This is a genomic window from Maricaulis sp. (assembly GCF_048268525.1).
Lineage (GTDB): Bacteria > Pseudomonadota > Alphaproteobacteria > Caulobacterales > Maricaulaceae > Maricaulis.
The window spans coordinates 1-55544 of record NZ_JBLWVH010000022.1 but is presented as its reverse complement, the minus strand read 5'-3'; the positions used below and the strand labels follow the sequence as shown (position 1 = coordinate 55544).

Annotated in this window: 57 protein-coding genes (1 of these 57 running past the window's edge); 16 read left to right on the top strand and 41 right to left on the bottom strand. The window is 64.5% G+C overall.

From position 1 onward, the window contains the following. Positions 1–315: the 3' end of an acyltransferase gene (locus tag ACN0X9_RS11820; RefSeq protein WP_417487779.1), read on the top strand. The gene continues 408 nt to the left of window position 1, outside the view; 315 of the gene's 723 nt are visible here — the last part of the coding sequence; its start codon lies off the left edge, out of view; it ends in the stop codon at positions 313–315. A gap of 682 nt (positions 316–997) precedes the next feature. On the opposite strand, the gene ACN0X9_RS11815 is transcribed toward ACN0X9_RS11820, so the two are convergent. Next, the gene (locus tag ACN0X9_RS11815) at positions 998–2278 is read right to left on the bottom strand and encodes a NupC/NupG family nucleoside CNT transporter (protein WP_417487778.1); all 1281 of its coding nucleotides are present in this window, start codon (positions 2276–2278) and stop codon (positions 998–1000) included. An 83-nt stretch (positions 2279–2361) separates the two neighbouring features. Between ACN0X9_RS11815 and ACN0X9_RS11810 the strand changes: the two genes are divergently transcribed. Both ACN0X9_RS11810 and ACN0X9_RS11805 read left to right on the top strand, forming a co-directional pair. Continuing rightward, positions 2362–2595, top strand: a complete 234-nt coding sequence (locus ACN0X9_RS11810; protein ID WP_417487777.1) for a DUF1289 domain-containing protein — start codon at positions 2362–2364, stop codon at positions 2593–2595. A gap of 2 nt (positions 2596–2597) precedes the next feature. Further along, entirely contained in the window at positions 2598–3332 is a 735-nt protein-coding gene (locus ACN0X9_RS11805) for a retropepsin-like aspartic protease family protein (protein WP_417487776.1), read from the top strand. Here ACN0X9_RS11805 and ACN0X9_RS11800 read toward each other — a convergent pair. Both ACN0X9_RS11800 and dusA read right to left on the bottom strand, forming a co-directional pair. Further along, positions 3329–4147: a sulfite exporter TauE/SafE family protein gene (locus ACN0X9_RS11800; protein WP_417487775.1), complete on the bottom strand. Its 819-nt coding sequence runs from the start codon at positions 4145–4147 to the stop codon at positions 3329–3331. The two genes, ACN0X9_RS11805 and ACN0X9_RS11800, sit on opposite strands and share 4 nt — an antisense overlap. Next, entirely contained in the window at positions 4148–5143 is a 996-nt protein-coding gene (gene dusA, locus ACN0X9_RS11795; protein ID WP_417487774.1) for a tRNA dihydrouridine(20/20a) synthase DusA, read from the bottom strand. A gap of 130 nt (positions 5144–5273) precedes the next feature. On the opposite strand from dusA, the gene ACN0X9_RS11790 reads away from it, so the two are divergent. From ACN0X9_RS11790 to ACN0X9_RS11775, 4 genes are all read left to right on the top strand, one after another. Further along, on the top strand, positions 5274–5825 hold the full coding sequence (locus tag ACN0X9_RS11790; protein WP_417487773.1) for a hypothetical protein: 552 nt from the start codon (positions 5274–5276) through the stop codon (positions 5823–5825). 76 nt (positions 5826–5901) lie between these two features. Then, positions 5902–7467, top strand: coding sequence for an EAL domain-containing protein (locus ACN0X9_RS11785; RefSeq protein WP_417487772.1), 1566 nt, complete (start codon positions 5902–5904; stop codon positions 7465–7467). Positions 7468–7487: 20 nt separating this feature from the next. Further along, a complete protein-coding gene (locus ACN0X9_RS11780; RefSeq protein ID WP_417487771.1) occupies positions 7488–8039 on the top strand; it encodes a response regulator in 552 nt (183 codons plus the stop codon). A 71-nt stretch (positions 8040–8110) separates the two neighbouring features. Continuing rightward, positions 8111–10855 (top strand): PAS domain-containing sensor histidine kinase, encoded by a 2745-nt coding sequence (locus tag ACN0X9_RS11775; RefSeq protein ID WP_417487770.1) that lies wholly within the window; start codon positions 8111–8113, stop codon positions 10853–10855. Between the two features lie 6 nt (positions 10856–10861). Here ACN0X9_RS11775 and ACN0X9_RS11770 read toward each other — a convergent pair whose 3' ends face one another. The 26 genes from ACN0X9_RS11770 to ACN0X9_RS11645 all read right to left on the bottom strand — a co-directional run bounded on the left by ACN0X9_RS11770 (position 10862) and on the right by ACN0X9_RS11645 (position 35630). After that, positions 10862–11395 carry a periplasmic heavy metal sensor gene (locus ACN0X9_RS11770; RefSeq protein ID WP_417487769.1) on the bottom strand — a complete coding sequence of 178 codons (534 nt, stop codon included), beginning with the start codon at positions 11393–11395 and terminating at the stop codon, positions 10862–10864. Next, on the bottom strand, positions 11392–11799 hold the full coding sequence (locus ACN0X9_RS11765; protein ID WP_417487768.1) for a hypothetical protein: 408 nt from the start codon (positions 11797–11799) through the stop codon (positions 11392–11394). Before ACN0X9_RS11765 ends, ACN0X9_RS11770 begins: the two co-directional genes overlap by 4 nt. Beyond that, entirely contained in the window at positions 11799–12476 is a 678-nt protein-coding gene (locus ACN0X9_RS11760; protein ID WP_417487767.1) for an RNA polymerase sigma factor, read from the bottom strand. Before ACN0X9_RS11760 ends, ACN0X9_RS11765 begins: the two co-directional genes overlap by 1 nt. Before the next feature lie 29 nt (positions 12477–12505). Next, complete coding sequence (locus tag ACN0X9_RS11755) at positions 12506–13081, bottom strand: hypothetical protein (RefSeq protein ID WP_417487766.1); 576 nt, start codon at positions 13079–13081, stop codon at positions 12506–12508. Positions 13082–13153: 72 nt separating this feature from the next. Beyond that, positions 13154–16039 (bottom strand): bifunctional [glutamine synthetase] adenylyltransferase/[glutamine synthetase]-adenylyl-L-tyrosine phosphorylase, encoded by a 2886-nt coding sequence (locus ACN0X9_RS11750; RefSeq protein WP_417487765.1) that lies wholly within the window; start codon positions 16037–16039, stop codon positions 13154–13156. An 80-nt stretch (positions 16040–16119) separates the two neighbouring features. Next, a complete protein-coding gene (locus ACN0X9_RS11745; protein WP_417487764.1) occupies positions 16120–17553 on the bottom strand; it encodes an ATP-binding protein in 1434 nt (477 codons plus the stop codon). A 6-nt stretch (positions 17554–17559) separates the two neighbouring features. After that, entirely contained in the window at positions 17560–18231 is a 672-nt protein-coding gene (locus ACN0X9_RS11740; protein ID WP_417487763.1) for a response regulator transcription factor, read from the bottom strand. A 16-nt stretch (positions 18232–18247) separates the two neighbouring features. Continuing rightward, complete coding sequence (locus tag ACN0X9_RS11735; RefSeq protein ID WP_417487762.1) at positions 18248–19768, bottom strand: Do family serine endopeptidase; 1521 nt, start codon at positions 19766–19768, stop codon at positions 18248–18250. Positions 19769–19869: 101 nt separating this feature from the next. Then, complete coding sequence (locus ACN0X9_RS11730) at positions 19870–21099, bottom strand: alpha/beta fold hydrolase (protein WP_417487761.1); 1230 nt, start codon at positions 21097–21099, stop codon at positions 19870–19872. Positions 21100–21192: 93 nt separating this feature from the next. Beyond that, positions 21193–21669, bottom strand: coding sequence for a cytochrome c maturation protein CcmE (gene ccmE / locus ACN0X9_RS11725; protein ID WP_417487760.1), 477 nt, complete (start codon positions 21667–21669; stop codon positions 21193–21195). Then, positions 21666–22322 carry a DUF938 domain-containing protein gene (locus ACN0X9_RS11720; protein ID WP_417487759.1) on the bottom strand — a complete coding sequence of 219 codons (657 nt, stop codon included), beginning with the start codon at positions 22320–22322 and terminating at the stop codon, positions 21666–21668. Before ACN0X9_RS11720 ends, ccmE begins: the two co-directional genes overlap by 4 nt. Positions 22323–22380: 58 nt before the next feature. Beyond that, complete coding sequence (locus ACN0X9_RS11715) at positions 22381–23688, bottom strand: hypothetical protein (protein WP_417487758.1); 1308 nt, start codon at positions 23686–23688, stop codon at positions 22381–22383. A gap of 114 nt (positions 23689–23802) precedes the next feature. Further along, positions 23803–25188: a sensor histidine kinase gene (locus ACN0X9_RS11710; RefSeq protein WP_417487757.1), complete on the bottom strand. Its 1386-nt coding sequence runs from the start codon at positions 25186–25188 to the stop codon at positions 23803–23805. Then, entirely contained in the window at positions 25185–25862 is a 678-nt protein-coding gene (locus ACN0X9_RS11705; protein ID WP_011642876.1) for a response regulator transcription factor, read from the bottom strand. The genes ACN0X9_RS11710 and ACN0X9_RS11705 overlap by 4 nt, the downstream gene beginning before the upstream one ends. Positions 25863–25871: 9 nt before the next feature. Next, a complete protein-coding gene (locus ACN0X9_RS11700; protein ID WP_417487756.1) occupies positions 25872–26216 on the bottom strand; it encodes a PepSY domain-containing protein in 345 nt (114 codons plus the stop codon). Between the two features lie 64 nt (positions 26217–26280). Continuing rightward, the gene (locus tag ACN0X9_RS11695) at positions 26281–27243 is read right to left on the bottom strand and encodes a DnaJ C-terminal domain-containing protein (protein ID WP_417487755.1); all 963 of its coding nucleotides are present in this window, start codon (positions 27241–27243) and stop codon (positions 26281–26283) included. Between the two features lie 41 nt (positions 27244–27284). Further along, positions 27285–31043 carry a baseplate multidomain protein megatron gene (locus ACN0X9_RS11690; protein ID WP_417487754.1) on the bottom strand — a complete coding sequence of 1253 codons (3759 nt, stop codon included), beginning with the start codon at positions 31041–31043 and terminating at the stop codon, positions 27285–27287. Then, positions 31025–31540: an NlpC/P60 family protein gene (locus ACN0X9_RS11685; protein WP_417487753.1), complete on the bottom strand. Its 516-nt coding sequence runs from the start codon at positions 31538–31540 to the stop codon at positions 31025–31027. Before ACN0X9_RS11685 ends, ACN0X9_RS11690 begins: the two co-directional genes overlap by 19 nt. Next, on the bottom strand, positions 31537–32205 hold the full coding sequence (locus ACN0X9_RS11680) for a DUF2163 domain-containing protein (RefSeq protein WP_417487752.1): 669 nt from the start codon (positions 32203–32205) through the stop codon (positions 31537–31539). Before ACN0X9_RS11680 ends, ACN0X9_RS11685 begins: the two co-directional genes overlap by 4 nt. Positions 32206–32235: 30 nt before the next feature. After that, positions 32236–32862, bottom strand: a complete 627-nt coding sequence (locus ACN0X9_RS11675; protein ID WP_417487751.1) for a TIGR02217 family protein — start codon at positions 32860–32862, stop codon at positions 32236–32238. After that, positions 32859–33383, bottom strand: coding sequence for a phage tail tape measure C-terminal domain-containing protein (locus ACN0X9_RS11670; RefSeq protein ID WP_417487750.1), 525 nt, complete (start codon positions 33381–33383; stop codon positions 32859–32861). Before ACN0X9_RS11670 ends, ACN0X9_RS11675 begins: the two co-directional genes overlap by 4 nt. Next, positions 33380–33580 carry a phage tail assembly chaperone gene (locus ACN0X9_RS11665; RefSeq protein ID WP_417487749.1) on the bottom strand — a complete coding sequence of 67 codons (201 nt, stop codon included), beginning with the start codon at positions 33578–33580 and terminating at the stop codon, positions 33380–33382. The genes ACN0X9_RS11670 and ACN0X9_RS11665 overlap by 4 nt, the downstream gene beginning before the upstream one ends. Further along, positions 33577–33846, bottom strand: coding sequence for a GTA-gp10 family protein (locus ACN0X9_RS11660; protein ID WP_417487748.1), 270 nt, complete (start codon positions 33844–33846; stop codon positions 33577–33579). The genes ACN0X9_RS11665 and ACN0X9_RS11660 overlap by 4 nt, the downstream gene beginning before the upstream one ends. Before the next feature lies 1 nt (position 33847). Then, the gene (locus tag ACN0X9_RS11655) at positions 33848–34264 is read right to left on the bottom strand and encodes a phage major tail protein, TP901-1 family (RefSeq protein ID WP_417487747.1); all 417 of its coding nucleotides are present in this window, start codon (positions 34262–34264) and stop codon (positions 33848–33850) included. Between the two features lie 365 nt (positions 34265–34629). Continuing rightward, positions 34630–35043 (bottom strand): DUF3168 domain-containing protein, encoded by a 414-nt coding sequence (locus ACN0X9_RS11650; RefSeq protein WP_417487746.1) that lies wholly within the window; start codon positions 35041–35043, stop codon positions 34630–34632. Positions 35044–35051: 8 nt separating this feature from the next. Then, positions 35052–35630, bottom strand: a complete 579-nt coding sequence (locus ACN0X9_RS11645) for a head-tail connector protein (protein ID WP_417487745.1) — start codon at positions 35628–35630, stop codon at positions 35052–35054. A 654-nt stretch (positions 35631–36284) separates the two neighbouring features. Here ACN0X9_RS11645 and ACN0X9_RS11640 point away from each other — a divergent pair. After that, positions 36285–36578, top strand: a complete 294-nt coding sequence (locus ACN0X9_RS11640) for a hypothetical protein (RefSeq protein WP_417487744.1) — start codon at positions 36285–36287, stop codon at positions 36576–36578. A gap of 232 nt (positions 36579–36810) precedes the next feature. On the opposite strand, the gene ACN0X9_RS11635 is transcribed toward ACN0X9_RS11640, so the two are convergent. From ACN0X9_RS11635 to ACN0X9_RS11595, 9 genes are all read right to left on the bottom strand, one after another. Beyond that, the gene (locus ACN0X9_RS11635; RefSeq protein ID WP_417487743.1) at positions 36811–38022 is read right to left on the bottom strand and encodes a phage major capsid protein; all 1212 of its coding nucleotides are present in this window, start codon (positions 38020–38022) and stop codon (positions 36811–36813) included. 31 nt (positions 38023–38053) lie between these two features. Then, on the bottom strand, positions 38054–38488 hold the full coding sequence (locus tag ACN0X9_RS11630) for an HK97 family phage prohead protease (protein ID WP_417487742.1): 435 nt from the start codon (positions 38486–38488) through the stop codon (positions 38054–38056). 305 nt (positions 38489–38793) lie between these two features. Then, on the bottom strand, positions 38794–39033 hold the full coding sequence (locus ACN0X9_RS11625; RefSeq protein WP_417487741.1) for a hypothetical protein: 240 nt from the start codon (positions 39031–39033) through the stop codon (positions 38794–38796). After that, positions 39026–40081 carry a phage portal protein gene (locus tag ACN0X9_RS11620; protein ID WP_417487740.1) on the bottom strand — a complete coding sequence of 352 codons (1056 nt, stop codon included), beginning with the start codon at positions 40079–40081 and terminating at the stop codon, positions 39026–39028. The genes ACN0X9_RS11625 and ACN0X9_RS11620 overlap by 8 nt, the downstream gene beginning before the upstream one ends. Positions 40082–40177: 96 nt before the next feature. Beyond that, positions 40178–40639: a helix-turn-helix domain-containing protein gene (locus tag ACN0X9_RS11615; protein ID WP_417487739.1), complete on the bottom strand. Its 462-nt coding sequence runs from the start codon at positions 40637–40639 to the stop codon at positions 40178–40180. Further along, a complete protein-coding gene (locus tag ACN0X9_RS11610) occupies positions 40636–40884 on the bottom strand; it encodes a DUF4258 domain-containing protein (RefSeq protein ID WP_417487738.1) in 249 nt (82 codons plus the stop codon). Before ACN0X9_RS11610 ends, ACN0X9_RS11615 begins: the two co-directional genes overlap by 4 nt. Before the next feature lie 151 nt (positions 40885–41035). Continuing rightward, complete coding sequence (locus tag ACN0X9_RS11605; protein ID WP_417487785.1) at positions 41036–42199, bottom strand: DNA-packaging protein; 1164 nt, start codon at positions 42197–42199, stop codon at positions 41036–41038. Positions 42200–42212: 13 nt separating this feature from the next. After that, entirely contained in the window at positions 42213–42749 is a 537-nt protein-coding gene (locus ACN0X9_RS11600) for a hypothetical protein (protein WP_417487737.1), read from the bottom strand. Between the two features lie 879 nt (positions 42750–43628). Then, on the bottom strand, positions 43629–44039 hold the full coding sequence (locus tag ACN0X9_RS11595; RefSeq protein ID WP_417487736.1) for a hypothetical protein: 411 nt from the start codon (positions 44037–44039) through the stop codon (positions 43629–43631). 584 nt (positions 44040–44623) lie between these two features. On the opposite strand from ACN0X9_RS11595, the gene ACN0X9_RS11590 reads away from it, so the two are divergent. The 3 genes from ACN0X9_RS11590 to thrC are packed head-to-tail and all read left to right on the top strand — an operon-like array spanning position 44624 to position 48647. Beyond that, a complete protein-coding gene (locus ACN0X9_RS11590; RefSeq protein ID WP_417487735.1) occupies positions 44624–46423 on the top strand; it encodes a homoserine dehydrogenase in 1800 nt (599 codons plus the stop codon). Next, positions 46420–47364 (top strand): homoserine kinase, encoded by a 945-nt coding sequence (locus ACN0X9_RS11585; protein WP_417487734.1) that lies wholly within the window; start codon positions 46420–46422, stop codon positions 47362–47364. Before ACN0X9_RS11590 ends, ACN0X9_RS11585 begins: the two co-directional genes overlap by 4 nt. Further along, a complete protein-coding gene (gene thrC, locus ACN0X9_RS11580; protein ID WP_417487733.1) occupies positions 47361–48647 on the top strand; it encodes a threonine synthase in 1287 nt (428 codons plus the stop codon). The genes ACN0X9_RS11585 and thrC overlap by 4 nt, the downstream gene beginning before the upstream one ends. 90 nt (positions 48648–48737) lie before the next feature. On the opposite strand, the gene ACN0X9_RS11575 is transcribed toward thrC, so the two are convergent. Continuing rightward, positions 48738–50027, bottom strand: a complete 1290-nt coding sequence (locus ACN0X9_RS11575; RefSeq protein WP_417487732.1) for a hypothetical protein — start codon at positions 50025–50027, stop codon at positions 48738–48740. A 296-nt stretch (positions 50028–50323) separates the two neighbouring features. Then, a complete protein-coding gene (locus tag ACN0X9_RS11570) occupies positions 50324–50611 on the bottom strand; it encodes a hypothetical protein (protein WP_417487731.1) in 288 nt (95 codons plus the stop codon). A gap of 538 nt (positions 50612–51149) precedes the next feature. Here ACN0X9_RS11570 and ACN0X9_RS11565 point away from each other — a divergent pair. The 5 genes from ACN0X9_RS11565 to ACN0X9_RS11545 all read left to right on the top strand — a co-directional run bounded on the left by ACN0X9_RS11565 (position 51150) and on the right by ACN0X9_RS11545 (position 55170). Continuing rightward, positions 51150–52349 (top strand): tyrosine-type recombinase/integrase, encoded by a 1200-nt coding sequence (locus ACN0X9_RS11565; RefSeq protein WP_417487730.1) that lies wholly within the window; start codon positions 51150–51152, stop codon positions 52347–52349. Beyond that, a complete protein-coding gene (locus ACN0X9_RS11560) occupies positions 52346–53107 on the top strand; it encodes a hypothetical protein (protein ID WP_417487729.1) in 762 nt (253 codons plus the stop codon). Before ACN0X9_RS11565 ends, ACN0X9_RS11560 begins: the two co-directional genes overlap by 4 nt. 83 nt (positions 53108–53190) lie before the next feature. Beyond that, the gene (locus ACN0X9_RS11555; protein ID WP_417487728.1) at positions 53191–53427 is read left to right on the top strand and encodes a helix-turn-helix transcriptional regulator; all 237 of its coding nucleotides are present in this window, start codon (positions 53191–53193) and stop codon (positions 53425–53427) included. A gap of 179 nt (positions 53428–53606) precedes the next feature. Beyond that, on the top strand, positions 53607–53963 hold the full coding sequence (locus ACN0X9_RS11550; RefSeq protein ID WP_417487727.1) for a DUF736 domain-containing protein: 357 nt from the start codon (positions 53607–53609) through the stop codon (positions 53961–53963). Between the two features lie 64 nt (positions 53964–54027). Next, positions 54028–55170 carry a hypothetical protein gene (locus ACN0X9_RS11545; RefSeq protein ID WP_417487726.1) on the top strand — a complete coding sequence of 381 codons (1143 nt, stop codon included), beginning with the start codon at positions 54028–54030 and terminating at the stop codon, positions 55168–55170. Between the two features lie 106 nt (positions 55171–55276). Here ACN0X9_RS11545 and ACN0X9_RS11540 read toward each other — a convergent pair. Beyond that, on the bottom strand, positions 55277–55544 hold a 268-nt coding region (locus ACN0X9_RS11540; RefSeq protein ID WP_417487725.1), incomplete at its 5' end, for a MerR family DNA-binding protein.

Below are 55544 nucleotides of genomic sequence, written 5' to 3'. Positions count from 1 at the left end.
GTCAAGCTTGGCAGGAATGTCTGGATCGGCGATGGCGCCTTTGTCGGCAAGGGCGTGACCATTGGCGACAATTCCGTTGTCGGCGCCCGGTCAGTCGTCACCAAGGACGTCGAGCCCTGGACCATCGTCGCCGGCAATCCGGCGAAGGTGATCAGGCGCATAGACCCCGACGCCCCGATGAAAACCCGCTCCGACCTGTTCGCCGATGCGGAAGGGCTGGACCGTTTCATGGACACGGCCTATCGGCAGTCCCTGGCGGGAAATTCGACGGTGGGCTGGCTGCGCAGCCGGCTGTGGCCGACGCGGGGGGATTGAAGTGGAGCAGGTCCTCGCCCTTGATGGGCGAGGTGGATCGCCGCTCAGCGGCGAGACGGAGTGGGTGATCGAAGGTCGATGCCGGAACGCTGACGCGTTTCACCCCTTCCGACCCGGCGCTTCGCACCGTCCCACCTTCCCCATTAAGGGGAAGGACCTCTACCGAGAGGATCTCTACCGAGCCAACCCATTTTTCCCGGAGGCGCGCCGCGCCATCCGGGATCGACGGGAAACTCATCACTTGCCGGACGGTCCGGTCGGTCCCGGCTCTGCGCCCCGCTTTCGCGGGGCTCCGGCCGGGAAAAATGATGAGGATGAGGTTGGAAAAGCGCGCGAGCGCACATCCGTCCATACATCCCTTGCCGGGACAAAGCCGTATCCGGGTCTTGAGCTCAAGGGTGAAACCGCGAAGCGGCGCTCACGCGCCCTTGACCTCAAGACCCGGATACGGCCCGCTGGCTGACAAGGGATGTATGGGCCGGTGCGCGCCGAAGGCGCTAGCGCTTCAACAACTGCGACAACGCACTCACACATGCGGAAACCACGAGAGCGAGCCCAAAAGCGACTGCGAGAACGTCCAGCAAAGCGACGCTGTCGTTTTTGAACAAGAACAGCAAACTCGCTAACGCGACGAACCAGATAGCGCAACGTTTCAAATACGATGTCACAACTAATCACTTCCCTACCCGAACAACCCCTGCGGCAGCACACCAATCGCGGCCCCGGTCATCAGTGTCGCCAGCGTGCCGGAGATCAGCGCCTTGGGGGCCAGCTGGAGGATGTCCTCGCGGCGTGAGGGGGCGATCGCGACGAGGCCGCCGGTCAAAATCCCGACGCTGGAGAAGTTGGCGAAGCCGCACAGGGCATAGGTCATGATCAGACCGGTGCGCGGCGACAGCTCATCGCCGATCTGGGCCAGGCGGTCATAGGCATAGACTTCATTCAGCGCCGTCTTGAGACCCATCAGCGAGCCGGCCTGGGTCGCTTCCGACCAGGGCACGCCGGCCAGCCAGACAATCGGGGCGAACAGCCAGCCGAGGATGCGGTCGACCGAGAGCGGGGCGCCAAACATGTCGGGCGCCAGGCCCAGCATGACATTCAGCAGCGCGACCAGGGCGGTGAAGACCAGCAGCATGAAGATGATGTTGAAATACAGCCGCATCCCGTCCGACACGCCGGTCGTCAGCGCGTCCATGGAGGAATGATAGATCTGGGTCGGGACCTTTTCCTTGGCCTCGGCCTCCGGCGTCGGTGCCTCGCCCGGCATCATCAGGCGCGACAGGAGGACGGCGGCGGGGACCGAGATCAGCGAGGCGGTGAAGATATGGCCGGCGGCACCGTCGATAATGCCGGAAAGCTGGGAGACGTAGAGCGCCATCACCGAGCCGGCGACGGTGGAGAAACCGACCGTCATGATCAGGAAGAGGTCGGAGCGGCTCATATCGGGCAGGCGCGGCCGGATCAGGACCGGGCTTTCCGTCATGCCGAGGAAGATATTGGCCGCCGCGCCAAGGCTGGCCGAGCCGGACAGGTTCAAGAGGCGCTGGAAGGCAAAGGCGAAGCCGCGCACCAGCACTTCCAGCACCCGCCAGCGCCATAACAGGGCGGACAGGGCCGACAGCACGATGACCATCGGCAAGGCCTGGAAGGCGAACAGGAAGGTGCCGCCGCCGGCGTCCGGGTCGATCTCGAAAGGGATGGCACCACCAGCGAGATAGCCGAAGACGAATTGCGCGCCCTCATTGGTCACCTCCTGCAGCACGGCGACAACGCCGGTCAGCGATTGCAGGAAGGCGCGGAACGGCGCGACGGTGTAGAGCAAGGTGGCGATCACCAGCTGCAGCGCGATGGCACCGATCAGCAGGACGACCGGCAGTTTCTTGCGCGGCCCGAGCAGCCAGGCAATGCCGGCCAGAAGAAACAGGCCCGCAAAGCTGCGGCCCTGCAGCAAAAGATCGTCCATGAAGGTCCCCGCCGGTCAAAGCGGGACCATATTCCGGCCGACCGGGCCGCTGCAACCTCTTGCCACAACGCACGGCCCGCGAAATGCTGCACCGCATGACGCAGCCACCCATCAAACCACCGGTCAGAACGCCCTGCGTGCAGGTGTGCTTCGTTGATCCCAAAGCCCGTTTGTGCGTCGGCTGCTTTCGCACGATGGACGAGCTGGGCCGCTGGACGCGTTACAGCGATGATGAGCGCGAGGCGGTGATGGCTGAACTGCCGCAGCGGGAAAAAGCGTATCAGGTGGCCCGGGCCGCACGTCAGGAGAAGCGATAATCATGCGTCATTCCGCCCTGGGCCAGATCATTGCGCGCCTGGCAATCCCTGCCCTCGCCCTGGCCATTGCCCTTCTGGGCCTGCGCCTGATCAGCTGGCCGCTCTGGGCCGACGTCGCGCCGCTGTTGAAGACGGTGTTCATTGGCGCCGTCCTGACCCTGCTGGGACTGGCGCTCGCGGGCTCGGCGCTGTCACCGGATGGTCACCGGCATCGCAATCTGGTTGCCTGGCTGTCGATCGGCATCGCTGCGGTCGCCGTCAACATCCTCAACCGCGATTATGCCGACTGGCAATATCAGGACCTTTGGGGCGCCGTACCGACCGTGTCGGGCAGCTCAAGCGGCCATGGACGGGGCGTCCAGCTGACGGACGGTGCCATCGTTCTGGAACGTCAGTTTGACGGGCATTTCTACATCACCAGCGAGATCAATGGCGCCGAGATCACCTTCATGATCGACACCGGTGCCACCGGCGTCGCGCTCAGCCTGGCCGATGCGCGGCGTATCGGCATCCGCACGGAGCGGCTGGAATACACGATCCCGACCTCCACAGCGGCCGGACGGTCGATGGCCGCACCGGTGGAGATACGTTCGCTTACCCTGCCCGGCCGAAGCTTCGATTCCGTGCCGGCGCATGTGATGAGCGGTGGTGACCAGTCCCTGCTGGGCATGACCGTGCTGGAGCGTTTCGAGTCGATCGAGATCCGCCGCGATCAGCTGATCCTGCGGTCGAACTAGCCGGCCGCAAGCCAGGCTTCGCGCACCAGCATCACGCCGACAATCACCAGACCGACAGCAAAACAGCGCTTCAGTGTCTTTTCCGGCAGGGAATGCGCCAGCTTGGCGCCGAGCGGGGCGACGAAGAAAGCGCTGCCGGCCAGCAGCGCGAAACCGGGCATGTTCACATAGCCCAGCGAGTACGGCACGGCATCCTGCCCCCAGCCATTGAAGACAAAGCCGATCGCGCCGGGCAGGCCGATGGCGACGCCGAAACCGGCAGCGGTGGCCACCGCCTTGTGGATCGATTTGCCACAAAGGGTCATCAGGGTGACGCCGAACACACCCCCGCCAATTCCCATCAGGGCCGACAGGATACCGATCAGGCCGCCCAGCCCCCAACGCAGAGGGCCGGCGGGCAGGTCGTCGGCCAGACGCCAGTCGGGGCGGCCGAAGAAGAATTGCGCCGACAGGATCATGGCGGTCACGCCAAACAAGCCGGTCAGGAAATTGCCGGGCAGGAGATGGGCGATGCGCGAGCCGATCAGCGTGCCGACGACGATCCACGGCCCCCAGGTTTTCAGCACGGCAAAGTCGACCGCGTCGCGCTTGGCGTGGGCTGCGACGGAGCGGGCCGAGGTGGCGATGATCACCGCCAGCGAGGTGCCCACAGCGACCTGCATGATGCGCGGATCGTCATAGCCCAGGAACTGGAAGGCGAAATACATGGCCGGCACCATCACAATGCCGCCGCCAATGCCGAACAGGCCGGCGATCAGACCGGCAAAGGCGCCGGTCGCCGCCATGGCCACAACCAGGATCCAGATATCGGTCATTCAGGCTGCCTCATCGCGCGGCGACACCGCCGCTTGCGCTTCGTCCAATACATCCAGCCCGGCACCGGCACGGGTGGCCTTTTCCGACAGGATGCGGCGCCACTGGCGGGCGCCCGGCTCGCCGGCATAGAGGCCCATCATGTGGCGGGTGATGTCGTGCAGGCGGCCGCCGTTTTTCAGATACGCGGCGATATAGGGCCGGAAGGCGGCCAGAGCCTGAGAGCGCGTGGCTACAGGGTCGGTCTCGCCAAACACCGCGCTATCGACGCGGGCGAGTATCCACGGCGTGTGGTAGGCGGCGCGGCCGATCATGGCGCCGTCGAGGCCGGCACTCTGCTCGATTGCATGATCGAGGTCTTCCAGACCGCCATTGAGGATGATCTCCAGCTCCGGCCGCTCGGCCTTGAGCCGGTGCACCAGCGCATAATCGAGCGGCGGCACCGAGCGGTTTTCCTTCGGGCTCAACCCTTTCAGCCAGGCCTTGCGGGCATGGACGGCGAAGCTGGTCACGCCGCGCGCCGCGACCGTGTCGACCAGGGTGAACAGCGCCTGCTCCGGTTCCTGGTCATCGACACCGATCCGGCATTTCACCGTCACCGGCACCGAAACGGCGTCCTGCATCGCCGCCACGCAGTCAGCGACCAGTTCCGGCTCCTGCATCAGGCAGGCACCGAAACGGCCGGACTGGACCCGGTCGGACGGGCAGCCGACATTGAGATTGATCTCGCAATAACCAAAGCCTTCTGCCGTCCTTGCGGCCTGAGCCAATTCACCCGGATCGGAGCCGCCGAGCTGGATCGCGACGGGATGTTCCGCCGCATCGAAGCCGATCAGGCGCGCCGTGTCGCCATGGATGATCGCCTTGTCGACCGCCATCTCGGTATACAGCAGGGCGTGCCGGGTCAGGACACGGTGAAAGGCCCGGCAATGCCGGTCGGTCCAGTCCATCATCGGGGCCACCGAGAGGCGGCGGGAAAAGGCGCGAAGCGACGTCATGAGGCGCGACATAGCCTGTGCAGGCCTGCCGGGCAACGCGGCTTGATCGCAATTGCTCAAATCCAACCGGTTCCGTTCACGCGGTTTAAACGCGGACATGATTGGGTAAGGCTGGCGAGGGAGTTATCACATGGCGAAGGCAGTCTTCCACAAGCACCAACGGGTCTTTGTCGGCCCGGTCGGGACCTGGGCCCTGGTCGAGCAGGTCAAGCCCCACTGGGTGAAAGACGTCGAGGAACCGATCCGCGTCGCCTATGATTGCGGGTTGGGACGGGATTTTACCGCCGACGAACTCGCCGCCGAACAGGCCGACAATGTCGAGGCCGGGCACTGGCGCGTCCTGCGGGCAAAGAACAAGTGGCAGACGATCGAGGAGTGTGCCGGGCATCCCTTCCCCGGAACCTTCCCGGTCGTTGTCACCGAAGCGATGGACTGGGGCGGCTGGCGTGTACCGGCGGCCGAATATGATCGCGACCCGCACCGGATCGAGGCCCAGGGGCGCCTGCTGGCCAACAGTCCGCGTCTGCTCGAAATCGCCGAACAACTCGCCGCGATGGCGGGCGAAGACGGCGATCTGCCGCCGGCATTGGCCGAGCTGTCACGCAGCGCCGAGCGCGTGCTCAAGGACATCAATACCAAACCGGGCAAGACCGGCGGCACGCTGCAATCCCACGCCGCATGACCGTTCACGCATCTTAAGGGCGTTCTAACGATTGCCGGGCGACACTCGCCGACCTGTGCACACGATTGGAATGCTCATGTCCCTGGTCGAGCAACGAAACCGCTTTCTGTCATTCGCTTTTGCTTCCGCGGATATCCTTGTGGAAACCGACAGCAAGGGCAGAGTCACCTATGCCGCCGGCGCCATCGCCACGCTCGGTGAACCGCAACTGTCCGGGTCCGGTGAAGACCTCGCGAAACGCTTTGACCGAACATCCCGGCCCATTTTCCAGGCCATCATGCATCGCCTCAAGCCCGGCCGTCGACTGGGCCCGGTCCGCATCGCCATCGGCGGCCGCCAGTGCCGCCTGAGCGGCTGGATGCTTGGCGATGATGAGCGCATCCGCTGGAGCCTGTCCTACGAAGCCTTCGACGCCCCGGACGAACTCGACCCCCAAGCCTTCGAGCGCAGCGCCGAACAGGCGATCGAAAAAGCGCGATCGGCCGGCGTCGACATGGCCATGTCGGTCCTGCGGGTCGATGCCGGCGACGCGCTCGACCGCCTGGTCGGCGAAGCCCGCGCTGCCGCAATCTACCAGTCCATCGCGGCGTCCTGCGCGCTGGCCGTCGGCGATGAAGGCATCGCGCGTCAGGTCGACGAGGAACGTACCGCTCTGATCCACGACCGCACGGTCGACCTGGCCAAGCTGCGGGCCGAGGTCGAAGAGTCACTCGCCGATTCAGGGCTCGACGCGGTCGAGGTCACCATCGACTCGGTCTGCGACGCACCAAACCTCGAGCCGGGTGTGGCCGTGCAGGCGTTTGTCTACGCGATGAATGAAGCGGCGCAGAGCGATCGCGTCCTGGACGTGGCCAGCCTTCAGAAGGTGGCCGAGACCATGATGCACGAGAATGAGCGTCGCCTGACCGAGTTGCGGACCACCATCGCCGGCCGGGTGATCGAGCCGCATGCCCAGCCGGTGGTCAATCTGGAAACGGGTGAGACCCATCACTACGAGCTGTTGCTGCGATTGCCCGACGGCAAACCGGTCCAGGACAGCGTCGGTTTCGCCGAGAGCACAGGACTCATCTACGAAATCGACTACGCGATGACCGAGATCGCAGCCGCCTTCCTGCGCGATGATTTCGATCGCCCGTCCCTGGCCGTGAACCTGTCCGGAAAGTCGCTGACCAACATGGCCTGGGGCAAGCGCTTCCTGGCCCTTTTGTCCGATCTCAAGATCGACCGGAAACGGCTCAGCTTTGAGCTGACCGAGACCGCGACAATCAACAATATCAAGGCCGCCAACGCCATCATCCAGAAGATCCGCGAACGCGGCCACAAAGTGTGTCTCGACGATTTCGGTGCCGGCGCGGCGGGCTTCCACTACCTGCGCGATTTCCCCGCCGATGTGGTCAAGATCGACGGCTCCTATATCAAGCGCTTTGAGACGTCCAAGCGCGATGCGACCCTGTTGAAAGGCATGATCAATGTGTGCCGCAGCGTGGGGGCAGAGACGGTCGCCGAGATGATCGAGACCGAGGCCCAGGCGAAGGCGCTGAAGGCGATGGGCGCGACCTATGGACAGGGTTACTATTTCGGTAAGCCTGCGCCGCTAAACTTGCTGAAAGACCCGAAAAAACATGCGTCCCGGGCGGCGTAACCCAACAAGGTAGACAGACCATGGCCGTTGATTTCAGCCGTGTGCGAATTCTGATCGTCGACGATAACGGCTACATGCTGACTATCCTGCGCACCATTTTGCATGGCTTCGGCATCAAGCAGATATTCGAGTCGAAAGACCCGGCCGACGCCTTCGACATGGTTCGGTCGGACGCCGTCGACATCATCATCACCGACTATCAGATGGAAATCCTGGACGGGCTGGATTTTGTGCGTCTCGTACGGACCGCCGATGACAGCCCCAATCCGCTGGTGCCGATCATCATGCTCAGCGCCTATTCGGAGAAGTCCAAGGTCATGTCCGCACGCGATGCCGGCGTGACGGAGTTTTGCTGCAAGCCGGTGACGGCGAAGGAGATGTTTTCCAAGATCGCCTCGGTGATCAACGAACCCCGCCCCTTCATCCGCAACAAGTCCTATTTCGGCCCCGACCGCCGCCGTGCCAATACCGACGGGGCCGCCTACAAGGGCCCGGAACGACGCAAGTCACGGCAAAAAGTCGGTGCCGACATCGAAGCCAGCGATGACGGCACCGACGCCAGCGCCGGTTGACCGCGCCGAGCCTTTCGATAGCCCGCGTTGACAGGTCGACACCGGCCCGCAATGCACCTTAGTTTGAGACCATGAATCAGATGCGGTTCGATCAACGTCCGTCCAAGGCCCAGGCGGCCAAGGACAGGGCGCCGCAATCCCCGGCCCGGGGATCGCAAGGTCGTGACCGCTCGCCCGGCGATGACGAACCCGCCAGAAAGCGCGGTAGTGGTGCATCCTGGATCATCCTGGCCATGGTCCTGTTCACGCTCGCCTATGGCGGCATCCTGCTGGTCAAGATCCAGCAGGAGCGTGAAATCCTGATCACTGAAGCCGAACGTTCGCAGGCCAATGCAGCCGGCTATCTGGCGGAACGAGTGACCGCCCGCATCGCCGAGGCGCGCTATGCGCTGGCTTTTGCCGCGGCAGACCTGCGCGAGGCGGCGCCGGGTTCGGTCGATGATCTGGCACGGGCCCGTCTGGCTGCCATCAACGGGTCCGAGTTGGTGACCGATGTCGCCCTGCTGCTGCCGGGCGGCCAGGTCATTTCCGAAGGCGCTCCTGTGGACGGCTTGCGCGATCTGGCCGGCGCTGCCCTGGATGCCCCGTCCGGGCTGACCGCCCAGGTCGCCGGCAATGCGGCCCATCTCGTCCTCGCCGTGCCCGCCCCGCTCAACGACGGCACTGTCGGTGCATTTGTTGCCCGGCTGAGCACGGAAACAGCCCTGCCCGACTGGGGCGACGACCGGGTGGTCGCGCTGGCTGACGCAAATGGCGGCATGCTGGCGATCCGGCCCCGTATGCCCAGCGCACGTCCCGGAACGCAACTGGCCGAGCGCTTCGGCCTCCGGCCAGACTTCATCGACACACTGACAGCCGGTGGCGGCGGCGCCACTTCGGATGCGCGCTTCGGTGAGGAGCGTGTGACCTTCGCCGTGGCTCCAATCGCCGGGACCGAGCTGCGCGTCTACGCACTCGGCGCGATGCGGATCAACCAGAGCGCCTGGTACCGGACAATTTCCTTTTATGGCCTGATGTTCATTGCGCCGATTTTCGTCGCACTGGGCCTGTGCGCGCTTGTCTTCATGCAGATGGGCCGCTTGCGCTCCACTCGCCAGCAACTCGAGGACAATGAGCAGCGTTTCCGGGTCGCCATCGAGGGCGCTCGCTGCGGTGTCTGGGACTGGAATCCGGAGGCCGACACCGTCTTTGTCACCGACAGTCTGGCCCGCATTCTCGGCCTTGATGCCGCGACCGAATGCAGCGGGCAGCAATTCCTGCAACTATTCTCCAAACCTGATCGCGAGCGCCTCCGCGCAGCCATGCGAAGCGCCCCCGCCGGCGCTGAAGTGGACCATGAAGTGCTCGCGGCACGGTCCCCGGTCTGGTTGCAAATGCGCGGTCGCATCCTGCCGGGCGGCGAAGTCAATCACACCCGCATCGTCGGCGTCGCCATCGACGTGACGGAACGCAAAGGCGCCCAGGCCCGCGTCGCAGCAGCCGAAAACCGGCTGCGCGCGGCTCTGGAATCGATGTCCGAGAGCTTCGTGCTGTGGGACAGCCGCCAGCGCCTGGTGCTGTGGAACCGCAAGTTCCGTGACCTGTTCGACTTCACCGACGGCATGCTCAAGCCGGGCATGAGCTATGACGCCGTCGAGCAGGCCGCTGCCCGCGCCATCAAGACCGTTCATGGCGGCACCGAAGGCAAGGCCGCCTACGAGATCGAACTGTCGAATGGCCGCTGGCTGCACTATTCAGACCGCCCGACCGCCGATGGCGGCCTGGTCTCGGTCGGCGCCGACATTACCGATCTGAAGCATCACGAGGCCGCCCTCACCGAGAATGAAGCCCAGCTGCGCAAGACCGTCGATGACGTCAAACGCTCCCAGGCCCGCATCGCCGATCTGGCCAAGAAATACGAAGAAGAGAAGATCCGGGCCGAGGAGGCCAATCGCTCCAAGTCTGAATTCCTCGCCAATATGAGCCATGAGCTGCGCACCCCCCTGAACGCCATCAATGGTTTCTCCGAAATCATGATGCAGGAAATGTTCGGCCCGCTCGGGGATGATCGCTATGTCGGCTACATGAAGGACATCCTGTCCTCGGGCCGCCACCTGCTGGAACTGATCAACGACATCCTCGACATGTCCAAGATCGAGGCCGGCAAGATGCAGCTCCAGCCCGAACCGACCGATGCCTCGGAACTGGTCGAGCAGAGCATCCGCATTGTCCGTGGCCGGGCCGAGGAAAAACAATTGAAGCTGCGCGCCGACGTGTCGGACCTGCCGGAGATCGAGGTCGATCCGCGCGCCTTCAAGCAGGTCATGATCAACCTGGTGTCCAACGCGGTGAAGTTCACGCCGGAAGGCGGGCGGGTCACGGTGCGCGGTTTCCTGTCCGGCCTCGGCGTCGCCTTCCAGGTCTCGGATACCGGTATCGGTATCGCCAAGGACGACCTGCCACGCCTTGGCCGTCCGTTCGAGCAGATCGAAAGCCAGCACTCCAAGAGCTTCCAGGGCTCCGGTCTCGGCCTGGCCCTGTCAAAGTCCCTGATCGAGCTGCACGGTGGCACACTGTCGATCGACTCGGTCCTGGGCGAAGGCACCACGGTCTCCATCGTGCTGCCGATCAGCCAGGATCAGCCCATCCCGCGCGATGCCATCCGCAAGGTCACCGACAGCGCCATCAGCGACGAGGCGGCCGACTTCGTCGATGACGACGTCGACACGCATGCGCCGCTCGGTCTGTCGGCCGGGCTGCCGTCCGATGACGGTTTCGATGTTGATGATGAATTCGTGGACAGCGAAACACCGGCGCGTCTGGCGGCCGGCGAATAGGACCCGCTAATGCCGTGGAGGCGGTGGTCCGTCACGGCGGCGATCACGCGGAGGGCCCCGACGCCCGATCCGGTCCCGACCCGCCTGTAGCGCGGCAGCCCGGGTCTCTGCATCCAGCCCGGCAACCACGTCAAGGACGACAGCCTCGATCCGCATCTCGATCGCTCGCTGGTTGACATGCAACCGTTCCATCGCGTCGGCAACCGCCTCGGCATCGAAGGTCTCGGCGACCAGAAGGGCGTCGAGTTCACGCCGGATATCCATGGTCTCGAAACCCGGCTCACGCAGCTCCGAAAAAGCGTCGCGCAGGCGCCGGCGGGCTTCGCCCCGCGCCTCGTCCGGCAGGGCCTCGACAAAATTGCGCAAATCGAACCCCTGGCGCGCATTGGGCCGCCCGCGGCGGCCGGCCTCGCGCTCGTCCGGTGACGGCATTTGCCAGCGCGGCCCGTCGGCGGTGCGATGCACCACATATCCGGCCAGGGCACCATTGATCAGGACCGACCCGACAAGGGCAATGATCCAGGGCAAGGCGGGTCTCATGCGTCGTCTCCCAACCAGTCGACCCAGTCCTGCTCATAGCCGGTAAAGGCATCGGCATAAATTGCGTCCATGTCGTCCTGTGGCACGGTCACGGCGCTGCTGGCAAAGCCCAGGCAAACGCCCAGAACCAGCGCAGCGGCCACCGCCGACGGTGCCATCCAGTCCGGCATGGACGGTCGCGGCATGCGGGCCAGCACGCGGCGCTCGAGCAGGCTCGTGTCCGCAACCGGCTCAATCAGCCGATCAAGCAAATCGTCGAGGACCATCTCGTTACTGACCGCAGCGGCAACCTGTTCCCGGCTCAGCCGGGCAAAGCGTTGCGCCTCTTCGCGTTCATCCGCCGGCCAATGCGCCGGATCGGCACCATAGGCCTCGAGAATCTGGAGAAATCGTTCCTCAGTCATCATTCGTCACCGTAACGGGCGTTACCGCCCCGTGCATAGCTGGCTATCAGATCGGGCGCATCGCCCAGCAGAACCGCCTTGAGCTTGCGACGCCCTCGCGCCAGCAGTGATTCAAGCGCGTCCACGCTCACAGACATGATCTCCGCCGCCTCAATATTGCTCAACTCCTGGAAGTGAACCAGTTCGAGCGCCTGACGCTGGCGGTCGGGCAATTGCTTCACCGCATCGGCGACACGATTGCCGCTCTCCGCCTGTTCCATCTGCTCGTCCTGCCCGGGGGCGCCATCGGCCCGTTCGGGCACGGCATCGGTCAGGACCTCCCGCCGCTTGCGCAGGCGGTCGTAGCAGAGATTGAGGGCGATCCGGCACACCCAGCTGGACACCCGCGCCTGGCCAGACTGCCAGCGACCGGCGGCCTTCCAGATGCGCAGGAACGTCTCCTGGGCCACGTCCTCGGCTTCCATCGGGTCGCCCAGCGTGCGCCGGGCCAGTCCGATGATCCGGGACATGTTGGCGGCCATCAGCTCGCGCGCCGCGTCGCGATCGCCCGCGCCGATGCGCGCCATCAGCCGGTCTTCCGCCGCCCGGATGTCGGCCAAAGCCGACGCCCCGACAGGCGGGCGTTCGCGGACACGGCCCGAGATGGGCCCGGCATTGGCCGGTTCATCTGTCTTCATGCCGTGTCCGTCAAACATTCGCGTTGCTGCTAGTTCCGCCACCACCGGCGACGGTCCTCGCGGCGTTCCTGACGCCTTTCCGATGCGGCGTCCAGCTCGTCCGGCGTGATCACGCCATCCTCGTCGGTATCGAGCATCTCGAACAGGCGGTTTTCACCGTCGAGGAACTCGGCGCGGGAGATCCGGCCATCCTCATCGGCATCGAACTGCCGGCCCGGACCTTCACCGTCCGGCCCACCGCGACCGCCACGACCGCGCATGCCGCGACGTCCGCGACGCTCGCGACCATCATCCTCGCCAGCTTCGGCTTCGCGGGCCGCCCGCAGGCGCTGGCGGACCGGGGACTGGTCAGCCTCGTCGAGATAGCCGTCGCCATTGCGATCCATCCAGACGAACATTTCGCCCTGCAGATCGTCGACTTCAGCCCGGGTGATGGAGTTGTCGCCATTGGCGTCGGCGGCGCGCAGCATCATCGCGGCGCGCATCGCGGGGTTGCCGCCGCGCTCACCACGGTGATGTCCGCCGTGACCCTGGGCCTGGGCGGCAGCGCCGGCCAGCATCAGGCAGGAGGTGCTCATCAGCACAATCAGTTTGAGAGATTTCATGACGTCGTCCTTGTCGTTCATAGCCTCGCTACAGGTAGAACGGGGCTGGCGCGGATTTCCGTCGCCACTGTGTCACATTTTTCCGACCCGGCGCTCGAACACCTCGCGGACGTCCCGCATGCGCCGGTCCAGCGACGCTTCGAGCGCTTCGATATCGGGGCAGCCGGCGAGCTCGGCCAGCCGCGTCGCAAATCCGGTGCTCGCCTGGGCCGGATCGAAACCGGATCCGTGGGCGCACCGGATCATCTGCAGCACGCCCAACTGCAATTGCAGGGTCTCGGTCAAAAGCCTGACCTCTGAGGATGGCAGGACACCCGCCTCTCCCAGCGCCTGCAGTGCATCCCGGGTCGACGCCCGGACCACGTCCTTGCGGTCGGCATGGATGAGCTGGAGGGTCTGGGCAATAAATTCGATGTCCTGCAGACCACCGGGCCGGGCCTTCAGGTCCCAGCTTGAAGAGGGCGGTTTTGCCTCGGCCAGTCGCTGGCGCATGGCCCGCGCATCATCACGCACACCCTTGGCATCGCGCGGCCGGCACAGCGCCCGTTCGAACGAGGCCCTCACGGCTTCGGCCAGAGGCCCGTCACCGGCGATAATCCGGGCGCGGGTCAACGCCATCATCTCCCAGGTCCAGGCTTCATGCGGATAATAGCTGTCAAATCGCGACAGCGAGACCGCGACCGGCCCGGCCTTGCCGGACGGCCGCAATTGCATGTCGACGGTATAGAGCTCGCCTTCTTCGGTGGGCGCCGACAGGGCGCTGATCAGGCGGGTGGCAAAGCGGCCGAACCAGCCCGAAGCCGTCTCGTCGCCCTCATAGATGATCATGATGTCCAGATCGCTGTCGGCCGCCAGTTCGCGACCACCCAGCTTGCCCATGCCCAGAATGACACCCTCACCCGGCATCGGGCCGAAACGGCGCTCGGTCTCGTCCTGCGCCGCCCGGGCCATCGCCGCGAGGCTGGCATCCGCCATGGCCGAAAAAGCCGCGCCGGCGATTTGTGCGCTAGCCATCCCGTTGAGGATCTGGGTACCGATCCGGAATCGTTCCTCGCGCACGCGCCGGCGCGCCGAGTTGAGCCGGTCCTCATAGCCGCGGGCCCGCGTCAGCGCCTCGGTCAGGACCACCGCGAAACTGTCGGGAGCATCCTGATCCAGCGGCACCGAAAAACGGTCGTCCAGCATCGCGTCCAGCAGTGCCGGACGGCGAGCCAGGTCGGAGGCCAGGCGGGGCGCCAGGGTCAGGATGCCAATCAGGTCCGCCGCCAGTCCCGGCTCGTTGGACAACAGTGACAGGGGCTGCACGCCCATCGGCAAATTCTCGAAGAAGGCGGCAAACCGGGCCATCGCCGCATCCGGTTCTCCGGTCGCCGACATGCGGTCGACCAGTTGCGGCGCGATGCGGGCGAACAGGGTCCGCGCCCGCGCTGACCGGGCCGCCCTGACCCGGCCCGCCGCCCAGCCGTTCAACCGCGTCCAGACCGCGTCCGGCTGAGAGAAACCCAGTGTTTGTAGCGTGGTGATGGTATCCGGCGTCGGCTCAACTCCGGTCAGGATCAGTGATCCGGCTGACGATGACAGCGCATCGTCGTCCTCGAACTGGTCCGAGAAATGGCCATGAACCCGTTGCAGGCAGGCGACAACGGCGCTCTCGAACGCCGCGACATCGGCAAATCCCGCCAGGGCCGCCAGGTCGGCGCGGTCATCATCGTCAAGCGGCACGGTCTGACTGGCCTCGTCCTGGCGCATCTGGATACGGTGTTCCCAGTTGCGCAGGTCGCGATAGTCTCGGGAAAGGGCCTCGACCACCTCCGGCTCGACAGCACCGGTCACGGCCAGGGCCTCCAATGCTGCCAAGGTGGACGGTTCGCGCACCCGCTCGTCCCGACCGCCGAAAACCAGTTGCGGGATCTGCGCGTAGAATTCGATTTCGCGGATCCCGCCACGCCCCAGTTTCAGGTCATGCCCGGCGGGACGGATTTCGGCGCGGCGCCCCACGGTCTGGATCTGGCGGGCGAGCCCGCGAATGTCATCAATGGCGGCATAGTCCAGCGAGCGGCGCCAGATGAAGGGCTGCATGTGGTCGAGAAAGCGGGTCGCGGCCTCGCGATCACCGGCGCTGGCGCGGGCCTTGATCCAGGCCGCCCGCTCCCAGGTCTGCCCCAGGCTCTCGTAATAGTTCAGTGCAGCGTCGGTAGAGATGATGACCGGGGTCGCGCCCGGATCGGGCCGCAAGCGCAGATCGACGCGGAAGACATAGCCATCGGCCGTCACGTCCTGCAGCGATTTCACCACCGCCTGGATCAGGCGCGGCAGGCGCTTGCGCGGCTCCTCACTGTCCGGCAGCGACAGGCTGTCCGGGTCGTAGACCGCGACCAGATCAATATCCGAGGAATAGTTGAGATCGCCGGTGCCCATCTTGCCGAGCGCCAGCAGGATGACGCCGGGAAGCGGATTGTCGGGGTCCGTGACCGGATGGGCGCGGCCCTGTTCGGCGAGGAAGCGGACATGGGCATGCAGGGCGGCCTGCAGGGCCGCGTCGGCCAGTTCGGTCATGGCCCGTGTCACTGCCCGCACCTCCCAGACACCGGCCAGATCGGCCAGCGCCGTGACCAGATGGGCGTCGCTCTTGGCGTTGCGCAGGGCGACATCGAGTGCGGCGGCATCGGGGGCTTCTGCGCCGGCCCTGTTCAGGTCTGCGACAATGGAGGCGATGAGCGCGTCCGGCGTTTCGGCCATGCAGGCTCGCAGCGTGTCCGGTTGGCGCTGGGCCAGTCGGGCCAGGTAGGGCGCTGCGGCGAAAACCGTATCCAGAAAATCATGCGCTGGCGCGATCGCCTGGCGGACATCATCGGGCAGTGCCGCGATCACATGCGCCGCCGCACCCGGTTCGCAGCCGGGCAGCGCGGCCAGTCGCGCCGGCAATACACATTCCGGATGGGCGGCAAGATCAGTCATGGCAAGCAAACTGACCCGATCCGCACCTCAGGTGAAGGTCTGCACCAGGAAATATGTTGCTGCGACACACACGCGCCGGATCAGCTTTCCGCAGCCGCCTTGGGAAAGCAGAGCGAGGCACGCAGGCCGGGGCCGTGACCACCGGACACGACACCTGGCCCTTCGGCCAGGGCGAACTCCCCATTGTGGACATCGACAATGGCCTGGACCAGCGACAGGCCGAGCCCGGAGCCTGGCTGGGTGCGGGAATTGTCCAGCCGCACGAAGCGCTGGGTCACCCGGTCACGATCGGCCTCCGGAATGCCGGGCCCGGTATCGGTGACGGAGAATTCGATCCGGCCATCACCGGTCTCGCGCAGGCGCAGGGTCACCGCCTCGCCGGTCGGCGTGTACTTGACCGCATTGTCGAGAATATTGGCCAGCGCCTGGGACAACAGACCCCGATCGCCCAGCATCGACAGTCCGCCCTGGATCTCGCTGTTGAAGGCCAACCCCTCATCCTCGCAGACGGGCTCGTAGAGTTCGGCCAGGTCAGCCGCGATATCGGCCGGATCAAGTCGCTGGATCGAGGCGCGGCTCTCGCCCGCCTCCAGACGGGACAGCGACAGGATGGCGTTGAAAATGCCCAGCAGTTCGTCGGTATCGGCAACGGCGCGCTCCAGCGCCTGCTCGCGCGAGCCGGGTGCTGCTTCCTCGCGCAGCGCCTCGTCGAGGCGATTGCGCATGCGGGTCAGCGGCGTGCGCAAATCGTGGGCAATGCTGTCGCCGGTATGGCGCATGCGGTGCATCAGCGCCTCGACCCGGTCGAGCATGTTGTTGAAATTCTCGGACAGCTCGTCCAGCTCGTCGCCGGTGAAATTGCGCGGCGCTCGCGGTTGCAGGTCCCCGGCCTTGACCCGCCGGGCGACCGTATTGATCCGATCGAGACGGCGCGCGAAACGGCGGCTGACGAAAATGCCGGTCGCCACTCCCAGCGCCAGCGCCAGTGCCGAGGCCGCCAGAATAGTGTTGAGCATGCGCGAGACGAGGCGTGTCTCCTCGTCGACATCGAGGCCGACATAGAGCCGGTAACCGGACGGCAGCTCGATGATCCGACCACGCGCGGTGCGGTCGTCCTTGCCATCCTCACCGTCATTATCGCCCGCAGCCGGGCGTCGATAGGTGAACTGGACCCGGCCCTCATCATCGGGCTGGACCTCGGGCAGATAGGTCAGATTGCCGGACAGGCTGCGTCCGGTGGGATGGACGAGCAGATAGAGATAATCCGCCCCGCCGCCGACGGTCCGTTCGAGGATGTAGCGATTGACCGTGCGTATCCCGCCGGCCTGGAAGCTGGCATCCAGGGCCACGACTTCCTCGTTGATGGCGGTGTCGGCACGGCGAAGCACCATGCCGGCCGAGGCCGCATAGACAAAGCCCAGCGTGACGAAACTCGACAGGGCGAACAGGGCCGCCGACAGAAGCGTCTGCCGGAAGGCCGTTGTTCGAAGGAAGGCGGCACCGCGCGCCGTCATGCCGGATCAGGCCTGCAGGCGGTAACCGGCTCCGCGCACCGTGTGCAGCAGCGAGCGCGGGAAGGGTTTGTCGATCTTCGAGCGCAGACGCGAAATGTGCACATCAATGACATTGGTCTGGGGGTCGAAATGATAGTCCCAGACTTTTTCCAGCAACATGGTGCGGGTCACCACCTGGCCGGAATGCTTCATCAGGAATTCCAGCAGGCGAAACTCGCGCGGCTGGAGCAGGATGTCCTCGCCCTCACGGATCACCGTGCGGGCGAGCAGGTCCATTTCCAGGTCACCGACCACCAGCTTGGTGCGGACCGTGTCCGGGTCGCGGCGGCGGGCCAGGGCCTCGACACGGGCCAGAAGTTCGGCGAAGGCATAGGGCTTGACCAGATAGTCATCGCCGCCCGCCTTCAGCCCTTCGACGCGGTCATCGACTTCGCCAAGGGCAGAGAGAATGAGGACCGGGGTGCGGTCATCGTCGGACCGCAAGGCGGCGACCATCGACAGCCCGTCCATGCGCGGCATCATGCGGTCGACGACGAGCACGTCGTATTCCGCGGCGCGGGCCATTTCCAGACCCTCCTCGCCGTCGCCGGCATGGTCGGCCACATGGCCGCTTTCGCGAAGGCCCTTGCGGATATAGCTGGCAGCTTCGCGGTCGTCTTCAACGATCAGAATGCGCACCCCGATCTCCTTTTCTCTAGTCGGCAGAGCCGAGTTGCAGGGCGACATAGCGCTGACCGCCACGTCCCTCGACCAACAGCAGGATGGCGCTGCGACCGTCTTCACGGGCTTCATCGGCGATGGCCCGGAGGGCCTCGGCGTCGGCAACAGAATTGCCACCCGCTTCCAGGATGATGTCGCCGACCTGGACCCCCTTGCGGGCGGCCTCGCTGCCCGGCTCGATCTCGTCGACCACCACGCCGCTGACATCGGCGCCAAGGCCGCGGACCTCACGATCCTCCTCAGCGAGCGGCGCCATCGACATGCCGAACACCGATGTCCGTGCCGGTGCAGCATCAACACTGCTCATGCTGGCCAGCTGTTCCTCACCCGGACGGTCGCCGAGCGTGGCCCGGATGGTGCGTTCGCGGCCATCCCGCAGGACCAGGAAACGGACATCGTCACCGGCCTGGATATTGCCGACGCGGCGGGTCAGGTCGCGGGAGCCTTCAACGGCCTCGCCATCGATTTCCAGCACCACATCCTCGCGCTCGAAACCGGCGCGGTCGGCAGGACCGCCTTCGACGATCGAGCTGATGATGGCACCGGTTGTTTCCTCGAGGCCAAGCGCCTCGGCGATGTCCTCGGTGACGTTCTGGATCGAGACACCCAACCAGCCGCGCGCCACCCGCCCGTCATCGCGCAAGTCTGCGATGATGCGGGCGGCGACGTCGGAGGGGATGGCAAAACCGATGCCGACATTGCCGCCGGACGGCGAGAAGATCTGCGAATTGACGCCGATCACATTGCCATTGAGGTCAAAGGTCGGACCGCCGGAATTGCCGCGATTGATCGAGGCATCGGTCTGGATGAAGTCGTTATAGGTGGAGTTGCCGATCGGGCGACCGATGGCCGAGATGATGCCGGCGGTTGCCGTACCGCCAAGGCCGAACGGGTTGCCGACCGCGACGACCCAGTCGCCGACCCGGTATTGCGGATTTTCTTCCAGTCGGACGAAGGGGAAATCGGTCTCGCCATCCACCTTCAGCAGCGCCAGATCGGTTTGCGGATCGGTGCCGATGACACGCGCGGCGAATTCCTCGCCCTCGGACGTACCGATGGTGATCTCGTCGGCCTCGGCGACCACATGATGGTTGGTGACCAGGTAGCCGTCAGCCGAAATGAAGAAGCCGGAACCCAGCGACTGGCGCGGCTGCGGCTGCGGCGCTTGGCGCTGGCCGCCGAACTGACGCTCCATCCATTCGCGCATTTGCGGCGGGAGATTGTCGAGGTCGGGCCCATTGCCGCCGCCAAAGGGCGAGCTTTCGACCATGCCGCTGACCTGCACCGTGACAACCGATGGGCTGACGGTTTCGATCAGGTCGGCGAAGGACAGGGGCGCACCGGCCGGCACGGCGGCCGCCAGGGGCGGCGCCTCGGACGACTGGACGGCGTAGGCCTCGCCCATCGAACGATCCAGAAGACTACCTGCTGCCAGCGCCGACAGGGCCAGGAGCGAAACTCCGCCGAGGCGGCGTATGCGATCAACCGAAATCATGAGTGATGACGACCTTTCCATTGCGATTAGGGGCACAACTTCACGCGGCGGGACTAAACCCCGCCTGTCTCAAACATTACAATAACATTACAGATGGTAATTTACCCGCCATCTTTCAAGCGGGTCCGCACGACTACGGGACTGTGCAGGGTCCGATGCACCGGGCATTTGTCGGCGATCTCGAGAAGCCGGGCCTTCTGGGTCGCATCAAGCTCGCCTTCAAGCGTGATTTCGCGCTCGAAAATGTCGACATGTTTTTCTTGGCCGTCGACACAGTCGGCACAGTCCTCGGCATGGCCCTTGTGATGGCCGGTCGCGACCGTGACCCGGTCCAGCGGCAGGCCCTTGCGGTTGGCATACATGCGCAGGGTCATCGAGGTACAGGCACCCAGCGCAGCGCTGAGATAGCCATAGGGCGACGGTCCGGCATCCAGGCCACCGACCGAGGCCGGCTCGTCGGCCAGCATCACATGATCGCCGGTCACGACGTGGTTTTCATAGGGCCCGGCACCGGTTTCCCGGACGATGACAGCCCCCTCGCCCGCCGCCGCCGGTGGCTCGGGCCGCGCTTCGGGCAGGTATCGCCCGGCCCAGCTTGCAATGGTATCCGCGACATACACCGCATCAGCCGCTTTGCTGAGCAGATGGTCGGCCTCATCGAGGCTGACAAAGCTCTTGGGATGCTTGGCCGCGCGAAACAGGCGCGAGGCATTGTCGATCCCGACGACGGCATCGGTGGGCGCATGCAGCAGCAAGAGCGGACGGTGCAAGTCAGCCGCAGCCTCTTCCACCTTGTGATCGGCGATGTCGTCGAGGAACTGCTTCTTGAGGGTGAAGGGCCGACCGGCCAGCTCGACCCGGGCCACACCGTCGCGCTCGATCGTGTCGATCCTGGCAGCGAATTGTTGCGTCACATGGGCGGCATCCGCCGGCGCCCCGATCGTGGCCACCGCCCGGACCGAGGGAAGCCTGCCGGCCGCCGCTATCACCGCCGCGCCGCCCAGCGAGTGCCCGATCAACAGGGCCGGCGCCTCGTGTTCGGCGTCCAGATAGCCCGCCGCAGCGATCAGGTCAGCGATGTTCGAGGAGAAGTTGGTATTGGCGAAATCACCGTCGGACTGACCAAGGCCGGTAAAGTCGAACCGCAGGACAGCAAACCCCGAAACGGTCAGCCGGCGGGCGATCCGGCTCGCCGCCAGGATATCCTTGGAACAGGAAAAGCAATGCGCAAACAGGGCAAATGCCCGCGGCTGGCCATTTGGCAGGTCCAGTCGCGCGGCCAGTGTTTCACCAAGGGCGCCCTCGAATTCAATGCGTCGGGACTGCGTCATCAACTGTCTCCATCATCCGGTCTGGTTCCAGTGCGGAGGTAAGACGTCGACACAATCGTGCAAGACACAAACGCGTGCGGTCGGTGTCAGGCCTCAGCGGGTCTCGGTATCACCGGCAGCTGGAGGCGCCTCACCCTCGCCCTGCCAGACCCCGGCTTCGCGCAGGGCCTCGGCCACTTCCGGCGGCATATAGGTCTCGTCATGCTTGGCCAGCACTGTGCGCGCCTGCAACACGCCGTCGGCAGCGAACCGCCCCTCGACAACGACGCCCTGGCCTTCGCGGAACAGGTCGGGTAGCAGGCCGGCATATTCCACCTGCACATTTTCAACCCGGTCGGTGATCACGAAACGGGTGGCACCGCTGGCCGCCTCACCCACCGACTCTTCCAGCACCAGACCACCGACCCGGATCCGGGCCTCGATTCCGGGATGCTCCGCGGCGATCTCGCTGGGCGAATAGAAGAAGACCACGGCACTGCGCAACGCGAACAGGCCGAGGCCGACTGCGACCACAAGGACAGTCGCCGAAGCAGCGATGGTGGCAAGACGTCGATTGCGATGCCGCATCATTCCGGCTCCCGGCGTTGAAAAATGAGCATGAGATTATTGGCCGGCATGTCGACCTGTTCAATCAGGCACAGGTCATGCGAGGCCAGAAGCGCGACCACGGCATCCAGCGACCGCACACCCCACTCCGGATTTCGCGCTTTCAGCGACGCGTCAAAAGCGAGGTTGGACGGCGCGGTCGCGTCGCCTTGCAGATAGGGACCGTACAGCACGACAACACCGCCCGGCCGAAGCCGGCCTTGCGCCAGCGCGGCCAGCGCCTCGGCGACGGCCCATGGAGCGATATGGATGACATTCATGCAGACCAGCGCGTCAAAGCCGTCAATCTCGGCCAGGGTCTGCGAGCGCAGGAGATCGATCTCGAGCGGCGCCAGGATCGCCCCGCCTGCCTCACCGGCCCAGCTTGCCTGGCTGTCGCGCGATGCGGCGTCGGGGTCACTTGGTTGCCAGCTCAGATCAGGACGGACCTGACAGGCCGCGACCGCATGTTCGCCGGTACCCGACCCGATCTCCAGGACAGATGCGCCGGTCGGCAGGGCGCGAGCCAGGACCGCAGCGATCGCGTCACGATTGCGCGCAGCGCTGGGTGAATAAAGGCGACCTTGCTCGTTCGCACGGTCTTCCAGGGCAATCGGTGATCGGGGCAGTTTGGACATGGCAACGACCTACGTCGCACACGGTGTTCGCGCAAGCCGCCACGACGCGGTCGGGACGCTATGCCGCGGTCGCGGCAGCACCGCGCCGTCTAAGCAGCGACGCGGCCTCGTCATGCCCCGCACTTTCCATCAGTCGGACGGTGATATCCAGCCCGTCCTGCGCGGTGGTGCGGTTCTGGCCTTCGCTGGACGCCACGAGATCGACCAGCATCTCGCCGGCTTCACGCATCCGTTTCTCTGCCGCGTCGGCAATTCGCTTCTGGGTCGAGGCGATCGCCGCGGCGGTGGCGTGTTCCCGGCATTTGCCGAGGAAGTAGAGCAGCCCTTCGGCCTTGTCGACCGCAGCAGCCGGCGGGGGCTGGGCCGGTATCACCCGGCCGCTCCGGCCTCGGCGCGGCTCCGGCAGGCCCGCATCGAGCGCCAGCGGGACCTTGGCCAGGGTTTTCTCGACATTGGTCGAGGCTTCGGCCCGCAGGCCGAACAGCGAGCGCCCCCAGCGTCCGTCCTTGCGAATGCCGAATTCAGCCGTCATGCCGGTCGAGAATGCCACGAACCGATCGAACAGCTGGTAACAGGCCTTGGCCTCTTCCAGGGTCTGGGGCGGTTGTTTGAGGCGGGCCGCGAAATAGCCGGTATCGCCCAGGACGGCGTCACCGACGGCTGCCAGGTCCGTTTTCTGCACGACCAGGTCGTCATCGCGTCGCCCGATCCGCTTGACCACTCGGAATATCTGCCAGGGGTTCTCCAGCCGGCCCATGGTCAGCAGCAGGATCCACAAGGCCGCTTCGGCATTGCTCTCGTGCATCTCCTCGTGCAACTGCTTGGTGATCAGGGACAGGTCATCATCATAGTCCGCAATCCGCTCCGGCAGCTGCGCCATCGCGGCGGCTATCTGCTCGCTATTGTTCAGCAGGATGATTGCGTCGCTCAGCATCGCGCGACCTTCACTGCCGAAACGCTTGAGCAATGCCGTCATGTCCTTGGGTACACGGTCGGCCTTGTGCACGGCATCGGCCAGCGCCGCGCCGGCCTGACGGCGAAACTCGAACCAGATCGGGTCGGATTCCGGGCGTTTGCACTTCTTGGCGGTCTCGACCATGTCCTTGGCCAGATGGCGCCCCATCCAGCCCCAGATCTTGGACAGGTCCTCGGCCGAAAAGCGGAATTTCGACGGCGGGATCAGCGCGGAATCACCGACCAGCGGCCGCAGCGGGGCCAACACATAGGCCTTGGCCAGATCACCGGCGGGCGAGCGCAAGGCTTCCTCAAGTTCAGAAAATATGTTGTCGAGCGCCGCCGACGCCGGATCACTCGCGGCGGTCGCCTTGGTTGTGGCCCGCAACGCCGCCCGCATTTTTTCGGGCATGCTACGCCACAGCGCTTCGAGTTTGGCTCGCTGAGAAGGCGAGAGATTGGCCATGATCCAGAATACACAGTCTTTTGCTGTCGCTAGTCTTCACCCACTTCGGTTAATGAGCACTTAGCGACCAGTAGCCGGCAAGCCTATACGAGCCGCTAACCCGCCGAGTTCTGACCTCGACAGGCTGAGTTCTCCACCATAGGCTTTGGCCAGATCCGAAACAATCGCCAGACCAAGGCCCGAGCCCGGCGCCTGTTCGTCCAGCCGCACCCCGCGCTGCAAGGCGGCTTCGCACTCCTGCGGGTCGAGGCCCGGACCATCATCCTCGATTATGACAGCCAGCTCGCGAGCCGCGGTCCGCATGGCTTTTACATGCACTTCGCCACCCGACCACTTGCAGGCATTGTCCATCAGATTGCCGACCATTTCTTCCAGGTCCTGGCGCTCGCCCTTGAAGTTGAGGCCGTCCTCGGCTTCGAAAGTGATGCGTATCCCGCGTGCCGCATTGATCTTTTCCAGTGTACGCGCAAGGTCGCCGACGGTGGACGCGACCGGCGTCCTGGCACCAACAGCCTTGGCGTGGGCGGCCGCCCGGGCGCGGCGCAGATGATGTTCGACCTGTTCGGTCATTACACCGGTCTGACGCTCGACCATGTCGGCCAGCGCCCCTTGCGACGTCCGCGCCTCATTGGTCAGCACCGCGATCGGGGTTTTCAGGGCATGAGCCAGATTGCCAACATGCGTGCGCGATCGCTCGACCAGCTCGCGCGAATGGTCGAGCATGGCATTGAGCTCGTCGGCCAGGGGCTGGAGCTCGACCGGAAATTCGCCATCAACGCGCTCCTGATTGCCCTCGCGAACCTCTGCGACACTGGTCCGCATGCGCAGGACCGGCGCCAGGCCGATGCGGACCTGGAAGAAGACACCTGCGGCAATGGCAGTCGCGAAGCCCAGGAACATGATGCCGGAAGTGATCGCGAAATTGCGGACATCGCGGTCGGCGGTCTCGCGATCTTCGGCGGCCATCATGATGACCATGTCCGGTCGCGAAGGCAGTTGGACCGCCTGTCCTGTCAGCCGCAAGGGTTCGCCGCTGGGTCCTTTGGTATCAAAGGACATCACCTGACCGGGACTGGCCAGCAAAGAGGCCATCAGGGCGTCGGGCGGTGTCAGGGTCTCGTCCCACAGCGACCGGGACACGACCAGCGCCTGGTGTCCGCCGCCTTCCATGACCGGAGCATCGAAAATCTGCCAGTAGCGACCGGAGAACACCCGGTCATAAGCGGGGTCAGAGGGCCGACGGGCGAGCACGATGCCGCCGCCCGGATCGGTTTCAGCGGCCGCGACCAGAGCCTCGACGACACTGGACAACCGGTCGTCCATCGTGCGCAGGACCGAGCGCTGGTAAAGCGTGGTCAGGGCGATGGCGCCCAGAAGCAGGAGTGCCAGCGCCCAGGCAGCGGCGCCGGCAAACAGTCTGAAAGCAAGGGAGGCCCGGCGCTTCACGAAACCGGGCGCGCCACCGGATCAACCAGTCGATAGCCCAGCCCGCGCACGGTCTCGATCCGGTCGGTGCCGATCTTCTTGCGCAGACGGCCGACAAAAACCTCGATCGTATTGCTGTCGCGGTCGAAATCCTGGTCGTAAATGTGCTCGACCAGCTCGGTGCGCGAAATCACCCGGTCCTGGTGATGGGCCAGATAGGACAGCATGCGGAACTCGTGCGAGGTCACCTTCACCGGCGCGCCATCAATGAAGACGCGGGCGCCGCGGGTGTCGATGGACAGGCCGCCGCATTCAATCGTCGCCGTGGTGTGGCCGGCGGCACGGCGAGTCAGGGCGCGCATGCGGGCCAGCAATTCCTCGGTGTGGAATGGCTTGGTGAGATAATCATCGGCGCCGGCATCAAAGCCCGCCACCTTTTCCGACCAACGATCGCGCGCGGTCAGGATCAATACCGGGAAGTCACGCCCGGCCTGGCGCCAGCGTTCGAGGACGGTGACGCCGTCCATCTTGGGCAAGCCAAGATCCAGCACCACAACATCATAGGGTTCGGTGTCGCCCATGAAGTGACCGTCCTCGCCATCGACGGCTGCGTCGACGGCATAGCCGGCATCTTCGAGGGCCCGGCCAAGCTGGCGGTTCAGGTCCGGATCGTCTTCAACAACAAGCGCGCGCATGCACTCCCCCTATCGTTCAAACAGTATCTGCCCGGTCCGGGCATCGGCAACCACATCGACGCGGCGCCCCTCACGGGTGAGAATCTTGATCACATAGCGCGGCGACCCGCCGCCCTCGAGCTCGGCATCGAGCACGTCGGCGCCGGGATAGCGGCGACGCACTTCCGAGATCACCCGCAGCGCCGGCACCACATCACCCTGACGCCGGGCGTCACGGGCTTCAGGCGCGGTGTAGCGGTCCTGCAGGTTGGCATAGCCGGCCGGCTCCACGACTGCGGCGTCGTTTCCGTCGGCCCCGGCGGGGGCTGCGAAGACGCTCAGGGCGCCAGCAAGGATCAAAAGGTTTCTCAACATGACACTCACACTGACGGGCTCCCCCTGAACCCGTGCTGAACAACATACTACCAAAACATCACCGTCACGAATGCAGACCCTTGCGCGGATCATGGCCTTCCGGCGGCGACCATTTCTCCAGGAAGGCTTTCAGCGCCTCATCACTCGACGGCAGCGCCACCATCAGCCGGACCAGCTGGTCGCCGCGCTTGCCCTTGCTGCCAGCAAATCCCTTGCCACGCAGCCGCAGCAAGGTGCCCGTCGAGGATCCGGGCGGCACCCTTACATCGACAGCGCCATCGATCGTCGGGACCCGCACCTTGGCGCCCAGCGCCGCTTCCTTAAGGCTGATCGGCAGTTCCAGACGGACATCATCGCCAGCGCGCGAAAAGAATTTGTGTTCGGCGACCTTGATCTCGATCAGCGCATCGCCGGGCTCGCCGCCCATGGCCGAGCCCTCACCCTGGCCGCGCAGGCGCAATACCTGGCCGTCGCTGGCACCCGAGGGTACCGCGACATCGAGCGTGCGTCCGCCCGGCAGGCTGACCCGGTGCTTGCCGCCCTGGGCTGCCTGCATGAAATCAACGGTCACGGTCTGGCGCACATCGGCCCCCTTGCGCGGGGCCTGGCGCTGGCGCCCACCGCCGCCCTGGGCGCCGAAATCGGTGAACAGGTCGGAGAAGATATCCTCGAACCCGCCACGGCCCTGATGCCGTGACTGGCGGAAATTGAACGGCTTGCCACCGGGACCGCCGCCCATGCCACCCATCCCGCCCATGCCGGGATGAAAGCCGGCTCGCGCGGCGGCGTCGTACTCGGCCCGCTTTTCCGGGTCGGAGAGCAGTTTGAAGGCTTGCGAAACGTGTTTGAAACGCTCCTCGGCCGCCGCATTGCCGGGATTGGAATCCGGGTGCAGCTCCTTGGCCAGCTTGCGGTAAGCCTTGCGGATTTCGTCGGCGCTCGCCGTTTTGGAGACGCCGAGCGTCTTGTAGGGATCGTCCATACCCGTATTGCCTTGCCGGTAAAGCCTGTCGGCCTTGAAGGCCATGCATCATGTAAGCGGCTTTGCAGCCGATATCAAAGCACAGCTCACAGATCGACCTCAGCCTCTGCGGCCCAGCCCGGCCCGATACGCGTCGACAGCTGCGCAACACGAACGGTCAAATGGTCGGGCAGCGTCCCGAACGCCGCAACCAGTTCGCTGTCGGAAACGGTCAGGCCGGGGCTGGTGAGGTCGCCCAGCTGATGCACCACACCGGCCCCGTCCAGCTCGACCTGCCAGGCCTCGCCCGCCTCCCCCAGCGGCACGTCCGGCGCAGACCAGTCATCGCCGCCAATCCGGGTCTGGCGGATCCAGTCGACACGCAGTGCACCGGCGGTTCGACCAAGGACGAGATGGACCGGGGCCAGCGGTATAAGATCAGCAGCAACCGGCGGCACCTCGCGCCGGGTCGCGGCGTCATCGCTGGCTGGATAACCGGCTGCGACAGCCGTCAGCTCCAACGGCACACCGCGCTCGTTCGGTGCCAGGGTCATCGCCTGACAGGCCTCATCCAGCACCACAATGCGGGCACCGCTGGCGGCCGCTCGCGACACCCCATTGCCCAGGCCGCGCAACAGACCGGTCAGTCGATAGCGACCGGGCGCCAGCAACTCGGCACCGCTGAAAGCGATCACCTCCCAGTTGCCGGGCGTGGCTTCCACCGCGATCCGGTTGGCACCGTCCAGCACGGCGGCCGGGCCGGCACTGGCCAGTGTGCCCCAGTCCAGATCGAGCAGCACCGCATGGGCCCGGTCCCAGCGACCGATAGGGCCGGCAGACAGGTCCGCCGCCAGCCAGCCAAGGCGCGCCGGACGGGTCAGGGTCGCGGCGTGACGATCGAACAGGTGGACATCGACAGCGCCCGGCCATGACTGCGCCCAGGCGGCCACAAGGGGACCGTCCCGGCTCTCACCGGACTGGAGCGGCAGGTCGAGTACTTCCAGGGCCGGGCGCATTGCCGTGCCGGGCAGGGCCGGGTCTGCGCCGGTTTCACCTGCCGCGACGGTGACAGACTGCCCCGTCGGCTGGTGCAGGCGGGCCTGACGCACGGCGTCACCCTCCAGCGCCGCGACTTGCCAGGTCTCATCATCGACAACGACCCGGTCGCCAACCTCCACCGCCAGAAAAGCAGGCGGCAGGACCAGGTCGAGCCGCTCGGCCAGCGCATGAGCGGTGATCAGGCTGTCGCCACACCAGCGCCGGGCGGTGTCGGCATCAGCAATCACCGGCACGATCAGCGAGCGCGTCGCCACCGTCCCCATCGCGCCGCGGGCCGAAGCGTGGCCGGTGCGATAGCTGGCGCGGTCGTCGTAAAAGCCCAGAGCGATATCACGGACAAGGTCCAGCGGTGCGGGGTGGACGCGGGTGACGCTGTCCTCGCCCGTATCGACCGGGTCGGTCAGCGTCAGCGTATCGCCGCCGCTCTCCACCCCGGCGGAGACAAAGCGGACACTGTCGGCCCCCTCGAGGACGGAGACACCCAAAAGGTCGAGCAATGGCCCCAGCGCGTCGCGCGCCGGCATTGGCCTGTCCATCACATAGCCGGCGACCAGATCATGAGTGGCGGACACATCGCGTTCGGCCAGACCGGCCTCGTCGCAGAGCTCGTCGATGATGCGTGCGACCGGGACCAGGCCGGCGCGGCCATTGAGCCAGTGGCCCAGCCGCCAGTTCTCCCCGTCAGACCAGATTTCCGAGCGCGCCGGGAAGTCCGGCCAGGGCCGCGCATCGAAGGCCCAGACATGAGTCCATTCAGGCTCGATCATCGGGCCGCCATAAAGCGGCGAGACCGGATTGGCGGCCGGATCATCCCAGTGTGCCAGCAGGACTTCCAGATAGCGCCGCTGGATCAGGTCGTCGCGGACGCCGGTGGAGTGATGGGGCGGTGCACTTTCAGAACTTTTCGGGTCGATGAAGACATTGGGCTGGTTGGCGCCCTTGTCGACTGCCGGACAACCGATCTCGGTCAGCCAGATTGGTTTGGACTTCGGGACCCAGCCAGTCGGAGTGGCTGCACGCACGCCACCGGGCCGGTCGTGATGCGCATTCGACCACCAGCCAATCAAATCCTTGTAGCGCCAGACCCAGTCCTCGCCATGCGCTGCATCGCTGATCGGCGTGCGCAGCTGGGCATCACGGTCTTCCGGCGAGGCGTAATACCAGTCATGCCCCTCTCCGCCCGTCACCTGACTGGCCAGATAGCTCTTGTCATGCGGGCCGGACGCGAGAGCCGCGTCGAGATGATCATCGCCATCGCGCCAGTCGGCCAGCGGGATGTAAAAATCGATCGCCACAGCGTCGATCGCCGGGAGTGACCAGAGCGGGTCGAGATGGAATATCCTGGCGCCGCCGCCGCTTTGATGACCGTGATACTCGCTCCAGTCAGCCGCATAGGAGAGACGCGTCGACGGGCCGAGCAGGCTGCGCGCCTCGGTGGCCAGCGCACACAAGGCCGCGACCGCCGGATAGTTCTCACCGGCCCCGGCGGTGGTCAGCGCCACCATTTCCGAACCGATCAGGAAACCATCCACCCCGCCGGCCGCTGATGCCAGCGCGGCGCAATGCAGGATGAAACGCCGATAGCGCCACTCGTCCGGACCGGCATAGATCACCGCCCCGCCACTGACCGTGAAATCCGTCGCCTGCGCGGTTCCGAAGAAGGCGTCGACCTGAGCCGCAACGCTGCCCGCCCCGGGCCGGATACGGCCGCGCCAGGGATAGGCCGGCTGCCCGCTGCCGCCATCCGGGTCCGGCAGGGAATTGCCGTCAGCGATGTCCATCAGGATGAAAGGATAGAGCGTGACCTTGAAGCCGCGCGCCTTGAGCGCCCCGATCAGCGCCACAACACCGGCATCATCCGGCGTGCCGCCATAGACGGGACGGTCATCAATCCGGCCGACCAGCCAGGCCGTGTCGCGCTCGGCACCCGCCACGCGCCAGGCTGTCGGACGGGTCGCTGTGTCGCGATCCTCGACGCCGGGCCGGATCCGGCATTCACCACAGCGCAAATCATCGCCGAACCAGGCCAGCACGATCTGCACCGACCGGCAGGCCGGCAGATCGCGTTCCAGATCATCCAGCGCGGCCAGCACATCGCTCAGCCCGCGGGCATTATTGCGATTGACCGGTGTCTCCGCGCCCGGCCCCTGCAGACGCATGACCGGATCGGGGTTGAGCGCGAACTCGCCGCAGCCGGGGATCAGGTTGACGCCGCGCACCTGCCGCTCCAGCCCATCCGACCCGACACCGCGGAACACCTCCACGGAGAGGTTTGGCAGGCGATGCCCGAATTCATCCAGCGGCAGGTCTTCGAGCACCAGATAGGCGGTGCCGCGAAATCCCGGCGCGTCAGGGCCTTCAATGGCAGTGATCAACGGGTCGGGCAGTTGGTCGGCGCGGCCAGCATGCCAGCGCACCGGATAGCGTGACTGGTCGAGCAGCGCCCCATTGGCCCATATCCGCCCGATGCCGGAAATCTCGCCTTCACACAGCCCGACCGCAAAAGAGATTGAATAGGTGAAGCCTGTCTCCTTCGGTCCGGACTTGCCGCCGCCGGACGTCTGCGCGTGCTCGGTAAAACGCGCGGCCCAGATCACCTGGCCGGCCAGACGGGCCCGGCCCCAGACCTGGGGCATGGCCGCGCCATCGGTGGAGGTCTGGACCGGCAGTTCCAAAAGGCGCGGGCCCTCGCGTCCGGGCAGAAGCGAATTGAGGGCGACACCGGCCGCAATCCGCCCCAGCGTCGGCAGGGCAGCGCGGGCCGCGCCCAAGGCGACGCGGCCGGCGGTCAGGACAAGTTGGGCCATGTCATCTCCTCAACAGGTTCGGCAGGGGGCAGGTCGGGAAAGGCGAAGGCGGCGACCAGACGGCGGCGCCACCAGGGTGTCAGCGCCGTCTCGACCACACTGCGCCGCCAATAGGCATGAATGATCCGGTCGCGCTGCGACAGCACCGCGCAATGACGCGCTGTGCCGCCCGGACGGTCGGCAAACAGAAGGACGTCTCCCGGGCGCGGACTGGCCTTGTCGATCTCGGTAAAGTGCGTCCCGACTGCTTCCATCAAAGCCGCGGCCAGCGGTGTCCCGGCGACATCGGGGCCATAGGGCGGGACGGTCTGCGGTTCCTCGCCGTAAAGCGTCCGCCAGATCCCGCGAATGAGGCCCAGGCAGTCACAGCCCGCGCCCAGGCAACTGGCCTGGTGACCATAGGGCGTGCCGATCCAGCGCCGCGCTTCGGCCAGCGCCCGAACACGGGCCCGGTCGCGGGCGGTGGCGCGAGCGCCAACGCGCTTGGACCGCCTCATCCGCCCAGCCCCCGGGAAGAACCGTCGCGGACCGGCTCGCTGGCTGGCGAGGCCTGCAGCACATCATTGCCGACCATGTGCGGGAAGCCGCGAAAATTGAGCGTGTTGGCGAAACGGTCGCGGCAGGTGGTGAAGGCCTGGTCACAGCCCAGCGCAAAGCCGGGATGACCGCCATCCACGCCGCACCGCCCATCTCCCAGCACCGCGTCACAACGACGGGCAAAGACCCGGCCGCAAACCCGGCCCAGACGATGGGCGAGCCCCAGAAGCTCGGCCTCGAACCGGCCATCGACGCGGCGGATCTCGCCCAGCTCGCCCTGCCCGGTCTTCACACCGAGTGGCGGATCGCTGGCCCAGTCGACGCGCCAGCTTTCGACCCGCGCACCGGACCAAAGCCCGCCTTCCAGATCGTCGCGCCGCAGGACATCGTCATCGAGCGCGCCGACCAGGCCGCCCTGATCCGGTGCCAGACCGGTTTCCGCCGCGACATCGCTGCCACCAAATCCACTTCCGGCGCGGCAGGTCACGCCGTCGACCATCAGATCATGGTCGTGATCGGTAAAGCCGAAGCGCGCCGCATCGGAGCGGGTCACGATCCAGCAATCGCACAGTGTGGTGACGCCCTCATCGAGCGCCGCCTGGATGGATGCAGGCACGTTTTTCATGATCACCTCCGGCGTTCTTTGGGGCCGTGTTCAGGCTCTGATTTCGATCAGGGGGATGGAGAGCGCCGAGGCGGCGCCGGGCTCGTCGAGGGCGAGGTCGAGCCGCTCGCTGGCAAAGCGCACCGGCACGTCAAAGGCAAAGCCAGCCGTGATCGCCTGCCCGGGTCCTGGCGGGTCCGTCAGCGTGACCAGGCCGGTTGCCGGATCGAGGCTGAAGTCAAGCGTTTCCACGCCGTCTACGGCCAGCCGGACCGAGCCCTCGACCGGCTTGGTGATGGTGCGGGTCCACGCCTCGCCGCCGCTCTCATAATGCTTGACCAGCTGGAACTGGGTCGCGGTGCCGTCACCGGTGCCGATTAATTGATCGGACGGATCCGGGGCCTGGTCGGGCGCGGCGGAGCGATTGTCGAACGGATCGCGAAAGCGAAACCCGTGCAATGGCCCGCGCCGCGCCTCGAAGAATTCGATCAGCGTGTGGATATCGGTCAGCGAGCGCACGCCCGGCCCGGCATCATAGCGGCGGCGACTATCGGCCCAGGGCGTGTTGCGTTGCTCGCGGCCGGAGACCAGCGGCACGATCTCGGTGCGCCGCTCCGGCCCGCCACTGGCGCCGACGGAAACCGAGAAGGGGAAGCGGACCTCGTGAAACACACTCATGACCAGCGCCTCCCCTCATCCACCGCCCGCGCCAAGGAACGGGCGATCCGGCCTCGCGATTGCGCAATGGCGCGTTCGCTGCTGGCGCTTGATCCCGGCGGCAGGGTCAGGTGGATATGGACGGTCTGGCTTCCACCACCGCTGCCAGACGGGCTGACCTGACCGGCCACGCCCGGCGTGAAGAGTTCGGGACCGCGCTCACCAACCAGATAGGCGCCGCCCGGCTGCACCGGCCCGCCCTCGGCGCGAGCGCCATCCGGCGTGATCGCCCCCAGCGCCCGGTCGATCAGCCCGGCCAGCGGGCGTTCGATCACCTGCTGGGCGGCCAGTCGTGCGAGGTCCGCCAGGATCGCCTCGGTCATGCGCGAAAAATCCGCCTCGCCGGAGCGGGCCGCCCGACCAAGCGCCTGCTCGATCCGGCTGCCGGCGCGCTCGAAAGCGGTCTCCAATGCCTCGGCAGCGCGTTGGCCCGCTCCGTCGGCAAAATCCTCCAGCGGGGTATCAGGACGGGGTGAGGTCATGGCTGTGCCTCCTCTGTTGTGTCCGCAAATTCGGGATCAGGAAAACGGGCTCGCAGCGCCTCCAGCTCGGCCCGGTCGAGCGGGGCCTGGCCGCCGGGTGCTGTCAGGGCGCGCCATTCGACCAGCGACAGGCGCCAGACCTGTTCGGGCACCAGTCCCAGGGCGAGCCCGGTACGCAGGACCAGCGCCCAGTTCATGGCGCGCTGCCAAGGTCGAGACAGTCAGCCACCGCCGCGGCGGTCTCGCCGATATCGATCGGGGCGGCCTTCAGCTCATCCAGGCTGATCACCTCGCCGCCGCCGCGCGCCAGCACTTCGACGATCTGCAACAGGCGTCCGGCGCCCAGCGCCTCGCCGGGTGGACAGAGCGCTTCGATTTCTGCCAGCGCACCGAGGGTGAGGCAGAGCGTCAACGTGCGCTCACCGATGACGAGTTCGACCTCACCGCGTTGCCGGTTGGCCATCTCAGAGCGCTGCAAAGACCAGCGGTCCGGCCGAGGCCAGGCTCATCGACCACGTCGCCTCGCCATCATGCCGACCGGCATAGTCCAGCGCTGCCACCTGGAAAGCCCCGGTCAGCGTGCCGAAATCGGGGATGACCAGCTGCCAGCTGTCGCAAGAGCGGTCGAAAAAGGCCTGCCGGATCCGCGCATCGGCGGCTGCATCGACAAACACGCCCGAGCCGGACACGGCGCAGGTCTTCAAGCCCGCCCCGTCCATCAGCTCACGCCAGCCGCCGACACTGTCGGCATGGGTCACATCGACCAGACGGGCATTGAGCGAAATCGTTTTCAACCGCAGGCCAGCGGCCGCGGTGAAGACCGGCGGATCACCGCCATCACCGATACGGATCAGGATATCGCGGCCGGATTGGACACTCATGGCAGGGCTCCTTTTTGTGAGGATTGGGCGGCGGCCCGGCCTGAAAGCGGGCACAAAAAAACCGCCCGGGTGGGGCGGTTTGGTGGGGGTTTTTCTTGGGCCGCGAATTGGCTGGGTCAGGCTCAGCGTTCGGCCTGGGTTTGATGTTTTTCATACATGACGAGGCGCGCCACAACCAGTTTAGCGGTTGAAGCCTTCGCGGCGATTTGTGCCTTCGATACGCATCGTCTGCTTCCTTGTTGAGCGTGTCCTGTTTACCCGATTTGCCGGGGCAGGTCCATATGACGGCACGCTAGACCAGCCAGCTTGCCTCGCCGTAAATCGCGCCGCCCGAACCAACTATATAGGCAGGAATTGCGCCATTTTCATGCCAGTCCACCCCCCACCACCGCCCGCAGGCGCAGCAGGCCGCGTTTCAACCGCCGCTCGCGCGTCGCAAAGACGTCGCGATAGGCGGGGGTGAGTGTGATCAGGCGCCAGGGCTCGGGCAGGTCGGGCAGCGCCGCAGCCGTGACACTGTCGGCCAGGGCGTCGAGCACCGGTCCAGGCTCACCATCGCGATACCAGACATCCAGCCCGAGCCGGACTTCCAGCAGGCGGACACCGTCGGCACCGCTCTCATGGGTCTCGATGCGGCCCCAGCTGGCATGCGGGAAGGCGGCGCGGGTCGAGCGCTCGTCATAAAGGCGGATCGGATCACCCAGCAGGATCATCACCACCGGGTCGCTGGCAAACTGCGCTGTCAGGGCTTCGCGCAAGGCCTCCACCGGAGACGTCACGGGGCCGCTCACAACATCACCGGACGGTAAGGCGCGATCAGCGCCGCCACGCCGGGCGGCATGGCACTGGCGCCATGGGTTTCAGCCAGATGGACGGTGAGCTGGAGAATGGCTTCGCGCAGCGGCGCCGGCACATCGTCGGGCGTGTCGCCATAGCCACAGCGAAAGCGGATCTCGATCCCAGCCGCCGCCCGGCCCGGCAGCGGCCAGCTCTGTTCCGGCCTCAGGACCAGCCGCCCCGGATCGCTCAACGTGTCGACAAAAAACGCCGCCGGATCGATCTCCGACGGCGCATCATCCAGCCCGTAAACTGTGACCGCCTCCAGCGCGATCAGAGGCGGTTTCAACAGGCGAAACCGCGTCCCGAACGCCGACAGACGCCCCTCGCCCCACCACACATCGCGCCGTTCCAGCCAGGTCTGCGCGAGACACGCCCGGCCCGTATCCCGCTCGACACGCGCCCGCGCCGTTTGTATCCAGTGGTTGATCGCGTCATCCTGCGACGCATCCGCCACCCGCAGGCGAGCCTTGGCTTCGGACAGGCTGACAGGCTCCGCGGAGGGCGGAGTGAGGAGAGTGAGGGACATGGGGGGAAACTCCGGGAGTGAGAGAGAAGGTTGGGCGCCGGGCGCCGTGACGGCGTTTGTGGTCGAGGTGATTGCGCATGCAATAGGCACAGCCGTGGCGGCCTTTGCCCTAGCCCTCGCTACGCGATCAGCAATCGCGAACGGATCCGGCGATCTGATCGCCGCCTGCCTGCCATTTGGCCTGCCTGTGGCTTTCCTGCTCAGCTTCTTGGTCCGCGTGCCAACAAGACGGAATTTGCGGAAGCGGTTCGGACTGTCGGCAAGGACCATGTCTTTTCAGCACGCGATGGGCGGCATAATTCTTCGCCGCCAATCGCTTGAGCGAAACCCTTTGCCAGAATGGGGTCCACAAGGAGCGGGTGTTTACCTGCCAGGCGTTGGCTACCACTATGCCTTGCAGATTGGATGCGTCTGCCTTGTCCTGGTCGGCATATTGGTGAACCCGGTATGGAAGCAGGGGCTGGGTCGGCTCTTCGCGGAACCCATGGCCCTTGTGATCATGACGCCCCTGCTCGCAATTCCCGGCCTAGTCTCTCTTGTTTTCCCTTGGCTTATGTTCACCCGTTGGGACAAGCCGGAACTAATTGCCGGCGGAGAAGGAGAGTGAGGTACATGGGGGGAAACTCCGGGAGTGATAGAAAAGCCAATCGGCGCATGAAGCTCGATCAAAGCGACTTTATTCGACTGCTTGTTCTGGTCGTTGTGCCGTTCGCGAGCTTGTTGCTGATGCCAGTCGGGCTACCTCAGGCCGGCCCATTGATCTGGGTCGGCGCGGCCGTGATCTGGGTGCCGCTGGCCGCCATCTCGTGCTGGTTCCAAGCCTACCCGCTCCTCGTCCTGTGGACACTGATGACCCAGCGACGCTGGGTCGATAGTGATCTGGACGACCGCATTGCCGCGAGCTTTAACCTGCCAGGTAATGCCGACCCGCGCCGCAGCGCAGACTGAGCCATAAATCCCTTGTCAGCCAGCAGGCCGTATCCGGCAAGGGATGTATGGCGGGGTGAGCGCTGGGGGCGCCCACGTCAACCACACCATTCAAACACTTGTCATCCCCGCGGGATGTCCGGCAAAAGCCGGACGCACGGCGGGGACCTAACTCTTTGCAATCACATAGGTCCCTGACTTTCGCCCGGCCTTCGCCGGGCGTCCATCAGGGATGACAAAAAGATTCCCGGCCTCAGCTCACACCAAACTTCAGCAGCTTGATCGCTTCGAAGTCCTGCACCCCGCCGCCGACGCGTTTGGTGGTGTAGAAGAGGACATAGGGTTTGGCGCTGAACGGGTCGCGCAGGACTTCGACGCCCTGGCGGTCGAGCACCAGATAGCCGCGGGCGAAATCGCCGAAGGCGATCGAGGCGCTGTCGGTGCCGATATCGGGCATGTCCTCGGCCTCGGTGACCGGATAGCCGAGCAAGGTCGAGGTCGCGCCCTCGCCCAGCGCCGGCTGCCAGAGATAATTGCCGTCGGCATCCTTGAAACGGCGCACGGCGGAGACGGTCTGGCGGTTCATCACGAAACGGCCCTTGGCGCGATAGGCGGTCTTGGGCGCGTAGATGAGATCGATCAGCGCGTCGGCCGGATCGTCGGCGTCGAATCCACCCGCCGTGCCTGTGGCAACATAGCCGAGCTCGCCCCAGGCCTGTGTGCCCTCGGCGACCGCCGTATAGTCCAGCAGGCCGCGCGGCTTGTTGATGCCGTCACCGGAGATAAAGGCGGCGCTTTCCTGGGCGGCGAAGACGTCGCGGACCTCCTCCGCCAGCCAGTCCTCGACATCGACCATGGCATCATCGAGCAATTGCTGGGTTGCCGCCGGCATGGCGTAGAGCTCGGCGGCGGGAAACTCGATCAGTTCCAGGCTCGGCGCATCGGTTTCGGGACGGGCGGCCGTCTCGGACACCCAACCGGTCGCCGCTCCGCCGCGCGAAACCGGCTTGCGAAACGTGCCGGACGCGGTCTGGCGCACCGTGGCGATGGCGCGAATGGGTGAGGCCTCGGCCAGCAGCCGGTCGATCCGGGCTTCGGTCTCGGCCGGTACGACATGACCGCCCTCACCGGGCGTGCCAGCTGTGGCGGACTTGCCCTCGGCCAGCTGACCGCTGCGCATATAGGCGGCAAAGCCCGCCGAGGCCGCCGACCTGTCGGCACCCGGAGCGAGACCCGGACGCCCCGCTTCATGGACGAGACGGTCGAGGGCGGATTTCTGGCTGTCGAGCGCCTTGTCGATACGCGCGACCTTGTCTTCCAGCAGCACATCGGCAGCGGCCCGCGTCTCGATCTCGGCGAGACGCTGGTCATTGGCCTGTTTGAACTGTTCGAAGGCGGCCAACAGCTCGCCCATCACCGCGCGGCTGTCACCGGTCGCGGCTGTCATCTTGGTTTCCTTGCTCATGGATACTCCTGGGTTGGCAAAGGGTGGAAAGTCAGGCGGCGACGCGGTCGCTCGCCGCAGCCACAAGACGCAGGCGCGCTTGCGGCAGCATGGGGAAGGTCACGATGGAGACCTCCCAGAGATCGATGGCAGTCAGCACCCGGCCACGCACCTCTCGCGGCGTGGCGGCGCGGGTGCGAAAACCGATGGAAAGCCCGTCCACCGCGCCGCGCCGGACCAGCGCCGCCGTGGCCCGGCCCCGGGCCCCGGAGGTCAGGATCTCGCCGCGCACATGCAGGCCGCGCGCGTCCTCGGTGATCGAGGTCCACACGCCGACCGGCTCGGACGGATCATGCTGGAACAACATGGGGATGGTGCGACGGGTAGCGAGCGAAGCGGCAAAGGCGCCACGCGCCACCACATCGCCGCCAAGGTCAGCCAGCCCGAACAGGCTCGCATGACCCTCGATGACGAGGGTGTCGGTCATGAGGGGACTCCGGGTTTTGGGGGGGGAAATGACGATTTGCTTGTCATCCCTGATGGATGCCCGGCGAAGGCCGGGCGCAAGTCAGGGACCTATGTGGTTGCAGGCAGTGAGGTCCCCGCCCTGCGTCCCGCCTGCGCGGGACATCCGGCGGGGATGACGGTGGTTTGTGGTGTTGGGTTTGTGTTTGAAATCTGAGCGCCGACGGCGCGCAATCAGCCATGGATCACTTGTCAGCCAGCAGGCCGCATCCGGTTTTCCAGCTCAAGGGTGAAACCGCGCAGCGGCGCTTCGCCCTCACGTCAAAATCACTCCTCCATCCGCCGCTCGATCCGCACCAGGCTTTCGCGGGCCAGGCGCATCTCGGCTTCCAGCCTGGCCAGCCTTTCGGCCAGCGGGCTGGCGCGGTCGCTGACATGTTCGAGCTGGTCGAGGCGTTCGCCGACGCGGCCGGACCAGATCAGGGCGCCGGAGGTCTGCAGGAGGATGGCGAAGATCAGGCCGAGGGTGACCTGTTTCTGCATCGTCCAGGTGTCGATCTCACGCATGGCCCGCCTCCCGGCTCTCCTCGAGCGCGGTGAAGTCGGGCTGTATCTGGAGGTCGGGCGCTGACCAGGGGCGCAGCCAGACGCTCAGGGCGCGGGCCATTTTCATCACCAGCGGGCGCACGGTCTGGCGCAGGAAGGCGGCATTGGCCTCGGCGTAATTGGCATGGGTATTGTCACCCGGCAGGCCCAAGAGGAGCGGTGGAACACCCAGCCCCAGCGCGATCTCGCGCGCGGCCTCGCGGCGGGCGGTGGTGAAATCCATCTCGGCGGGGCTCAGCGCCATCGGCGTCCAGTCGAGCCCGCCTTCCAGCAACAAGGGCCGTCCGGCATTGGCGGCCCCGGTATGGCTGGCTTCAAGCTCGGCCTTCAAGCGCTCGAACTGGTCCGGTGAAAGCTGCCCGTTCTCGCCCTTGAAGACCAGCGCCCCGGAAGGCCGCGCCGCATTGTCGAGCAGGGCCCGTGCCCAGTCCGAGCCGACGGTGTGCAGATCCAGCGCCCGGCCCACGGCTTCCAGCGGTGACAGGCCGTAATGATCATCGCCGGGATGAAAGAGGCGGATGTGGAAAACCGGGCTGCGGCCGGACACCCGGTCGCGCTGGAAGCGGCGCTTTCGGCCCGCCGCGGCATACTCCCAGCCATCCGGCCAACCGGTCGGCCCGGCCAGCACCCGCATGCGATCCGGCCGCAAAAGATGGAGGGCGCGCGGCTCGTCGGCGAGGCTGGCAAGTTCGAGATAGGCATTTCCCGCCAGCTGTAGATAACCATAGAGACTTTCCCACAATTCCGGCCCGGACTGGTCCGGATTGGGCATGTCGAGCAAGCGGGTCATGGCGGTGTCGGACGCGGCGAGCGGCACCGAGGCGGCGGCCTCCGCGGTCAACCGGACACAGCGATGGACAATGGCATTGCGGGCATAACCGGCCTGCATCATCGCCGGCAAGGCGCGGGGCGACCAGGCCGACCGCGTCCCCGCCGTCAGGGCGATCAGACGGCTGGACAAAGCCGATTTTTCCTCCCGGCCAAACAGCCGGTCGAGCCAGTGGGGCATGGTGGGCTCCTTTTGGTTGATGTCAGGATTGCAGGCACAAAAAAGCCCCGCTTGGCGGGGCTGATTTGCCGGTCTTGCTACCGGATTGCGCCGGGGTCAGGCGGCGGTTTTTCGCGGGTAGTTGGCGGGGTCTGCCGCGTCGATCAGGATCGGTTGCTGGACCGCTGAATAGACCGTGCGGCTGGCGATTTCGTCAATCGTGACACCCTCGCGGCCGGTGAACTCGATGGCTTTCAGGCGCAGCACGATCTCGGCTGTCTGGTCGATATTCGTATCGCCGCGCTCCCAGCGTCCGATGGTCTGGCCATCACGGCCGATCAACTTGGCAAGTTGCGCCTGGGACATGCCCATCTCGGAGCGCAGGAAGCGGATCTCCTTCGGGGTCAGCCCCCCCTCCTTGTTGGCGACTGCATACACCAGGACTTGGTGCAGCAGATTGACATTGGGGATCGTGATGACCTCGTCACCAGCGTCATCCGTCTGGATCGGAAAACCCTCCAGGATGACATTGTCGAGGCCACACTCATCATAGCGGTAGTCGATGCGGCGCTCACTCATTTTTCGTCCTTCCACATAATCGTCACGACCTTCAACGCACAGCTCTGGCTTGGAATTACGACCGCAACCAGTGTTCGCCCATCGCTGTTCGGTGATGTGCCTTCGATCCTGTACTTATAATAGCCTTCTCGTGTTGCCGCCTCACCCTCTTCATAGACAAAGCCAAATTTGAGAATGTGCAGCAAGTCCGCTTCAATCAAACCTCGTTCCAAGAGGCGCTCTTTGACGTGAAGCGTTTTTGTCAAAACCAAATCCGGGCCGCGAGCACAGGCGTTAATCCTCCGCGTCGCATCTGCCGGTCGACAATTTCCCGGTGGCCTCAACATGCCCCTATGTATCACCGTGATATATCAAATCAAGTTAAGAAAGCGTCACGATGAATGGTCGATCACCACTTCATAGCCGCCGCAGCCTCGGCGCCCCCACTCGCCCCAGCACGAGATCACTGATCGCCCAGACCAGCGCGTCGACGCGGTCGGGGCTGGACTTGGGACCGTCGGCGGCCCCGAAGGCGCACATCTGGTCTTCCAGGGCCGGGAAAGGCCGCGCATGGCGGACCCGGCCGGCGGCGTAGAGGGCAGCAACCGGTTCGGCGCGGGCGCGCTTGCCGCGGCTGGCATGGACCAGGCGCACCGGTAGGCCCGGCGCGGCGGCCTGAAGCACGGCGCGCACCATCTCGCCGCCCTGGTTGGCTTCAGCGATCAGGGCGTCAGCGCTGTAATCATCAAAGGCGGACGCGGCCCTGGCGGCCCAGTCGGCGGGCAGGGCCGGACCAAAGGACAGATCCGCCAGCACCACGGCGACGCGCGCCGGGCCTTCACCCCGCGCGCCGGCCACCACGATCCCGCATTCATCGGACCGCGGACCGCCGGTGGCCGGCGGGTCAAGCGCCACGACGATGCGGTCGAGCTCAGGCATCTGCCCCACAGCCAGTCGCGCCGCCTCGATCTGGGCCCGCGTCCACAGGGCGCCATCGGGATCATCGATCAACAGGCCTTCCACCTCCTGCCGCCCCAGCATCGAACCGCCATAGGCCGCGTTCAGCGCCTCGACGAAGCCGGGCGCCAGATTGGCGGCATTGGCGGCGGTGGGCTGATGGGTCACCCGGATGGGGCCACGCGGATCCCAGGCCTTGACCAGGGCTTTCAGCGCCGGAATCGGGCGCGGCGTGGTGGTCAGAAGGATTTGCGGCGCACCGCCCAGCCTCACCCCCATGCGCAGCGTGTCGAGGACACGTTGCGGGTCCGGCCAGGCGGCGAATTCATCACCCCAGGCATAGTCAAATTGCGGTCCGCGCAGCCCGTCCGCATCCTCGGCGGAAAAGGCATAGGCCTGACTGCCGGAGGGAAAGACCAGACGCTTTCGACTGGCCTCATAGCGCGGCCTCTCCATCGCGCTACCCAGATGTTTCAGGCCCGAAGGCCCCTCAATCATCACTTCGCGAACATCATTGAAAGTCGGCCCCACCAGGGCGATCCGGCTGACCGTGCGCAGCGCCCGATGGCGCACCCATTCAGCCCCGGCGCGGGTCTTGCCGGCACCGCGACCACCGAGGAACAGCCAGGTCAGCCACTCACCCGGCGGCGGTAGTTGCGGGCCCGTCGCGCGGTAGCGGAAGTCGGTATGGATCGCGTCTTTTTCCTGTCGGCCCGGTTTCCGCTTCCTGTCGTGCCACGCCCTCTCCTGCTCCCGCCTCGTCAGCGTCCAGAATGTGTCGACGAAGGAAAGCATCGTCGCGAGCTTGTCGGGCGGCCTCATCGATCGCGTCCTCTTCGTCTGTCGGTTTGGGTGTTGCGGGGGTATCCGGCGTGGCGCGATCGAGCTTACAGAGCGCCGCCAGGCCGTTGGCGATACGCGTCGCCTTGCCGGGGTCGCCGAGCAGGAATTCGATCACGGCCTCATCCTTGCGGCGCTCGATGGCCCGCTCCTGGAGGTCGGACAGCGTCGCGGCGTCATAGGCGCGCAGCCGGCGCAGATTGCGGTTCACAGTGGAGCTGCACAGGCCGCACATTGCGGCCAGCTCCGGCCCGGTCGCCCCGCTCTGCGAAAGCAGCAGATAGGGGTACCAGGCCACGTCGTCTTTCGGTTTTGTCTGGGGAATTGCTGGCATGCCGAACAATAGGCCGACGCCGCGACCGGGCGGATTTCTTCCACGAAAAAACCCGCAACCGCTTGGACGGTCACGGGTTCTTCGGGACAGATACGGGGATAGCGACAGGTTTATCCCCGCCGTCCACCCCCGCCGGGGGGAATATCACTGGTTTTGAAGGCAATGGACGATTGGTGGCGCGTCCTGCTTGAGAGCCCTTGTGACCAATTTGGCTCGAATTTGAAACACCGGAGTGTGGCAAGGGTTGCGCGGTGGTGAACGGGATCGTGAAAATGCGGGATATCGGGACGGGCCGGAGCCATTCCCTTGTCATCCCGGGTGGACGCCCGGCGCAGGCCGGGCGCAAGCCCGGGACCCAGCTGGTGGCGGCACATGGGTCCCCGCCATGCGTCCGGCCTGCGCCGGACATCCTGCGGGGATGACAAATGTGGGAGGGGCGTTGTTGTCAGGCTGATGTGACCCGCTCACACATTTTTCCCGGAAGCGCGGCAGCGCGATCCGGGGGATGACGGGGTTGGGGAATTGGAGAGGAAAGAAGGACCGGCGCAGCGCGCCCACTGATCCATAAATCACTTGCCGAGAGAAAGCCGTATCCGGTTCTTGAGCTCAAGGGTGAAACCGCGAAGCGGGGGCTGCGCCGCCCTTGACCTCAAGAACCGGATACGGCCCGTTGGCTGACAAGGGATCTATGGATCAAGGTGCGCGCGAGGCGCGCCTCTTCTTCTTCAATCCTCAAAAACCGTCATCTCACGGGGCGCGCGGAGCGGACATCCGGGGGATGACGGTGGATTGAGGCTTAATCTTTGTGTCGAGGGAAGAGTTCAAGACATGGAACCAGGGGTGCACGACAAGACAGAACCAGTCCGCGCGACTTGCCACTCACCCGCGCTTGCCCGCCAGCCTGTACCCAAGCCAGGCCATCGGCAGGAAGACCGCCAGGCCGAAGGCCCACATCCACAGTGGACTGGGGATGAAGATCAGGTTGCTCAGCCCGGCAAACAGCAAGCCGCCGCCGGCAACCAAGGCCAGCGCCAGATGATGGCGGCGCGCCAGTGTGGTGGTCACCCATCCGGCCATCAGCGCGCCGCCGCCCCAAGCGGCGATCACGGCGACGCGATTGGCGTTGGGAACCTGCGCGAGAGCCGCGTTCAGGGCCTCGCGGTCATTCAGGTCCTCCGGGATCAAACCCTCCGGCAAAGGCATGGCGATGTGCCCGAGCGCCTCAAGGACACCCGTCACGATGCCGCCCGCAATCACGCCTGCCAGGACTGCCAATATCATCCGGACCATGCGGTCTCCCTCGAAAATGCCCGGGCGCTCTCGTGGCGAGGCCCGCCTGCGAGCGGAAGACTGCCCCACCCGACAGGCCTGCGCCAGCACGCGCTCAGTCGTCGAGCGTTACCCTCTCGCACGCACTCGCCTGCCGGGGGAAAATAATGCTCGCAAACAGGCGCCTTAACACCTGATTACAGAAAACATGCCAAAAAGGGTTTGACCGCGCGAAATTTTTGCGCATTTCTTGTCATCACGTTTTGCAGGTGCAGCAATTTTGCTGGACCGGCCCGCCGCCGCTGCGGCAGAGGATTTGTCGATATGGCCTTCGCCATGGACATGACCAGCACCCTCCGGTCGACCCTTTCAGGGTCGGGCGTGACCGGTTGCGCCATCGAAAGCGGCCTCGGTACCACCTCCATGATTACCTCGACGACCTCCTGGACCAGGGGGGCGGACGGCGTGACGTAGCGGGACCAGACAGACCGCAACACACCGAACCCGCTCCCTCACCGGCAGCGGGTTTTTTCATGCCGATTTTTCACCGATCCAAATCTCTCCAACCCGACCCATCAAGCGACCCGACCCGAAGGACCCGCCCCATGGCCTTGCCAGACCAACCCCAGCCAGACCAAGCCGACCGCCCCCTCAAACTGTGCGTGCTGAAATTCGGCAGCTCCGTCCTGTTCAAGCCGGACGACTATGCCCGCGCCGCCCACGAGATCTATCGCCATGTCCGCGCCGGCGAGAAAGTCGTGGCGGTGGTCTCGGCGCTCGATGGCGAGACCGATACGCTGTTCGGGGTCGGCAATGATGTCGGCCAGGGCTGCAGCGATGCCCTGCTGGCCCGCCTGGTGCGCTGCGGTGAGTTGAAGTCGGCAGCCTTGATGGGGCTTGCCCTTGAACGCTCCGGCATCCCTGCCGCCGTCCTCGATCCCCACGAAATGGGTCTGCGGGCTGAAGGCGAGGCGCTGGATGCCAACCTCACCGGTCTCGACGCCAGCCGCGTGCTCAAGCGCTTCGCCTCGGTCGAGGTGATCGTGGCACCGGGTTTCTTTGGCGAAGGCGTGGACGGGCCTGTCACCCTGGGTCGGGGCGGCACGGATTTGACGGCGGTCGAGTTCGCCCACTGGCTGGGCGCCGACCGGGTGCGCCTGATCAAGGATGTCGACGGGGTCTATACCGATGATCCGGCCAAGGTCGCCAACGCCAAACGGCTCGACCAGCTCGATTATGATGAAGCCGCCAGGGTCAGCCGGGGTCTGGTGCAGGACAAGGCCATCACCCGCGCCAGGGAACAGGACGTGGTGATCGAGGTCGCCGCCCTTGGCCGTCCCTATGCCACGCGGATTGCTGCGGTCGAGAAACGCGCCGGCGATGGTCTGGAGGTAAAGCCCTTGCGGGTGGCCGTGCTGGGACATGGCGCCGTCGGCGCCGGTGTCTGCGCCCATCTGCTGGCCCATCCCGGCCGTTTCACGCTGAACCCGGTCCTCGTCCGCGACCCGGCCCAGCACAGCGCCGGGGCAGCCGCCGAGCTGAGCTTCACCGACGACCCGGCCAGGGCGCTGGGCGGTGCCCCGGACATTGTGGTGGAAACTATTGGTGGTACCGGCCTGGCCCGCGCCCTGTCACAAAGCGTGCTGCGCGAAGGCGCCCACCTCGTAACCGCCAACAAGGCCGTGGTCGCCCTCGACTTTGACCGCCTGCACGAGCTGGCCGAGGAGAACGGCCGGTCGCTACGCTATTCTGCCGCCATTGGCGGCGGCGTACCCATCCTCGAACTCGTCGACCTGCTGGCCCGCCATGATACGCTTCTGTCGGTCGAGGGCGTGCTGAACGGCACCTGTAATTTCGTGCTCGGCCAGCTGGGCCAGGGCGTGCCGCTCGCCGCCGCCGTCGCCGAAGCCCAGCGCCTGGGCTTTGCCGAGGCCGATCCCAGCGCCGACATTGATGGTCTCGACGCCGCCGACAAGCTGGCCATCCTGGTCCGACACGCCTTCGGCGTCGCCCTCCATCCCGACCAGATCGCCTGCGAGAGCCTCAGCGACCTGTCGGCCGCGCGCATCGCCACGGTCAACGAACAGGGTCTGGTTTTCAAACAGGTTGCCTGCTGCAGCACGACCACGGAAGGCGGGGTGGATGCCCGGGTCGAGATCCGCGCCCTGGCGCCGGATCATCCGCTGGCCGGACTGGTCAATGAGGGCAATGGCGCGCTGCTCAACCTGCCCGGTGGACAGGTTGGCGTGTTCGGCAAGGGAGCCGGTCGCTGGCCGACCGCGGAAGCTGTCTTCGCCGACATCATGGATATCCAGCGCGAAACCTTGCTGCCGTCGCAAAGCGCGTCGCGCCAGCCAGAGAATCCACTTAGCCATGGTCGCCGGATGTCGAGGACGGTGGCATGAGCAAAAAACCATCGCTGGCGCGCGCGAGTGCACCCGCCAGCATCGGCAATGTCGGGGTCGGCTTCGATGTGCTCGGCCTCGCCTTCGATGCCGTGCGCGATACGGTCACGGTCCATCGTGACGCGGCACCGGGTGTCCGCCTGGGCCATGTCTCCGGACTGGTCGAACACCTACCCGAGGCCGTCATCGACAATTGCGCCCTCGCTGCCGCTCATGCGGTCCTTGAAGCCGCCGGTTCGCCTTGCGGCCTCGTCGTCGATATCCACAAGGGCGTGCCGCTGAGTGCCGGCATGGGCGGATCCGCCGCCTCGGCCGTCGCCGCCGCCGGTGCCGTCAATGCCCTGCTCGGCTCGCCCTTCAGCCTGAGCGAACTCCTGCCGCTGGCCATGGAGGGCGAGAAAGTCTCCGCCGACCCGCCGCCCTGGGACAATGTCATGGCGGCCCTGATAGGCGGTCTGGTGGTCGCCGGCCGCCTCGACCCGCCCCTGATCCGCCGCCTGCCGCTGCCCGCCGGTGTGGCCTGCGTGCTCTTCCATCCCGACCGCAAGGTCGAGACCCAGCGCGCCCGCGAACTGCTCGCCCCGACCATCGCCAAGGACATTGCGGTCGAGCATGCCCGCAACATGGCCAGCTTCGTCGCCGGCTGCGCCATCAATGATCTCGACCTGGTCCGCGCCGGGCTGAGCGACATCTTCATTGAGCCCCAACGCCTGCCGCTCCTGCCCGAGCTGGCTGCGGTCCAGACCGCCGCGCTTGAAGCCGGCGCGCTGGGATGTTCCTTCTCCGGGTCCGGCCCCTCGGTCTTCGCCTGGGCCGCCGAGACCGAGCTCGCCGCCGTCGAGCGCGCCATGGCCGCCGCCTTCCGCGCCGCCAATTGCGACGCCAACGCCTATGACGCGCCGATCGACTCGGCCGGCCTGCGTGTGGAGTCGGTGGAATGATGTATCGCTCGACCCGAGGCCAGGCCCCCTTGGTCGATGCCGGAGCCGCGCTGCGCGCCGGTGTCGCGCCCGATGGCGGTCTCTACATGCCGCAGGAGCTGCCGCGCTTCACGGCGGGCGATTTCAGCGACACGCCCGACCTGCCCGGCCTCGCCGCGCGCCTGCTCGCCCCCTTCTTCGCAGACAGCGCTATCAAGCCCGCCCTGCCGTCAATCTGCGCCGACGCTTTCGACTTCCCCTGCCCGCGCATACCGCTCGCCAGTATAAATAGCGGCCCGGACATACTCGAGCTCTTCCACGGCCCGACCGGCGCCTTCAAGGATTTCGGGGCCCGCTTCCTGTTCCGCGCCTTTGCCGCCCTGGGACAATCAACCGACAGGCCGGTCACCGTGCTGGTTGCCACATCGGGTGATACCGGCGGGGCCGTCGGCTGCGCCGCGGAAGGCGTCGCCGGCACTCGCGCCGTCATCCTCTTCCCGGCCGGCCGGATCTCGCCCTTCCAGGAGCACCAGCTGTGCTGCTGGGAACCACCGGTCGAGGCGGTGCGGGTCAGCGGCGATTTCGACGCCTGCCAGGCCCTGGTCAAGGCGGCGTTCGCCGACCCCGATCTCGCTCGCCGGCACAATCTCACCTCGGCCAATTCGATCAGTATCGGCCGTTTCCTGCCACAGATGACCTATTGGGCCCGCGCCGCGCTGGACGTCACCGCCGAGACCGGCACGCCGCCCGGCCTGATCATCCCGACCGGCAATCTGGGCAATGCCTTCGCCGCCGTGCTGGCCCGCGCCTGCGGCGTCCCGATCGGCCCGATCATGCTGGCCACCAATGCAAATGCGACCCTGTCCGACTGGCACGCCTCGGGCCAGTATGAAGGCCGCCCCTCCATCGCCACCCTCGCCAACGCCATGGATGTCGGCACGCCCAGCAATTTCGAACGCCTCGCCGACCTGCCGCCCGGCCAGATCGAGGCCGTGATCCGCGTCAACGACGACGCCATCAAGACCCGCCTGCGCGCCACCTTCGACCAGTCCGCCTACATCGCCTGCCCCCACACCGCAACGGCCCTGGAAGCCTTCCACACCCTCGACACAGACCAGCGACAGGCCCGCCGCTGGATCATCGGCGCTACCGCCCACCCGTCAAAATTCGCCGACACGGTCGAGCCGGTGATCAGCCAGACGGTCGCCCTGCCGCCAGCGCTGGAAGCGGTGCTGGGACGCGAAGCGAAATGTCGGGAGATGGGTGTGGGTTTGCCGGAGCTGGCGGGGGTTTTGGCGGGGTGAGATCTGGTGAAAGCCCACCGTTTAGTCTGTTAGGCTGACGTACTCGTTAGACAGCAATTGAATTCTGGCCCCTCCAAAAAGGCAGTACATTCACCTTACGGATATAAATTGTAAAACAGCGGAAACCCAAATCCAAGCCGTTCCAAATGAAATTGCAGCAGCAACTAGAAAAATTAGAACCTTGGATGCATAAAATCGAGTTTGCGGCAAATAGGGCGTCAGCCATAAAGAAAAACTTACGCCCAGACCAAATAATAGGTTTCTAATTTCATCAGCCGACCTACTCAGAATAGGAACACGAGCACCTATAAGCCACAAAACCAGCAACGCAGGTATCAGAATAAACGAAAACAATATAATTGGTTTTGTAGATACGAATTCAATAAATTTCACACCAAATACAGACTCAGAATACACATCGCATAGCGCAACATGCAAAGCGTCTACACTCGAATCGCGGCCATGACCGCTACACACCCCCACGGTGATTGCCAAACTTGAAATCCATAAACCCAACGTTGCCAGCATCACGGTTATGCCAGTCATAACAAATTGGGCATGCTCGGCCTTTTGCCCACCGAGGTCGTTAAGCAGGACCTCCATCGAAGCACGAGTGTGCTCCCAATCAAATCTTGGAACAGCCTCACTATTCTCGAACTGCAAGGCATTCTTTGACGTACGCCGAATTCGGCCGAGAAGCTTACTGAACGCGTCAGCGTAGGCAGAAAATCCGCATGCGGATCTGACAGCACTAACCACGCAGCCCTGCCGAGACCGATGAACACACCTTGCCAACGCCCAAAGCGTCTCGCGGCGCCAGCTAGAATCGTCATCCATTTCGCCGCCTACAACACTTTCTGTAAGTGGCAACAAGCTGTCTTGACCATCTTCATGGTGATAATGCTTGTGAATTGACTCCTTGACGAAATAGTACACTTGCCGCGACAGCGCCCGTGCTAGCTCTTCACGATCGACGGCAGCAGCCCTTTTTTCAGCTTCCTCGCCAACCGATCCAGGGAGTTTGAAAAACAACTCCAATGGGAGAGATTTTTCAATGAACCTCACCCTAAACTCACCAGTACGACACAATAAGAATTCAAAATCAGCACACACGCCACCGACCTTACGAATTGCCTCGATGTTCAGCTCGACGCCTGCGTCGTATTTGTCGAAAACTTCGCTTTTAACGCCCGCTTCCCTTGTTTGAAGAGGAAACTTTGCTGTTTCCAACTTTATTGTCCGTGCAGCCACCTTCGCGGCAGCCCGTTCCACCGGGTCAGAATGATAAGGGATTACAGAAATTCGCCCCGCAAGGGCTCCGATTCCATCAAGAAAGCCGCTAATGACCCCGTCTTCCTCGACTGGACGCGCTTCAGACACTGAGGACGCTCGAAGTACAAATGTCGAGCGACGCCACCTACCTGCTAGGGGGCCAAAGACGCCGCGCCCGAATTCATCCCTAGTGATCCGCTCTTTATAGATAACAAGCCGACGCTCAGCGGGCTGCGAGCAAACAATCGGAGAATTTACCGTGACTGCACCGCGGCTAAACGTACCCATCAAGCTGAACGACAGATGGCTGGAGGCGCACGGCACCCAGCCGGCCAAGTGCTTTTCAGCGTAATTCCACAATTCGCCCCCCCCCCGGCCGACTGGAATGACATGCAACTTAAAGGTTAGAATCGTCGCGTTTTCAAGCTAAACTCTACTTTATCGCTGTGTTTGATCCAATTCACACCATCGCCCATTCGGAGATTTGGATAGCCGTGGTCCCGGTGAGCCGATTGACCAGCCAGAACCTCCGCCGCAGCAATACCCTCATTCCGCATATCGCGAATTTCGGCTGCACCATGAACAAGGGCATCCCAAGCGATTCTGCCCGACACCATCGACACAACCCCGCATATGAAAGCGGTAACCGCTAAAAACCATTGCGATGAAAGAAATTCGGTAAATTCGCTCACGAGATCCAAAAACCATCTCCGCGCTTGAAAGCTATATTCACACAATCGGATTGCGAGAGATACAAAGCAAACAAACGCGACAATTTCAAGGGATTTTTACACCTCATTACGTAAAGGTCACGGGAGGCAATTATTGATCTGCCATAAATAATCAGTGCAAAATTTTGAATTACTCTATGCGCTATAAATCTACATTTTTAAAAACATATCATCAAATATGTTCGCAGCTGGCACCCCAAATAGTTGCTGCACAAGATACTCATCGGAACGATCGAACTTGGAAAGGCGCCCAAAAAGAAAAACCCCGCGCCAGCGGCACGGGGTTCTTTTTGGGTGCGGGGGTAGGATTTGAACCTACGACCTTCAGGTTATGAGTGAATTCCGGGGGGTGTCACGCGATGACGCCGAGCGTCACCATGACGCCATTTATCACTTATATTCAACATGTTGCGTTGACACATAGGACTCTGAGCGTCACCGTGACCACCCTGTGAAACGCTCCCAACTGCTTCCTATATGCTTCCAAATTTTTGAGACCATGAAATCGATCACGAAACGTTCCGTCGATGCCCTCACCCCAAACGACCGGGAATTCTTCGTTTGGGATCGCCAGATTCCCGGTTTCGGCGTGCGGGTCTCTCCCAAGGGCCGAAAAGTCTATGTGGTCCAATATCGCAACGGTGGACGCACGCGACGAATGAGCCTCGGCGTTCACGGCGCCATTACACCGGACCAGGCACGCGACCTCGCGCGCCAGCGCCTTGGCGAAGTCGCCAGCGGCGAAGACCCGTCCGGCCAAATCCAGCGCGAGCGGCGCGCGCCGAACGTCAACGCTTTGTGCGACCGGTTTCTCGACGAATATGTGCCGCTGCGCTGCAAGGCGACCACCGCGCGCGAATACCGCCGCGCCTGTGACCTGTTCATCCGCCCCAAGCTTGGCGCCTATCGCATTCAGGACGTGATCCGGCCCGATATCGCCGAACTGCATCACAACCTTCGCACCAAACCCTATCAGGCCAATCGCGTGCTCGGCGTTCTCTCCAAGATGTTCAACCTCGCTGAAGTATGGGGATTGAGGCCGGACGGATCGAACCCCACGCGACACGTGCAAAAGTACCCAGAGCGCAAACGCGAGCGCTTCCTTTCACCTGAAGAGATCGAAACCCTGTGGAAGACGCTGGAACACGTGGTTACACGTGGCGACGAAACCGTCCACGTCGCCGCCGCGTTCAAGCTTCTGCTTCTGACCGGATGCCGACTGACCGAAATCCAGACAATGAAATGGTCCTACATACGTGGAAACACGCTTTGGCTTCCCGACGCCAAAACCGGGCCGAGACGTGTCATTCTCAGCGCATCCGCCCTGCAAATGATCGCTGACCTGCCGAGCGTTCACGGGAACCCACATGTGATTGTCGGCGCGGTCGAAGGGCAGCACGTCACCGACCTGCAAAAGCCATGGCGGCGCATCCGCAAGGAAGCCGGATTGGAAGACGTGAGAATTCACGACCTGCGACACACCTATGCCTCGCTTGCCGCGATGGCCGGTCACTCGCTCCATATGATTGGCAAACTACTTGGACACACTCAGGCACAGACGACCGCGCGCTATGCTCACCTGGCCGACGCCGTGACTCGCAAGGCAGCGGATGAAGTGGATGGGCTGATTGGACAATTTGTCGGATCGGTCCAACCGGGCGATGACGACAACATCATTCCACTGGTTTCCAAGCCATGACTGCGAGCAATCCCTTCTCGGAGATCGAGCGCGATTGGCTGAACAAAGCTTCCAGCGCGGAAAAGTTCTACAGCAAGGCTTTCCCTCGAAAATTCGTGTTGGAACTCTCGCGCGGGTTGGACGTCACAGACATCGGCATCGTCGAAAGGCTTTGGCAAACGCTTGGAATGGCAGGACGGCAGTTCGAAGAACTACGCGCGGGAAAGGCAACTAGTCTCCGACCGAGCGAAATCCGCACCGATCTTGAAAAAATCAAACAAACCGCGACCAAGCTTTTGGATCAAATCGGAAGTGACGAGACACCACCTTCCTTGCGCCATCTACTCTGGAGGGCAGAAATCGGCCTGTCGAGAAATGTGCTCGATGAAGCATGTAGCCTCCGAGAAATTGGCGCTGTAATTGCCTTGCCAGCAGCCGAAGACGGCGCCCGCCAATGCCTGTCTCCCGGACTGGTGCTAGTGCGCCCGCAAATCCAGTACTTGCTGAAACTCATTGAGGCGGCGGACGAGCTGGTTGAGCCAGGCTCAACCGGCAGAAGGCGGGACTACGCGCTCGACTTTTTCATAGAGCGGATCACTCGTTTCTGGTCGCTTGAGCTTGGTCGCGAGGTCACAGTCGATCCCAACCAGCCCCAAAACTATACAGATATCGAGCGCTTTGCTGAGTGTTGCGTCAATCGCCTCGATCCAAATTCAACTGCGAAAATCAAAACCTATCTGCGGCATCACCGGACTGACGAAAATCGGTCTGAAAAATAATTCCAATATCGTCAGGACATTGGTGTGCAACGAGCGCGTTGGTGTGATCAATACAGTGTCGATCAAACAAACGAGGTCGACAAATGACACAGCAACTTCCCATCTCTGGAACCGATCCGAACGCGCTTCTTGATGAGTCCGTAGCGGCCGGTTTTCTATCCATTTCTCCACGCACATTGCGCAACTGGCGCACACGCGGAAACGGCCCAAAATTCGTGAAAATTTCCGCCCGCTGCATCCGCTACCGGATGCGAGATTTGCTCGCTTGGTCTGACAAGCGCACCCGCCGCTCCACCTCGGACCTCGGCATTTTCACTTAACCCGTTTTTGCCCTGGCGGGGCTGACCCCACCGACAGGGATTTTTGGAGAGCCATGCTCCCGAAAAGGGGCCGGAGTTCGCTCCGGCCCCGACGGGAGAGGTGTGTGCGCTCTCCAAAAACAAGAAGGGGTCTCTGCGCGAAGCGCGCCTTCTCAACCCGGAAAACAAGGAATCCTCCCATGTCCAAAATTGGAACCCTGAAACCGACCGGACCCGGCGATTTTTGGTCCGACTTGCGCGGCTCGATCCGCACGCTTGCCTTCAAGGCCATCATCCGTATCGCCGCAACCAATGAGCCGCAGCCTCACACCGATGCCCCGACGCATCGCGTCTATGTGCAAGACCCCGACGGCGAGCAAATGGACCTTGGAAGCGCCTGGTCGCGGACAATCAATCGCGGCCCGAACACAGGCGGCACATTCCTGTCCGTCACACTCGATGACCCCAGCTTTCCCCACCCGATCAACTTCGCCGTCTTCAAGGATGGCGAGGCCGCAAACGCAGTCTGGCGCCGACGCCAGGATCAAGCCGCATAACGCCACAACACTCAGAGGGGGGTCCATGTATCACCCCCCTCTGGCTCTACATAAGGACCCAGACATGACCAATCCCATGCTACTTCACGCCGGTTTCGATGGCCTCGACATGGCCTACAACACCCAGATCGGCCCTGACCTTCACACCGCGCTTTCAGCTGCGAAGGCGGTTGCCAATGACGAGCGCCGCGCACAGCCGGTAAGCTTTGGCGGGCATGACTTCCTTGTCGAAGGGCATGGCGGCAAGGGGGGCTACACCTTCGCCGTCAACACCGGCGAATTCGGCGCGCTCTGGTGGTTCAAGGAACCGTGCGCGAGAGGCGATCCGTGGGGCGTGAAAGTCTCTTGCCGCGCCCTGTCCCTCGCCGTACACGGCCTCGATGCCGTCAAGGCCAGCGCGGACCAGTTCCTGACCGATCTCGGCGTGGCTTTCACAGAGGTTGACCGGCGGATATCCCGGATCGACTACGCCATTGACCTTCTCGTGCCAGGCTTCGAAATTCGCCCCGAGAACTTCGTCTGCCATGCCCGGCGCTCCAAGGCGCTCGACGGGACGTTTTCAGCCACTCAACGCGGCACGGCCTATCAAGGAATTCGTATTGGCAAACTGCCGAACACTCAGGTCTGCATCTACGACAAGCGCCGCGAAGTGCTCGACAAGCGCAAAGCCTTCTGGTGGGACATTTGGGCGAAGCAGGCCGACAAGCACGGCGTCGCGCTGACCAAGCACTCGGACATCTGGCGATTCGAGTTCCGCTCCGGTGGCGACGGTATCAGCAGGATGCTGAAGCGCCGGACTTGGGAGTGTTTCAGTCAAAACCCGACGCTCCTGTTCCAGAAAATCGCCGCCCAAGCCCGCCTGGTCGATCCGACCGAAGATTCAAACCGGACACGCTGGCCGAACACACCGGAGTGGGATGCCTGCCAGGCGGTGATCGACAAGATCAGCGTGGATCAAGCCGCCGATGTAGACGCACAGAAAATCGCCGACCAATTGAGGGTCGAATACCTACGCACGCTCGAAAAGCAGACCGTCGGGCTGATTGTATCGCAGGTGTGCGCGTATGGGCTTGGCGTCGCGGACATGCCCGCGATGTTTGAGCAAGTGCGGCTGGATGTGGATGAAGCGCTGGCGTTGAAGGGGGAGGAAGCGGACGGGGCACTCGCGCGGCGGGCGGCTGAGATTGATACTCGTTTCAGTCGCTAAATCCCGATAGCGGGCCTTGCAGCAGTACCAAGTGGTAACCGCGCAACTTGCTGGCGCCGGATCGGTACTGATGGACCTCCAGACGGTCTGGAAACATCATCAGGCGTTAGACTAGAACTTTACTCGGTGCCTTCAGCGACAGGACAAGCGCGCAATCCGGCGTGTCTGTGCGCTCACACTGGCTCGTGATCTCCTCCAGAGACGCAGCGAGCTGCCTGAGATCGGCGACCTTGCGATGGATTTGGGACAGATGAATCTCGGCAATCCCTGCAACCTGTTTGCAGGAAAAGGTCTGCTTCTCCGTCATGGTAAGAAGTTCCCTGACTTCCGCGAGAGCAAATCCCAACTGTCTTAGCCGAAGTGCAAACCGCAGG

Bases quoted from the DNA above. Each gene is read 5' to 3' on its own strand.
- ACN0X9_RS11815 (WP_417487778.1), bottom strand. From the start codon at position 2,278: ATGGACGATCTTTTGCTGCAGGGCCGCAGCTTTGCGGGCCTGTTTCTT.
- ACN0X9_RS11810 (WP_417487777.1), top strand. From the start codon at position 2,362: ATGCTGCACCGCATGACGCAGCCACCCATCAAACCACCGGTCAGAACG.
- ACN0X9_RS11805 (WP_417487776.1), top strand. From the start codon at position 2,598: ATGCGTCATTCCGCCCTGGGCCAGATCATTGCGCGCCTGGCAATCCCT.
- ACN0X9_RS11800 (WP_417487775.1), bottom strand. From the start codon at position 4,147: ATGACCGATATCTGGATCCTGGTTGTGGCCATGGCGGCGACCGGCGCC.
- dusA (WP_417487774.1), bottom strand. From the start codon at position 5,143: ATGACGTCGCTTCGCGCCTTTTCCCGCCGCCTCTCGGTGGCCCCGATG.
- ACN0X9_RS11790 (WP_417487773.1), top strand. From the start codon at position 5,274: ATGGCGAAGGCAGTCTTCCACAAGCACCAACGGGTCTTTGTCGGCCCG.
- ACN0X9_RS11785 (WP_417487772.1), top strand. From the start codon at position 5,902: ATGTCCCTGGTCGAGCAACGAAACCGCTTTCTGTCATTCGCTTTTGCT.
- ACN0X9_RS11780 (WP_417487771.1), top strand. From the start codon at position 7,488: ATGGCCGTTGATTTCAGCCGTGTGCGAATTCTGATCGTCGACGATAAC.
- ACN0X9_RS11775 (WP_417487770.1), top strand. From the start codon at position 8,111: ATGAATCAGATGCGGTTCGATCAACGTCCGTCCAAGGCCCAGGCGGCC.
- ACN0X9_RS11770 (WP_417487769.1), bottom strand. From the start codon at position 11,395: ATGAGACCCGCCTTGCCCTGGATCATTGCCCTTGTCGGGTCGGTCCTG.
- ACN0X9_RS11765 (WP_417487768.1), bottom strand. From the start codon at position 11,799: ATGACTGAGGAACGATTTCTCCAGATTCTCGAGGCCTATGGTGCCGAT.
- ACN0X9_RS11760 (WP_417487767.1), bottom strand. From the start codon at position 12,476: ATGAAGACAGATGAACCGGCCAATGCCGGGCCCATCTCGGGCCGTGTC.
- ACN0X9_RS11755 (WP_417487766.1), bottom strand. From the start codon at position 13,081: ATGAAATCTCTCAAACTGATTGTGCTGATGAGCACCTCCTGCCTGATG.
- ACN0X9_RS11750 (WP_417487765.1), bottom strand. From the start codon at position 16,039: ATGACTGATCTTGCCGCCCATCCGGAATGTGTATTGCCGGCGCGACTG.
- ACN0X9_RS11745 (WP_417487764.1), bottom strand. From the start codon at position 17,553: ATGACGGCGCGCGGTGCCGCCTTCCTTCGAACAACGGCCTTCCGGCAG.
- ACN0X9_RS11735 (WP_417487762.1), bottom strand. From the start codon at position 19,768: ATGATTTCGGTTGATCGCATACGCCGCCTCGGCGGAGTTTCGCTCCTG.
- ACN0X9_RS11730 (WP_417487761.1), bottom strand. From the start codon at position 21,099: ATGACGCAGTCCCGACGCATTGAATTCGAGGGCGCCCTTGGTGAAACA.
- ccmE (WP_417487760.1), bottom strand. From the start codon at position 21,669: ATGATGCGGCATCGCAATCGACGTCTTGCCACCATCGCTGCTTCGGCG.
- ACN0X9_RS11720 (WP_417487759.1), bottom strand. From the start codon at position 22,322: ATGTCCAAACTGCCCCGATCACCGATTGCCCTGGAAGACCGTGCGAAC.
- ACN0X9_RS11715 (WP_417487758.1), bottom strand. From the start codon at position 23,688: ATGCCCGAAAAAATGCGGGCGGCGTTGCGGGCCACAACCAAGGCGACC.
- ACN0X9_RS11705 (WP_011642876.1), bottom strand. From the start codon at position 25,862: ATGCGCGCGCTTGTTGTTGAAGACGATCCGGACCTGAACCGCCAGCTT.
- ACN0X9_RS11700 (WP_417487756.1), bottom strand. From the start codon at position 26,216: ATGTTGAGAAACCTTTTGATCCTTGCTGGCGCCCTGAGCGTCTTCGCA.
- ACN0X9_RS11695 (WP_417487755.1), bottom strand. From the start codon at position 27,243: ATGGCCTTCAAGGCCGACAGGCTTTACCGGCAAGGCAATACGGGTATG.
- ACN0X9_RS11690 (WP_417487754.1), bottom strand. From the start codon at position 31,043: ATGGCCCAACTTGTCCTGACCGCCGGCCGCGTCGCCTTGGGCGCGGCC.
- ACN0X9_RS11685 (WP_417487753.1), bottom strand. From the start codon at position 31,540: ATGAGGCGGTCCAAGCGCGTTGGCGCTCGCGCCACCGCCCGCGACCGG.
- ACN0X9_RS11680 (WP_417487752.1), bottom strand. From the start codon at position 32,205: ATGAAAAACGTGCCTGCATCCATCCAGGCGGCGCTCGATGAGGGCGTC.
- ACN0X9_RS11675 (WP_417487751.1), bottom strand. From the start codon at position 32,862: ATGAGTGTGTTTCACGAGGTCCGCTTCCCCTTCTCGGTTTCCGTCGGC.
- ACN0X9_RS11670 (WP_417487750.1), bottom strand. From the start codon at position 33,383: ATGACCTCACCCCGTCCTGATACCCCGCTGGAGGATTTTGCCGACGGA.
- ACN0X9_RS11665 (WP_417487749.1), bottom strand. From the start codon at position 33,580: ATGAACTGGGCGCTGGTCCTGCGTACCGGGCTCGCCCTGGGACTGGTG.
- ACN0X9_RS11660 (WP_417487748.1), bottom strand. From the start codon at position 33,846: ATGGCCAACCGGCAACGCGGTGAGGTCGAACTCGTCATCGGTGAGCGC.
- ACN0X9_RS11655 (WP_417487747.1), bottom strand. From the start codon at position 34,264: ATGAGTGTCCAATCCGGCCGCGATATCCTGATCCGTATCGGTGATGGC.
- ACN0X9_RS11645 (WP_417487745.1), bottom strand. From the start codon at position 35,630: ATGTCCCTCACTCTCCTCACTCCGCCCTCCGCGGAGCCTGTCAGCCTG.
- ACN0X9_RS11640 (WP_417487744.1), top strand. From the start codon at position 36,285: ATGAAGCTCGATCAAAGCGACTTTATTCGACTGCTTGTTCTGGTCGTT.
- ACN0X9_RS11635 (WP_417487743.1), bottom strand. From the start codon at position 38,022: ATGAGCAAGGAAACCAAGATGACAGCCGCGACCGGTGACAGCCGCGCG.
- ACN0X9_RS11630 (WP_417487742.1), bottom strand. From the start codon at position 38,488: ATGACCGACACCCTCGTCATCGAGGGTCATGCGAGCCTGTTCGGGCTG.
- ACN0X9_RS11625 (WP_417487741.1), bottom strand. From the start codon at position 39,033: ATGCGTGAGATCGACACCTGGACGATGCAGAAACAGGTCACCCTCGGC.
- ACN0X9_RS11620 (WP_417487740.1), bottom strand. From the start codon at position 40,081: ATGCCCCACTGGCTCGACCGGCTGTTTGGCCGGGAGGAAAAATCGGCT.
- ACN0X9_RS11615 (WP_417487739.1), bottom strand. From the start codon at position 40,639: ATGAGTGAGCGCCGCATCGACTACCGCTATGATGAGTGTGGCCTCGAC.
- ACN0X9_RS11600 (WP_417487737.1), bottom strand. From the start codon at position 42,749: ATGCCAGCAATTCCCCAGACAAAACCGAAAGACGACGTGGCCTGGTAC.
- ACN0X9_RS11595 (WP_417487736.1), bottom strand. From the start codon at position 44,039: ATGGTCCGGATGATATTGGCAGTCCTGGCAGGCGTGATTGCGGGCGGC.
- ACN0X9_RS11590 (WP_417487735.1), top strand. From the start codon at position 44,624: ATGGCCTTGCCAGACCAACCCCAGCCAGACCAAGCCGACCGCCCCCTC.
- ACN0X9_RS11585 (WP_417487734.1), top strand. From the start codon at position 46,420: ATGAGCAAAAAACCATCGCTGGCGCGCGCGAGTGCACCCGCCAGCATC.
- thrC (WP_417487733.1), top strand. From the start codon at position 47,361: ATGATGTATCGCTCGACCCGAGGCCAGGCCCCCTTGGTCGATGCCGGA.
- ACN0X9_RS11565 (WP_417487730.1), top strand. From the start codon at position 51,150: ATGAAATCGATCACGAAACGTTCCGTCGATGCCCTCACCCCAAACGAC.
- ACN0X9_RS11560 (WP_417487729.1), top strand. From the start codon at position 52,346: ATGACTGCGAGCAATCCCTTCTCGGAGATCGAGCGCGATTGGCTGAAC.
- ACN0X9_RS11555 (WP_417487728.1), top strand. From the start codon at position 53,191: ATGACACAGCAACTTCCCATCTCTGGAACCGATCCGAACGCGCTTCTT.
- ACN0X9_RS11550 (WP_417487727.1), top strand. From the start codon at position 53,607: ATGTCCAAAATTGGAACCCTGAAACCGACCGGACCCGGCGATTTTTGG.
- ACN0X9_RS11545 (WP_417487726.1), top strand. From the start codon at position 54,028: ATGACCAATCCCATGCTACTTCACGCCGGTTTCGATGGCCTCGACATG.